67 protein-coding genes and 2 pseudogenes (2 of these 69 running past the window's edge) are annotated in these 54,919 nt (G+C 41.6%); 41 read left to right on the top strand and 28 right to left on the bottom strand.

Annotation, left to right across the window (positions count from 1 at the left end):
- The 3 genes from I8U21_RS08895 to I8U21_RS08885 form a co-directional block, all read right to left on the bottom strand.
- A protein-coding gene (locus I8U21_RS08895; protein WP_198053761.1) for a hypothetical protein crosses the window boundary here: on the bottom strand, positions 1 to 134 show its start. Its footprint begins 325 nt before the window's first position; only the first 134 of its 459 coding nucleotides appear in the window; its start codon is at positions 132 to 134; its stop codon lies beyond the left edge, outside the window.
- On the bottom strand, positions 109 to 363 hold the full coding sequence (locus I8U21_RS08890; protein ID WP_198053760.1) for a hypothetical protein: 255 nt from the start codon (positions 361 to 363) through the stop codon (positions 109 to 111). The genes I8U21_RS08895 and I8U21_RS08890 overlap by 26 nt, the downstream gene beginning before the upstream one ends.
- A 136-nt stretch (positions 364 to 499) precedes the next feature.
- Positions 500 to 745 carry a helix-turn-helix domain-containing protein gene (locus I8U21_RS08885; RefSeq protein ID WP_198053759.1) on the bottom strand — a complete coding sequence of 82 codons (246 nt, stop codon included), beginning with the start codon at positions 743 to 745 and terminating at the stop codon, positions 500 to 502.
- Positions 746 to 975: 230 nt separating this feature from the next.
- On the opposite strand from I8U21_RS08885, the gene I8U21_RS08880 reads away from it, so the two are divergent.
- Positions 976 to 1,356 carry a helix-turn-helix domain-containing protein gene (locus tag I8U21_RS08880; RefSeq protein ID WP_198053758.1) on the top strand — a complete coding sequence of 127 codons (381 nt, stop codon included), beginning with the start codon at positions 976 to 978 and terminating at the stop codon, positions 1,354 to 1,356.
- 563 nt (positions 1,357 to 1,919) lie between these two features.
- Positions 1,920 to 3,350, top strand: coding sequence for a recombinase family protein (locus I8U21_RS08875; protein ID WP_198053757.1), 1,431 nt, complete (start codon positions 1,920 to 1,922; stop codon positions 3,348 to 3,350).
- Positions 3,351 to 4,901: 1,551 nt separating this feature from the next.
- On the opposite strand, the gene I8U21_RS08870 is transcribed toward I8U21_RS08875, so the two are convergent.
- The 3 genes from I8U21_RS08870 to I8U21_RS08860 form a co-directional block, all read right to left on the bottom strand.
- Entirely contained in the window at positions 4,902 to 5,189 is a 288-nt protein-coding gene (locus I8U21_RS08870) for a hypothetical protein (RefSeq protein ID WP_181732850.1), read from the bottom strand.
- Positions 5,173 to 5,439 carry a hypothetical protein gene (locus I8U21_RS08865; RefSeq protein ID WP_181732851.1) on the bottom strand — a complete coding sequence of 89 codons (267 nt, stop codon included), beginning with the start codon at positions 5,437 to 5,439 and terminating at the stop codon, positions 5,173 to 5,175. The genes I8U21_RS08870 and I8U21_RS08865 overlap by 17 nt, the downstream gene beginning before the upstream one ends.
- A gap of 195 nt (positions 5,440 to 5,634) precedes the next feature.
- Positions 5,635 to 6,138, bottom strand: coding sequence for a DinB family protein (locus tag I8U21_RS08860; protein WP_181732852.1), 504 nt, complete (start codon positions 6,136 to 6,138; stop codon positions 5,635 to 5,637).
- A gap of 110 nt (positions 6,139 to 6,248) precedes the next feature.
- On the opposite strand from I8U21_RS08860, the pseudogene I8U21_RS08855 reads away from it, so the two are divergent.
- The 18 genes and pseudogenes from I8U21_RS08855 to I8U21_RS08780 all read left to right on the top strand — a co-directional run.
- A pseudogene (locus I8U21_RS08855) lies at positions 6,249 to 6,850 on the top strand (helix-turn-helix transcriptional regulator); the annotation flags it as partial.
- A gap of 72 nt (positions 6,851 to 6,922) precedes the next feature.
- Positions 6,923 to 7,099 carry a hypothetical protein gene (locus tag I8U21_RS08850; protein ID WP_198053756.1) on the top strand — a complete coding sequence of 59 codons (177 nt, stop codon included), beginning with the start codon at positions 6,923 to 6,925 and terminating at the stop codon, positions 7,097 to 7,099.
- Between the two features lie 18 nt (positions 7,100 to 7,117).
- Entirely contained in the window at positions 7,118 to 7,894 is a 777-nt protein-coding gene (locus I8U21_RS14960; protein WP_232337586.1) for a 3'-5' exonuclease family protein, read from the top strand.
- Positions 7,827 to 8,927 (top strand): DNA polymerase, encoded by a 1,101-nt coding sequence (locus I8U21_RS08845; protein WP_232337585.1) that lies wholly within the window; start codon positions 7,827 to 7,829, stop codon positions 8,925 to 8,927. Before I8U21_RS14960 ends, I8U21_RS08845 begins: the two co-directional genes overlap by 68 nt.
- Positions 8,927 to 10,030: a DNA polymerase gene (locus tag I8U21_RS08840; protein WP_198053755.1), complete on the top strand. Its 1,104-nt coding sequence runs from the start codon at positions 8,927 to 8,929 to the stop codon at positions 10,028 to 10,030. Before I8U21_RS08845 ends, I8U21_RS08840 begins: the two co-directional genes overlap by 1 nt.
- Positions 10,031 to 10,116: 86 nt before the next feature.
- Positions 10,117 to 11,181 (top strand): hypothetical protein, encoded by a 1,065-nt coding sequence (locus I8U21_RS08835; protein WP_198053754.1) that lies wholly within the window; start codon positions 10,117 to 10,119, stop codon positions 11,179 to 11,181.
- Positions 11,168 to 11,368: a hypothetical protein gene (locus I8U21_RS08830; protein ID WP_198053753.1), complete on the top strand. Its 201-nt coding sequence runs from the start codon at positions 11,168 to 11,170 to the stop codon at positions 11,366 to 11,368. The genes I8U21_RS08835 and I8U21_RS08830 overlap by 14 nt, the downstream gene beginning before the upstream one ends.
- Before the next feature lie 15 nt (positions 11,369 to 11,383).
- On the top strand, positions 11,384 to 11,884 hold the full coding sequence (locus I8U21_RS08825) for a crossover junction endodeoxyribonuclease RuvC (RefSeq protein ID WP_198053752.1): 501 nt from the start codon (positions 11,384 to 11,386) through the stop codon (positions 11,882 to 11,884).
- A complete protein-coding gene (locus I8U21_RS08820; RefSeq protein ID WP_198053751.1) occupies positions 11,874 to 12,194 on the top strand; it encodes a hypothetical protein in 321 nt (106 codons plus the stop codon). The genes I8U21_RS08825 and I8U21_RS08820 overlap by 11 nt, the downstream gene beginning before the upstream one ends.
- 4 nt (positions 12,195 to 12,198) lie before the next feature.
- Positions 12,199 to 12,495, top strand: coding sequence for a hypothetical protein (locus I8U21_RS08815; protein ID WP_198053750.1), 297 nt, complete (start codon positions 12,199 to 12,201; stop codon positions 12,493 to 12,495).
- A gap of 16 nt (positions 12,496 to 12,511) precedes the next feature.
- Positions 12,512 to 13,267 carry a glycyl radical enzyme family protein gene (locus tag I8U21_RS14955; protein ID WP_232337584.1) on the top strand — a complete coding sequence of 252 codons (756 nt, stop codon included), beginning with the start codon at positions 12,512 to 12,514 and terminating at the stop codon, positions 13,265 to 13,267.
- Between the two features lie 49 nt (positions 13,268 to 13,316).
- Positions 13,317 to 14,573 (top strand): glycyl radical enzyme family protein, encoded by a 1,257-nt coding sequence (locus I8U21_RS14950; RefSeq protein WP_232337583.1) that lies wholly within the window; start codon positions 13,317 to 13,319, stop codon positions 14,571 to 14,573.
- A 50-nt stretch (positions 14,574 to 14,623) separates the two neighbouring features.
- On the top strand, positions 14,624 to 14,848 hold the full coding sequence (locus I8U21_RS08805) for a DEAD/DEAH box helicase family protein (RefSeq protein ID WP_198053749.1): 225 nt from the start codon (positions 14,624 to 14,626) through the stop codon (positions 14,846 to 14,848).
- A 14-nt stretch (positions 14,849 to 14,862) separates the two neighbouring features.
- Positions 14,863 to 15,255 (top strand): DNA ligase LigA-related protein, encoded by a 393-nt coding sequence (locus tag I8U21_RS08800; protein ID WP_198053748.1) that lies wholly within the window; start codon positions 14,863 to 14,865, stop codon positions 15,253 to 15,255.
- Complete coding sequence (locus I8U21_RS08795) at positions 15,252 to 15,398, top strand: hypothetical protein (protein ID WP_198053747.1); 147 nt, start codon at positions 15,252 to 15,254, stop codon at positions 15,396 to 15,398. Before I8U21_RS08800 ends, I8U21_RS08795 begins: the two co-directional genes overlap by 4 nt.
- Positions 15,399 to 15,476: 78 nt before the next feature.
- Positions 15,477 to 15,830, top strand: a pseudogene (dut, locus tag I8U21_RS08790) (dUTP diphosphatase); the annotation flags it as partial.
- A 566-nt stretch (positions 15,831 to 16,396) separates the two neighbouring features.
- Complete coding sequence (locus I8U21_RS08785; protein ID WP_198053746.1) at positions 16,397 to 16,972, top strand: FAD-dependent thymidylate synthase; 576 nt, start codon at positions 16,397 to 16,399, stop codon at positions 16,970 to 16,972.
- A gap of 14 nt (positions 16,973 to 16,986) precedes the next feature.
- The gene (locus tag I8U21_RS08780) at positions 16,987 to 17,610 is read left to right on the top strand and encodes a deoxynucleotide monophosphate kinase family protein (RefSeq protein WP_198053745.1); all 624 of its coding nucleotides are present in this window, start codon (positions 16,987 to 16,989) and stop codon (positions 17,608 to 17,610) included.
- A gap of 4 nt (positions 17,611 to 17,614) precedes the next feature.
- Here the strand turns inward: I8U21_RS08780 and I8U21_RS08775 are convergent, their stop codons facing one another.
- On the bottom strand, positions 17,615 to 17,998 hold the full coding sequence (locus I8U21_RS08775; protein ID WP_198053744.1) for a hypothetical protein: 384 nt from the start codon (positions 17,996 to 17,998) through the stop codon (positions 17,615 to 17,617).
- Between the two features lie 136 nt (positions 17,999 to 18,134).
- Between I8U21_RS08775 and I8U21_RS08770 the strand changes: the two genes are divergently transcribed.
- The 10 genes from I8U21_RS08770 (at position 18,135) to I8U21_RS08725 (ending at position 26,093) form a co-directional block, all read left to right on the top strand.
- Positions 18,135 to 19,112: an exonuclease domain-containing protein gene (locus tag I8U21_RS08770; protein WP_198053743.1), complete on the top strand. Its 978-nt coding sequence runs from the start codon at positions 18,135 to 18,137 to the stop codon at positions 19,110 to 19,112.
- 86 nt (positions 19,113 to 19,198) lie between these two features.
- Entirely contained in the window at positions 19,199 to 19,546 is a 348-nt protein-coding gene (locus tag I8U21_RS08765) for a hypothetical protein (protein WP_198053742.1), read from the top strand.
- A 99-nt stretch (positions 19,547 to 19,645) separates the two neighbouring features.
- The gene (locus I8U21_RS08760; RefSeq protein ID WP_198053741.1) at positions 19,646 to 20,791 is read left to right on the top strand and encodes an HsdM family class I SAM-dependent methyltransferase; all 1,146 of its coding nucleotides are present in this window, start codon (positions 19,646 to 19,648) and stop codon (positions 20,789 to 20,791) included.
- Between the two features lie 136 nt (positions 20,792 to 20,927).
- Positions 20,928 to 21,425, top strand: a complete 498-nt coding sequence (locus I8U21_RS08755) for a hypothetical protein (protein WP_198053740.1) — start codon at positions 20,928 to 20,930, stop codon at positions 21,423 to 21,425.
- Positions 21,426 to 21,607: 182 nt separating this feature from the next.
- Positions 21,608 to 22,354, top strand: a complete 747-nt coding sequence (locus I8U21_RS08750; protein ID WP_198053739.1) for a hypothetical protein — start codon at positions 21,608 to 21,610, stop codon at positions 22,352 to 22,354.
- A 3-nt stretch (positions 22,355 to 22,357) separates the two neighbouring features.
- A complete protein-coding gene (locus tag I8U21_RS08745; RefSeq protein ID WP_198053738.1) occupies positions 22,358 to 22,756 on the top strand; it encodes a hypothetical protein in 399 nt (132 codons plus the stop codon).
- A 239-nt stretch (positions 22,757 to 22,995) separates the two neighbouring features.
- Positions 22,996 to 23,142, top strand: a complete 147-nt coding sequence (locus I8U21_RS08740; protein ID WP_198053737.1) for a hypothetical protein — start codon at positions 22,996 to 22,998, stop codon at positions 23,140 to 23,142.
- Between the two features lie 101 nt (positions 23,143 to 23,243).
- Positions 23,244 to 23,783 carry a hypothetical protein gene (locus I8U21_RS08735; RefSeq protein WP_198053736.1) on the top strand — a complete coding sequence of 180 codons (540 nt, stop codon included), beginning with the start codon at positions 23,244 to 23,246 and terminating at the stop codon, positions 23,781 to 23,783.
- A gap of 189 nt (positions 23,784 to 23,972) precedes the next feature.
- On the top strand, positions 23,973 to 25,565 hold the full coding sequence (locus tag I8U21_RS08730) for a hypothetical protein (RefSeq protein WP_198053735.1): 1,593 nt from the start codon (positions 23,973 to 23,975) through the stop codon (positions 25,563 to 25,565).
- Positions 25,566 to 25,568: 3 nt separating this feature from the next.
- Positions 25,569 to 26,093, top strand: coding sequence for an Imm6 family immunity protein (locus I8U21_RS08725; RefSeq protein ID WP_062843343.1), 525 nt, complete (start codon positions 25,569 to 25,571; stop codon positions 26,091 to 26,093).
- Between the two features lie 1,951 nt (positions 26,094 to 28,044).
- Here the strand turns inward: I8U21_RS08725 and I8U21_RS08720 are convergent.
- The 4 genes from I8U21_RS08720 to I8U21_RS08705 form a co-directional block, all read right to left on the bottom strand.
- Positions 28,045 to 28,389: a DUF4064 domain-containing protein gene (locus I8U21_RS08720; protein ID WP_198053734.1), complete on the bottom strand. Its 345-nt coding sequence runs from the start codon at positions 28,387 to 28,389 to the stop codon at positions 28,045 to 28,047.
- A gap of 12 nt (positions 28,390 to 28,401) precedes the next feature.
- Positions 28,402 to 28,596, bottom strand: a complete 195-nt coding sequence (locus I8U21_RS08715) for a hypothetical protein (protein ID WP_181821632.1) — start codon at positions 28,594 to 28,596, stop codon at positions 28,402 to 28,404.
- A 177-nt stretch (positions 28,597 to 28,773) separates the two neighbouring features.
- Complete coding sequence (locus I8U21_RS08710) at positions 28,774 to 29,247, bottom strand: SMI1/KNR4 family protein (RefSeq protein ID WP_181733035.1); 474 nt, start codon at positions 29,245 to 29,247, stop codon at positions 28,774 to 28,776.
- Between the two features lie 119 nt (positions 29,248 to 29,366).
- A complete protein-coding gene (locus tag I8U21_RS08705) occupies positions 29,367 to 29,912 on the bottom strand; it encodes a GNAT family N-acetyltransferase (RefSeq protein WP_181733036.1) in 546 nt (181 codons plus the stop codon).
- A gap of 365 nt (positions 29,913 to 30,277) precedes the next feature.
- Between I8U21_RS08705 and I8U21_RS08700 the strand changes: the two genes are divergently transcribed.
- Positions 30,278 to 30,661: a VOC family protein gene (locus I8U21_RS08700; RefSeq protein ID WP_037995994.1), complete on the top strand. Its 384-nt coding sequence runs from the start codon at positions 30,278 to 30,280 to the stop codon at positions 30,659 to 30,661.
- A 251-nt stretch (positions 30,662 to 30,912) separates the two neighbouring features.
- Here I8U21_RS08700 and I8U21_RS08695 read toward each other — a convergent pair whose 3' ends face one another.
- The 4 genes from I8U21_RS08695 to I8U21_RS08680 form a co-directional block, all read right to left on the bottom strand.
- Complete coding sequence (locus I8U21_RS08695; protein WP_198053733.1) at positions 30,913 to 32,133, bottom strand: MFS transporter; 1,221 nt, start codon at positions 32,131 to 32,133, stop codon at positions 30,913 to 30,915.
- 103 nt (positions 32,134 to 32,236) lie between these two features.
- Complete coding sequence (locus I8U21_RS08690) at positions 32,237 to 32,836, bottom strand: competence protein CoiA family protein (RefSeq protein WP_198053732.1); 600 nt, start codon at positions 32,834 to 32,836, stop codon at positions 32,237 to 32,239.
- 96 nt (positions 32,837 to 32,932) lie between these two features.
- Entirely contained in the window at positions 32,933 to 33,466 is a 534-nt protein-coding gene (locus tag I8U21_RS08685; RefSeq protein ID WP_198053731.1) for a superoxide dismutase family protein, read from the bottom strand.
- Between the two features lie 686 nt (positions 33,467 to 34,152).
- Positions 34,153 to 35,130, bottom strand: a complete 978-nt coding sequence (locus I8U21_RS08680; protein ID WP_198053730.1) for a hypothetical protein — start codon at positions 35,128 to 35,130, stop codon at positions 34,153 to 34,155.
- A gap of 816 nt (positions 35,131 to 35,946) precedes the next feature.
- Here I8U21_RS08680 and I8U21_RS08675 point away from each other — a divergent pair.
- The 4 genes from I8U21_RS08675 to I8U21_RS08660 all read left to right on the top strand — a co-directional run bounded on the left by I8U21_RS08675 (position 35,947) and on the right by I8U21_RS08660 (position 40,564).
- Positions 35,947 to 36,651, top strand: a complete 705-nt coding sequence (locus I8U21_RS08675; RefSeq protein WP_198053729.1) for a pirin family protein — start codon at positions 35,947 to 35,949, stop codon at positions 36,649 to 36,651.
- 50 nt (positions 36,652 to 36,701) lie between these two features.
- Positions 36,702 to 37,319: an NAD(P)H:quinone oxidoreductase gene (gene wrbA, locus I8U21_RS08670; RefSeq protein ID WP_198053728.1), complete on the top strand. Its 618-nt coding sequence runs from the start codon at positions 36,702 to 36,704 to the stop codon at positions 37,317 to 37,319.
- 104 nt (positions 37,320 to 37,423) lie between these two features.
- Positions 37,424 to 37,915: an NUDIX hydrolase gene (locus I8U21_RS08665; protein ID WP_198053727.1), complete on the top strand. Its 492-nt coding sequence runs from the start codon at positions 37,424 to 37,426 to the stop codon at positions 37,913 to 37,915.
- Positions 37,916 to 37,948: 33 nt separating this feature from the next.
- A complete protein-coding gene (locus tag I8U21_RS08660) occupies positions 37,949 to 40,564 on the top strand; it encodes a phosphoenolpyruvate synthase (protein WP_198053726.1) in 2,616 nt (871 codons plus the stop codon).
- 35 nt (positions 40,565 to 40,599) lie between these two features.
- Here I8U21_RS08660 and I8U21_RS08655 read toward each other — a convergent pair whose 3' ends face one another.
- Complete coding sequence (locus I8U21_RS08655; RefSeq protein ID WP_232337582.1) at positions 40,600 to 41,631, bottom strand: DUF2332 domain-containing protein; 1,032 nt, start codon at positions 41,629 to 41,631, stop codon at positions 40,600 to 40,602.
- Between the two features lie 116 nt (positions 41,632 to 41,747).
- Here I8U21_RS08655 and I8U21_RS08650 point away from each other — a divergent pair, with 116 nt between their 5' ends.
- Both I8U21_RS08650 and I8U21_RS08645 read left to right on the top strand, forming a co-directional pair.
- Positions 41,748 to 42,125 (top strand): hypothetical protein, encoded by a 378-nt coding sequence (locus I8U21_RS08650; RefSeq protein WP_198050672.1) that lies wholly within the window; start codon positions 41,748 to 41,750, stop codon positions 42,123 to 42,125.
- A 54-nt stretch (positions 42,126 to 42,179) separates the two neighbouring features.
- Positions 42,180 to 43,049 (top strand): GNAT family N-acetyltransferase, encoded by an 870-nt coding sequence (locus tag I8U21_RS08645; protein ID WP_198053725.1) that lies wholly within the window; start codon positions 42,180 to 42,182, stop codon positions 43,047 to 43,049.
- 497 nt (positions 43,050 to 43,546) lie between these two features.
- Here I8U21_RS08645 and I8U21_RS08640 read toward each other — a convergent pair whose 3' ends face one another.
- Positions 43,547 to 43,867 carry a transcriptional regulator gene (locus I8U21_RS08640; protein WP_198053724.1) on the bottom strand — a complete coding sequence of 107 codons (321 nt, stop codon included), beginning with the start codon at positions 43,865 to 43,867 and terminating at the stop codon, positions 43,547 to 43,549.
- Positions 43,868 to 44,192: 325 nt separating this feature from the next.
- On the bottom strand, positions 44,193 to 45,689 hold the full coding sequence (locus I8U21_RS08635; protein WP_198053723.1) for a carboxylesterase/lipase family protein: 1,497 nt from the start codon (positions 45,687 to 45,689) through the stop codon (positions 44,193 to 44,195).
- A 376-nt stretch (positions 45,690 to 46,065) separates the two neighbouring features.
- Here I8U21_RS08635 and I8U21_RS08630 point away from each other — a divergent pair, with 376 nt between their 5' ends.
- A complete protein-coding gene (locus tag I8U21_RS08630; RefSeq protein WP_198053722.1) occupies positions 46,066 to 46,293 on the top strand; it encodes a hypothetical protein in 228 nt (75 codons plus the stop codon).
- Between the two features lie 50 nt (positions 46,294 to 46,343).
- Here the strand turns inward: I8U21_RS08630 and I8U21_RS08625 are convergent, their stop codons facing one another.
- The 7 genes from I8U21_RS08625 to I8U21_RS08595 all read right to left on the bottom strand — a co-directional run bounded on the left by I8U21_RS08625 (position 46,344) and on the right by I8U21_RS08595 (position 50,873).
- Positions 46,344 to 47,009 carry a hypothetical protein gene (locus tag I8U21_RS08625; RefSeq protein WP_198050666.1) on the bottom strand — a complete coding sequence of 222 codons (666 nt, stop codon included), beginning with the start codon at positions 47,007 to 47,009 and terminating at the stop codon, positions 46,344 to 46,346.
- Entirely contained in the window at positions 46,984 to 47,883 is a 900-nt protein-coding gene (locus tag I8U21_RS08620; protein ID WP_198053721.1) for an ATP-binding cassette domain-containing protein, read from the bottom strand. The genes I8U21_RS08625 and I8U21_RS08620 overlap by 26 nt, the downstream gene beginning before the upstream one ends.
- Entirely contained in the window at positions 47,873 to 48,256 is a 384-nt protein-coding gene (locus I8U21_RS08615; protein WP_198050664.1) for a GntR family transcriptional regulator, read from the bottom strand. Before I8U21_RS08615 ends, I8U21_RS08620 begins: the two co-directional genes overlap by 11 nt.
- Before the next feature lie 225 nt (positions 48,257 to 48,481).
- Complete coding sequence (locus I8U21_RS08610; protein WP_198053720.1) at positions 48,482 to 49,105, bottom strand: ABC transporter permease; 624 nt, start codon at positions 49,103 to 49,105, stop codon at positions 48,482 to 48,484.
- Positions 49,106 to 49,232: 127 nt separating this feature from the next.
- Positions 49,233 to 49,982: an ABC transporter permease gene (locus tag I8U21_RS08605; RefSeq protein ID WP_198053719.1), complete on the bottom strand. Its 750-nt coding sequence runs from the start codon at positions 49,980 to 49,982 to the stop codon at positions 49,233 to 49,235.
- Positions 49,983 to 49,984: 2 nt separating this feature from the next.
- On the bottom strand, positions 49,985 to 50,209 hold the full coding sequence (locus tag I8U21_RS08600) for a hypothetical protein (RefSeq protein ID WP_198053718.1): 225 nt from the start codon (positions 50,207 to 50,209) through the stop codon (positions 49,985 to 49,987).
- A gap of 1 nt (position 50,210) precedes the next feature.
- Positions 50,211 to 50,873 carry an ABC transporter ATP-binding protein gene (locus I8U21_RS08595; RefSeq protein WP_198053717.1) on the bottom strand — a complete coding sequence of 221 codons (663 nt, stop codon included), beginning with the start codon at positions 50,871 to 50,873 and terminating at the stop codon, positions 50,211 to 50,213.
- A 228-nt stretch (positions 50,874 to 51,101) separates the two neighbouring features.
- Between I8U21_RS08595 and I8U21_RS15315 the strand changes: the two genes are divergently transcribed.
- Positions 51,102 to 51,317, top strand: coding sequence for a DUF4083 family protein (locus I8U21_RS15315; RefSeq protein WP_198053716.1), 216 nt, complete (start codon positions 51,102 to 51,104; stop codon positions 51,315 to 51,317).
- Positions 51,318 to 51,344: 27 nt separating this feature from the next.
- Here the strand turns inward: I8U21_RS15315 and I8U21_RS08585 are convergent, their stop codons facing one another.
- Both I8U21_RS08585 and I8U21_RS08580 read right to left on the bottom strand, forming a co-directional pair.
- Entirely contained in the window at positions 51,345 to 51,797 is a 453-nt protein-coding gene (locus I8U21_RS08585) for a hypothetical protein (protein WP_198053715.1), read from the bottom strand.
- Between the two features lie 191 nt (positions 51,798 to 51,988).
- Positions 51,989 to 52,192 (bottom strand): hypothetical protein, encoded by a 204-nt coding sequence (locus I8U21_RS08580; RefSeq protein WP_198053714.1) that lies wholly within the window; start codon positions 52,190 to 52,192, stop codon positions 51,989 to 51,991.
- A gap of 114 nt (positions 52,193 to 52,306) precedes the next feature.
- Between I8U21_RS08580 and erm the strand changes: the two genes are divergently transcribed.
- Together erm and I8U21_RS08570 are read left to right on the top strand one after the other, a co-directional pair.
- Positions 52,307 to 53,110, top strand: a complete 804-nt coding sequence (erm, locus tag I8U21_RS08575) for a 23S ribosomal RNA methyltransferase Erm (protein ID WP_037995939.1) — start codon at positions 52,307 to 52,309, stop codon at positions 53,108 to 53,110.
- Between the two features lie 86 nt (positions 53,111 to 53,196).
- Positions 53,197 to 53,820: a LysE family translocator gene (locus I8U21_RS08570; protein ID WP_198053713.1), complete on the top strand. Its 624-nt coding sequence runs from the start codon at positions 53,197 to 53,199 to the stop codon at positions 53,818 to 53,820.
- An 840-nt stretch (positions 53,821 to 54,660) separates the two neighbouring features.
- Here I8U21_RS08570 and asnB read toward each other — a convergent pair.
- A protein-coding gene (asnB, locus tag I8U21_RS08565) for an asparagine synthase (glutamine-hydrolyzing) (RefSeq protein ID WP_181732152.1) crosses the window boundary here: on the bottom strand, positions 54,661 to 54,919 show its end. 1,565 nt of this gene lie beyond the right edge of the window; the window shows 259 of its 1,824 coding nt (coding positions 1,566-1,824); its start codon lies off the right edge, out of view; its stop codon occupies positions 54,661 to 54,663.

The raw sequence follows: 54,919 nt of genomic DNA, 5'->3' as shown, positions 1-54,919 counted from the left end.
ATTACTTTTTTGGCGAGTGCATACATTTGTTTGAGGTTTTGCGATGCAAGATCCACACTTTGTGCCACAGATGGGACATATTCGATCACTTTCGGTTCCTGTTCGTTTTCAATCACTTGCAAATGGTTTTCCATTCTCATCACTCCTCGCTTGTGTTATAATTTTTTTAGGTGTTTTTTGTTTAGTGCCCGTCGTTGATTCGGCGGGCATTTTCAATCCTCGAAACTTTCCCCATTTCTCCGCGCCTATAGGATTTAGCGTTCCATACCAGATCCCGTCTTGCATGATCTTGAATTTCAGTAATAATCGGCCATCATCAGTCACCTCAACCGCTTCACCAATGTATCTGTGGTGTTTTTCCATTGTTTCACCTCCTTTCAATGGCGATCTGCCATATCAACCAACCTCCTTTTTTACTTCCTCTTCCTTGATCCGTTTTAATGCCTTATAAATGATGGGAACAATCTTTTGTACAGTTTCAGGCGGAACGACAATTTGATCAACAGGCTTGTTGTTCATTTTTATCACTTCTCATTTGTGAATTTCCTTCACAAAAATCTATAAAAAAAACCGGATCAACTTCTAATGCCTTGGACAGCTTGATTAAATCATCTAGTTTAATATTTCTAATACCAATCTCGATTTTTGTATACCAGGAACGGCTTTTGCCTAATTTTCTTGCTATTTGCTCTTGTGTTAAGTTCAATTCTTTTCTTCTTTCCTTTATCTTCTGTCGTACATTCATCCGTTTACCTCCTTAATTGATTGTTCCTATAAGGAACAACTTCTAACCATATTATATGTTCGTATTGTGAACATGTCAACTATTTTTGTGAAATAAAATCACATAAATAAATACTATAGAAGATATAAGTAGGTTCAAGAAGGTGGTGTATATTTCAATAAAAAAGTATATAATTAAACTTGGAGTTAAAGTGCCAAAAGCGAACAAAGCGGGGAGGAGTGCAATTTAAAATGACTTTAGGTGAGAAAATATCAAGTCTTAGAAAAAGACATAAACTAACTCAAGAACAATTTGCTAAAAAAATTGAAATTACAAGATCTGCATTAGCTAAATATGAAACAAACAAGGCGGAACCTGATATTAAAACACTTACTAAGATAGCTAACTTTTTTGAAGTAAGTGTTGATTATCTTTTGGGAAGAGAACAACATTCTGGGGCTCAAATTGACATCAAGGAAGCACTTGAAAACAAAAAAGCCACCTGGGGTGGCCAGGAGCTAACACCTGAGCAGCGCGAAATTCTAACGGAGTTTTTTACAATGATCCGTGATCGCATTAAAGAAGAAAAAAAAATTGAGGATGAAAATGATTCTACCAGGGAAAAAAACTGATTAAAAGTATAGAACTTTTAGCATAGATGTAAATTCTATTTCTTTTATGTAGCCGTTTGAATAAAGGTAATTGGCCAAGTTTTTACAGTCCAAGTCCATGGAGGATGAGTCTATGCTTAAAAGTTCCCATATTTCCTTCAACACGTACTCTAAGTTCTGACCACTGTCGTTTTTGGGGAATCGGCAGTGGTTTTGTTGTATACATATAGCCATGTTAATCCCTCTTTCAAGAAAGATTTCACTGACTAATTACCTATTATTCTTATTCGGTAAAAATGTCTATTTTAAGTCCTTATCAAGAACATTTGTTCGCGGACGAGCGTTTCATTATAACATAAAAAATATGAACTGATATACAAATCAGGTATATAAGTTCATCATTTTTTAAGGCGATCGGTACATTAGGAATCAGGGGCAATATAAACCTTTTTATTGGTGTTCAATTGAGCATTAACAGACATCATGAAATTTAGCGAAATATAAAGTAAGATAATAGTGTGTCTAATATGTTTTTTCGCCAGGGGAATTTTTTGCCCCTGGCGTTTTTTGAAAGGATGGATTATATGAAAGCTTCCATCTATATCAGGGTATCGACAGCCGAGCAAGCAGCAGAAGGTTTTAGCCTGGCCGCTCAACAGCAACGATGCACCGACTTTATCAAGTCCCAAGGGTGGGAACTTGGTGAAGTTTATAAAGATGACGGATACTCTGCAAAAGACTTGAATAGACCATCTATGCAACGGCTTATACAAGACGTAAAATCTAAAAAGTTTGATGTCCTGGTCGTCTATCGTTTGGATCGCCTGGTCCGTTCTGTGCTCGATCTTCATCAACTTCTGAACATCTTTGATGAACACAACATCATGTTTAAGTCCGTTACAGAAGTTTTTGACACCACAACGGCGATGGGGAGACTATTTATTTCAATCGTTGGGGCTATGGCCCAATGGGAAAGGGAAAACTTATCAGAACGGGTGAAAATGGGCTTGGAGCGGAAGTTTTTAGAAGGGAAGAGGATAGGAGGGCCAGCGTTTGGTTATCGGATAGACGAAGATGGAAAGATGGTGATTGACCAGGAGAAAGCGCAAATCGTTAGATGGATCTTCAACAGTGCAAAAAAGATGGGCATAAATAAGATCGCGAAAATACTCAACAAACAGGGGATCGACTCCCCAAAAGGGGGCAACTGGACCGGTAGCAAAGTGGCATATTTGCTTAGAAATCCTACATACACCGGGAAAATCCGTTATCTAGTCAACCGGAACGGCTACGGGGAAAAAGAAACCATCGACAGTAACCACCCGGCTTTGATCAGTGAAGAAGAATACAATGAGGTTCAAGAGATCCTAAAAAAGCGACACGGTGGAAGAAAAAAAGCTCATACAAGCGACTATCCGTTTTCCACAATACTCTTCTGTACCAGATGCGGGTCTCCATACTCAGGAGCACGCCAGGAAAACAAAAGCGGAGTTACATATTACTATCGATGTAATGGAACCGCCAGGGGAATTTGCCAGGCTTCAACTGTTCTTGAAGAACGACTTGTAGATGAACTACTAAACAAAATCAATCTGATTATTGAAGAAAGTAAAGTGGCCCTGGAATCAGAAAAAGAAGAGACTGACAACGAGTTTCGACTAAAACAGATTGAAGCAGAACTGCAACGAATAAAAAAACGCCGCCGCAAATGGCAAGAAGCATTTGCAAACGATGCGATTAGTTTGGAAGAGCTGAAAGAAAGAATGAACGAGGAAAAGGAAAAAGAAGAAGCATTGATGGAAGAGTTAGAAGCATTCAACACGGTCCCCAATGAAACTGATGTAAGTAAAGACGAAATCATCGATGCACTCAAGAATTTGAAAGAAATCTGGTATCACCTATCCAGGAAAGAGCAAAAAGAGATTTTAAACATGATTTTTTCCAGGATCTATATCAAAACAGAAGGGGAGCGCCCACATATAAAACCGATCATCACAGATTACGAGCTACTCTAATTTATTTTTAAAAAGGTGAAAATGAAAGAATGACTGTTTTTTAATCAGAATAACTACACCTCATTAAGAGGATTGAAACTCTTTTGATATTGATACTCGTCATACAATTTCTGTTGTCAGAATGGTTACACCTCTTTTGGAGGATTACAAAAACAGCCCTCTCCATTTTCCGGAGAGGGCTTTAATATTAGAACTGAAGGTTTACAAGAATTTTATTTTTTTGTAGACTGATATTAGTTGATATTTCTGATATTCAAGCTTGTAACAGAAGTTCTTTTTCGAGCACCTTGATATGTCAAAAACCCTTGGGGTTGCTCGCTATAGCTGAAACCCGCATGAAATAAAGGAAAAAGCCACCTTCGTTTTGACTTGATACATAAAAAATTACTTAAATGCTCTTTAAAAAACGAAGGTGCTCGAAAAACGATATTGAACCTCAAGCGTGCCAAGGGTTTCAGACGCATGCAGTCAAAATGGTTACACCTCTTCTAGAGGATTGAAACGAGAACTTTCATCATGCAGGGATTCTCACTTTCTACTGCGTCAAAATGGTTACACCTCTTCTAGAGGATTGAAACATCGAACAAAAGACGAATACTGACTCGAAAATGTACACCATCACGAAAGCCGCTGTTCCGTCAGAATGATTGCATCTCATCTTGAGAATTGAAACTAAAAAAGCCGCAAGGTATCCTCAGTCGCTTTGCTTTGTGTCAGAATGATTACACCTCATCAAGAGGATTAAAAACAAAAAATCCCTCTCCGGTTATGGAGAGGGATTTTAATTATTGTCCTGGCATGTGAAGATAGTGGAACGGATCGGCCAAGAATTTATCAAATTGACGGCTGACTGAATGATATCCAATCGCATATGCACCGAGCCTCGGAGCCCAGGCAGCATAACACCGGCAAGCATTGATGACACGTTGCTTGATAGTGTTATCCGTCGGGGTATCTTTCCAACCGCCACCAGGAATCGCTGCGCCACGGGATTCACTGAAGGTTTACAAGAATTTTATTTTTTTGTAGACTGAAATTAGTTGATATTTTTGATGTTCATACAAGGATTTTTCGAGCACCTTGATATGCCAAAAACCCCCGGGGTTGCTCGCAATAGCTGAAACCCGTATGAAATAAAGGAAAAAGCCACTTCGTTTTGAGCTGATACATAAAAAATAACTTAAATGCTCTTTAAAAAACGAAGGTGCTCGAAAAACGATATTGAACCTCAAGCGTGTCAAGGGTTTGAGACATATGCCGTCAGAATGATTACACCTCTTCTAGAGGATTGAAACCTCTTCCTCTTGTGTAGATTCGCCGTGCGCTTCTTCGTCAGAATGATTACACCTCTTCTAGAGGATTGAAACCATTGCCGGCTTTTTGGTGTTCCTCGGCCTTCTTCAGGTCAGAATGATTACACCTCTTCTAGAGGATTGAAACACCCAAACCTCGTTCAGATTCTTACATCCCTGATACACTGTCAAAATGGTTACACCTCTTTTGGAGGATTGAAACAAAAAAGCCCTCTCCGGATATGGAGAGGGCTTTTAATTATTGCCCAGGCATATGGAGATAATGGAACGGATCGGCCAATAATTTATCAAATTGACGGCTGACTGAATGATATCCGATCGCATATGCACCGAGCCTCGGAGCCCAGGCAGCATAACACCGGCAAGCATTGATGACACGTTGCTTGATAGTGTTATCCGTGGGAGTATCTTTCCAACCGCCGCCAGGAATCGCTGCGCCACGGGATTCATAGTCATCCCTTGTGGCCATACTGATGATAAAGCGGACATAATATTGAATTGCCCCTTCATCATAGAGATCCTGCAAAGCTTGTCCACATGCTGCATGGTCCTGGATGGATATCGTGATAACTCAAGGTATAGTGGTCAGCATCCGGATAAAGGTCAATATACTTTTGAATTATGTTTTTCGCTTCATTCACCGTTACACTTTCCCCGCCGTCGCTGTTCGGATCATCAAGATATTCAATATGCTGATTTTCAGCTGGTACCCCAAGCTGCCGGAGAGCATTATAAAACTCCTCCATCCGGGCTTCCGCAAATTGCTCAACTGTCAACGGTTTATACCCCTCAAACTCCGGAATGTGTTTAATTTCCCGGCGTTGTGATGGATATCATACGGAGATGTTTATGAACGCCGTTCAGGAATGGGCGGATCATCCGGAGGAATGGCTTTGATCTTTTCCAAAAAAGCCGACTGTACTTTTCACAGCCGGTTTTTTTCTCCTGAATCCCGGGCACACAGAAGAGTTTTACAGAGGGGGATTTTCCACGCCCAAACGGATCCAATCTTCTTTGGGCGGACCATAAACGCCAAAAGGTTTTAATCCGGCTTGCCGGATCAGAACCGTCAATTGGCCGCGATGATGGATTGTGTGTTTGATCAGTCCCATTAAAATTTGGGCATTGGTCTCTTCTCTTCCGAAAGCGGTTTGCACTTCTTTTAATGTCTCGTCATTCCACTGCTGCGAAATGGCTTTGGCGGCATTGGCGCTTACGTTTTTAAAGGTTTCGGCGATTTCTTTGGCCGATGGCGGAACTTGATCGGCATTTTCCACCGGATCGATTTTCAAGCCGAATTCAGCCAAATATTCCGGGATGCAGGTGGTTAAATGCCACGCGATTCTCCCCAGTGTGCGGCCTCCGGGATAAACTTGTTGTTTTAAGGAAGCATCGGTCAGCCCGTCCAATACGTTTTGTGTCAAAAAGGCTTCCCGGTTCCACTCTTTGATGAAGTCTGACACGGTTACGTACATTTCCTCATTCCTCCATTGTTGATTGACTGCTGTTATTATTTATCCGCCAACCATGATATATTATGATGGTGACAACCCTTGTCACCGTTTCAAAGAATTTGGAGGTTTCCATGTCCAAGGCGAGACGATTGAATGAAATGATCATGCTGGTAAACCGGAAAAAAGATTTACCGTCCGGGAATTGGCTCAGGAATTCGGGGTTTCCAAACGGACCATTTTGCGGGATTTGCAAGAGTTGAGCGCGATGGGAGTGCCGTTGTATTCTGAAACCGGGCCGAACGGAGGGTATCGGGTTTTAAAGGAAAGAGTGCTCCCTCCCATTGCATTTACCGGGGAAGAAGTGATTGCGGTCTTTTTTGCCATTTACGCATTGAGGCATTATCTCTCTCTTCCTTTTGATGTGGAGTATGAATCCGTCATCAAGAAATTTTATTTAAATCTCTCCGGAGACCTGCGGGACACCATTGACAAGATGAAAGACCGGATGAACTTTGTCACCGTCCATCAACAAGAACAGATCCCTTTTTTGAAACCATTGCTGAAAGCGGCGGTCCGGCAGGAAGTGTTAAACATCCGGTATCAAACGGGTGAAAAAACCAGTTGCCGGAAGATTCAACCGGTCGGGGTTTATGCCAGAGACGGAAAATGGTATTGTCCGGCTTATTGTTTTTTGCGAAAAGAATACCGGGTTTTCCGGTGTGACCGGATCCAAATTTTTCTACGTACATTTAGGTAATAAATACTGGAAATGGATGTGGTTAAGTAATTGAAAGGATGTGTGAAATTGGAAAAATCAACTGAAATCTGGGTTGAAGATGAAATTATAAGAGTTAAGACCAATGACAAAGCAGTGGCACGATCAATGAAAAAGGCGGGATTTTCATTTGCTGAACGTAAAGATGGTTGGTTGTTCGCTATTCCAATGTCTGAATTGGAGAAAACGAATAGCTACCAAGTTTAATCAAAGGAGATGAAACGTGTGCAAATCAAACTTTCCCTGAATGAAAACTCCTCGTTTAACATTCGGGATGCAAAAGAACGGTTGAAAAAAGTTTCAGATCTGCAAAAACCCCTTGCAGATCAAATCGAAAAAATTGAACCACCAAAAGCTAAACGTGAATTGAATTGGTTTAATGTTGGTAAGAAAGCACTTTTGGAAGGAAAGGCAAAAAGGAAAAAAGACGGGGCCATTTCGCAATCTGAATTGGTCCAGTTGGGACGGGAAATTTCCGAGAAACAAGAAATGGAAATGAAACGTGAACGGGCAAGAAAAGTGATTGAAAACAAACCGGATAATTTTCATATACTCCGGCATGACTCGGAAATTCCTAAATTTGTGGACCAGTTACGGAAAGAATGCAAGCTGCAAAGAAAACATTGGGGAAACCGTTGGGTTGATCTTGGTGTCAAATCAATGGTTGCCGGAGACATGGAAACAACCGGGGTTGATTCCTTTATTGATTTATCCATAGGCATTTCAATTTGGCTACCTTTGTTGAATGAAGGATATTACTTGCCATATGGCCACATACACGGAGTGGACCAGGTTGGCAAGATGAAAATTCCATATGAATTTCAGCACAAGAAAGACGATCCGCAATTAACACGGTCTAAAGTTATTGAGGCAATCAAACCGTTCATGGAAGCACCTTCTGAGGGCAAGACTTTCCACATGGGAGCAACACTGCTTGACATGCATATGGCAATTAATGATGGATATGTGGGATACTTTGAATGCTATGAAGGTGATGAATGAACACGAGGAACAATACGGGTTGAAACCGCTGGTTAGAAAATATGGTCGCTTTTTTGGAATTGAGGAGGAAGTTTTCACATTTGAAGACCTTTTTGGTAGTTGCTCACCTGCTCCGTTTGATATTGAGCTAGTGGGCATTTATGCTGTGAAGGATGTTTTCTATGGTTGGAAATTGTTTGAATGGCAATTTGAAACAATGAAAAAGACAAATCGATTGTATGATGTTTACACTTTAATTGATAAGAATTTGCCTGAAGTGGACCTTATTTTGCAAAGAAATGGTTCACACCTGGATTTTGATATGTTGAAAAGTTTGTATGATCAATTTTCATCTGAATTGAAGCAACTAGAGATGAACTTGATCCGGGAATACAACATTGATGATGATTTTCTGTGGAAGATGACCTTGAAGTTAAAAGACAAAAGCATCAAAGACTGGATTGAATCCCAAAAGAAGAGAATAAGAAAATGGGAAGAGCGAGTAGAGAAGAAAAAGGCCAAATTAAAAGAATGGGAAGCAAAAGGCAAGACACATCTAAAATCATACAAAACCACAAAGCAAGAACTGGAAAAACTCCTGAAAGAAAAACCAGTACCTGCAACGATTGAAAACTTTCCAGATGATCAGAGGATTAAGGAATTTACACTGACGAATCACAATCATATTGCATATTTGGTATACGATCATTTAAAGATTGAAGATATTACACCTAAATTTGAGAAAGGAAAAACACGTAGCACATCAACAAAGATACTTGAAAAGTACTATAAAAAGGAACCAGCATTAAAACCTTTAAAAAATATCTCAGCAATCCAGAAATTGATGAATACTTATGTGGAGAAATTTCCAATGGCAATTGATGCTGATGGAAAGATTCATTCCAGGTATGACAACGTTGGGACGGATACCGGAAGGTACGCATCTAAAGGATATGATGGACGGCCACTTGATGTTTATTTTGAAGTTTGTGAAATGATTGGTCAAAAGCCAAATGAACTGCCAAAATGTGATTGGTTGGAGGGTGAAAATTAATGTTTAAACCAACCTTTAATATTACGGATGATAATTATCATGATGTGGTCCGTAAGTTGGTGCTTGATAATCAACTGATACAAAAGGGAACAAACCTACAAAATATCCCTGCCAGAACCCGAGAAGGGAAGTTAATCAGAAAGTGTTTTCTTCCTCCTGAAGGTCATGTATTGATTGGTGCTGACTTATCCCAAGCTGAACCACGGGTTGAAGCACATATTATGTACACAGAGTATAATGATAATTCGTTAAGACAAATCTTTGTTAGTGGCCAAGACTTGTATACATCAATGGCCATGTTAGCGTTTGATTTGCCTAAGGAATATTGTCTTGATGATGTGTGGTATGATCCGGTTTCAAATACTGGGGGAGAAAATCCCAATGATGCACCTGCAACAGCATTCTATCCACGGAAGATGATGAAACAAGGGATCTTGGCTTTAGGGTACCGTCAAACTGAAGAAAAATTTGCTGAATCCATGAAGGTGACAAATGAGGTAGCACATATGGTATTTGAAAAGTTTAACAAGTCGTTTCCTTCCTTTAATAAAATGGTGGAAGATACCATTGAGTTTATGAGGGTTCACGGATATGTAGAAACAATCTTTGGCAGAAAACGCCGATTTCCACAGTACAAAGCTTTAAAAATGGAATTGGCAAGGAAAGAACCAGAGTTATTTAAACTGTACAGAGAGAAAAAGAAACTCATGAATGACGGAATATACAGAAGACGTCTAAAGGAGATTGAGGAAAAGATTGAGGAAATTTATAAATTGCGTGGCCGTATCAGCAAGATGGAACGTGAAGCCTTTAATGCCAGAATCCAAGGTTCCGCAACCAGTGACATTATCAAGATGAATGAAATTGAGATGCTTAAATTGTGTAAGTCGAAGGGATGGCAACTAGTGTCAGCTATTCACGATGAAATTATTATTTCTGTTCCTGAACAAGACGTTACTCCAGAAAATATAAACCTGATCCAAAAGATTATGTGCGAGACAGTTAAAGATTATTTAACCGTACCACTTAAGTCAGATGTTGCGATTATGCCCAGGTGGGAGCATAATATTAAGCCTCATGAATGGTTTGAGGGAAAAAGATAATATTTTTTTCTTCAATACCCTGTAAATGGTCAATTGCATGCCCATATAAATAGTAGGAGGGTATTTTTAAGAATGGAGGAGGTAAAATGTTCAAAACTGCAGCCACGATCCGCCAGGAGCGACAAGAGGCAAAGGCGATGGAAAGAAAGTTTCAGATAGAAAATGACTTTATCCATATGATTAACAGATTTGATTCATTCCCTGAAGTTCGAGATCCTCAAATTGATTTGTACTTGTTGAAGATCGAAATGGAACTTCTCGAACAAGAAATGAACAAAACCAAAGAAAGATTTATTGGATTTACTCCTTCTTCAGCGAGTTCTTGTAAACGGGAACTTTATCACAAGTTACGAGGGGACCGCAGAGATAAAGAAATGCAGCAACCACATCAAACCAGGTGGAAAGAGTTAGGCACCCTAACAGGTGAAATGATGCAACGAAAACTGTTATTTATCCAGAAACACTATAAAAGATTGACGGGTGAGGAACCACCTTTTAAACCGCTTTTTGTAAAAATGAATGGGTTAATGGTTCCCGCTTGGGAAGGTTTTGTATCTAAGAAAGTGACCTATAAACATGGTGCTTGGGATATTCCAATTCAAGGCCAACCCGATGGCATTCTACTTTATAAAGACGGTAAGAAAATCGGAATTGAATTCAAGACAAAACAAACTAGTTATAATAAGACCTCGGATTTTTCCATGAGAGGTCCGCAAGAGGATCATATTAAACAATGCCATGCATATGGTAAACTTTATGATTTGGATGAATACTTGATTGTGTATGTGAACTTAGCTAAAAAATCATGGGAGCTAACCGAAGAAGAACAGATTAAATACCAGGATCTGAGGGTTTTTTATATCAAAATTAATGAAGATGATAAAAATGAACTTCTTGATGAATTTGCAGAAGTAGTAAAAGCGGTTGAGAATAACCAACCACCTAAAATTGATGTTGATAAGTGGGCTTTCAATAATTTCAAACGGTCAATTGCTTTGTCGGTCACAGATGAAGAAATTAGAGAACTTGAACTTGAGTTTGAAAAGTATTTACAAATTGTAAATCCGTCAACAAAAGAAAAGCGTCATATTGAAAACCTAGAGTCTGTTTTGACCTACATCAGGGAGGTTAAGGAAAATGAGAAAAATTGAACTCATTTGCAATATGTGTGGAAAGAAGCAAGAAAACCCTGATCTTGATGATTTCCATTCATTCGAACTGAGTCCAGGATATGGTTCTCAGTTTGATTGCACTAACTTATATTGGGATCTTTGTGATGGCTGCTTAGCCAAGCTTTTTAAACAATTTAAATATGGACCCGATGAATACAATTATTAAAGGAGTGAATAAGATGTGGAAAAAGACAAACTAACAATACTTGGCCTTGATCTTTCTTTGAATTGTTCAGGGTATGCAGTGGTTGAAGTACAAAATGGAAAGTCTAAGCTTTTAGAATCTGGGATTGTTAAAGCCAATCCAAAGCATAACTTGAATCAAAAATTAAAACGGATCACAAGTCATTTACAAAGGGTTTATTGGGACCACGAAATTGATATGATTGTAAGGGAAAACTCCTTTGTTCGTTTCAATAAAGCAACAAAAGCATTGGAACGGACTGTTGGGGCTGTATATCATATATTTGATGTAGAAATTGAAGAAATTGCACCACAGAAAATTAAAAAGTTATTGGGTGAAGCTAAGTCAAAAAATGACGTGGAATCTTCTGTTAGGAAGCTGTTAAACCTGGCAGAAGATTTTTCTTTTAAATCAAATGATGAAAGTGATGCTTGCGGTGTTGCTTTAGCTTGGGCAATTGAAAATAAATATTTGGGAGGAATTGAAAGTGAGAATTAGCATTTCAGAGAATGACTTGATTAAAATCATCGAAGAGCACCTTCAAAACCGGTTAAACAAATCAATCACTTTAAAAGATGCTAATTTTTATCAATATGAAGAGTATGAGGGTTATGTTGAACTTTGGGGATATGCTCAATTCCAGGCTGAAATTGAATTTGACAAGGAACAAGAAAAAGAACCTACTGTGTCACAAGTTGCAAAGTGCTTAGAAGATGCTTTGTTGAATGGTCGGGTTAATGAAAACATGCCGATCAGCAAATTTATTAAGCTGGTTAAAGCTGAGTATTTACTTCATGAGGAGGAATAAGAAAATGAAATTCCCAAAAGAAGAGCTTGAAAAAATGTGTTGGGGAGAATCAACAGATCTGAAAGAAGTCGGACACACTGAGTGGGTAAAAAATGGCGATGTCGAGACAAGACAAGTCATTTTTCAATACAAGGACAGGTTTTATAGCCTTGTTTCAAAACGTTGTCGTGTTAGTGATACACAAATGGTCTTTTGGGTTGGTGATTTTGGACATGACGGTTTTATCGAATGTCCAGAATTTAAACTTACTGGAGAAGTTGAAGATAACATACAGAAGATCCTAAAAAATATCATTGAATAAATAAGGGGTTGATGCTATGAACAAACTTTTAACTGAACAATTTCTCGCAAAATATCCTGATTTCCCCGACCACATGACTGAGTTGGGGAAATTTATTTATTACCGAACCTATTCCAGGTGGATGCCTGAGCTAAAAAGACGGGAAACTTGGAAGGAAACTGTTGCCCGTGCAGTTGAGTATAATTGTTCATTAATTCCTGGAACCTCCAGATCAGAAGCACAAAAACTGTTTGATAACATTTTTAATCTCAAGCAAGCACTTTCGGGACGTACTTTTTGGGTTGGTGGAACCGAGGTATCTAAAAAGTTCCCGATGGCAAATTTCAACTGTGCTTTCATTGTGATTGATGAGTTTGAGGCCATTAAGGAACTGTTTTATTGCTTGATGTTGGGGACCGGCGTGGGAGCACGAATTTTAATATCTGATGTTGAAAAGCTGCCAGCAATTCGGACCAACATTCAAGTGGTTCATGAACCCTATAATCCTGTTCCGAAACACAAACGCACGGATCACACATCAATTTCCTTTACTGGAAACGTTGCTGAGTTGACAATTGGGGACAGTAAGGAAGGTTGGACTGAAGCTTTGTCACTGTTCCTGAAGATGTTCTACGATCCCTTTTATCGAAATATTGAAGGGATTGTAATTAATTATAACAATGTTCGTCCAAAAGGTGAGCGGTTGAACACTTTTGGCGGCCGTGCTTCAGGTCATGAGTCAATTAAGACTATGTTTGAAAAAATCTATGATGTGTTAACTACTGACTACTGATCGATTTGCACCAAAACCTGTTGATGGAAAATTAAGACCCATTCATGTATTGGATATCATTACAATCATCGGACAAAATGTTGTGGTTGGTGGAGTTCGCAGAACAGCACTTAATACATTGATTGACGAAAACGATGATGAAACGATTCTTGCAAAAAAAGATCTTTACAAATATCCGGACAAATCCCACAGATATTTGTCTAACAACAGCATTTTCTATCGATCTAAGCCTACTTGGTCCAAGATAAAGTGGCAATTTGAGGTTCTCAAGAATGAAGGGGAACCCTGTTTCTTGAATGAAGAATCTGCGAGTAAAAGAAGACCTAATTTTAAAGGAGTTAATCCCTGTTTTGAGATTTTACTTGATTCCAGGGGATTATGTAACCTAGTTACGGTGAACCTCATGGGATTTGTTGAGAACGGAAAACTTAAACTGAAGGAACTGTTGGAAGCACAAAAACTTTCTGCACGTGCTGCATATCGCATGGCAAATGTGGAACTTGAGCTTCCAAAGTGGAACGAAATCCAAAAACGGGACCGCTTGTTAGGATGTTCTTTAACAGGATGGAAGGATGCAATGGAAGCATTAAATTACAGCAAAGAGCAGGAACAAGAGCTTCAGAAACTCCTTCATAAAGTTGCTAGAAATGCGGCTGACGAATATGCAGATTCTCAGGACCTGCCTAAGTCCTTGCTTGTTACAACTGTGAAACCAGAGGGGACTATCTCCCAGGTGTTTGGTGGGGTTTCCTCTGGTCTTCATCACACACATTCACCTTTCTATATTAGACGTGTTCGAATTAATGCAAACGATCCGTTATGTAAAGTAGCTGAAAGCCTTGGCTGGTCTGTTAAAAATGAGGTTGGTCAAGGTGTAGAAGATGAGAAGGGCAATTTAATCCCAGTAGACACAAAGGTTATTGAGTTTCCAGTTTCATCACCAGTAAAAAGAACAAAGTATGATGTATCTGCAATTGAACAATTGGAGACTTACTTCAGTTTTCAGGAAAATTACACTGAACACAATTCTTCAAACACAATCAGCGTTAAAGATGGTGAATGGGATGAGGTCGCTAAATACGTACATGACCATTGGGATGCCATGATTGCTGTGTCATTCTTAAAACTTGATGGTCATGTTTACGAATTGGCACCTTACGAAGCAATCACAGAAGAACAATACAACGAAATGAAAAGCAAGATGAAACCATTTGATCCTGATTTGCTGAATCAATTTGAGGACCAAGGAGAAGATTTTGATATTGGTAATGATGGTTGTGAAAATGGTGCTTGCCCAGTTCGTTAAATAGACGGGAAATTTTTCCCGTCTTTTTCTATTAAAGGAGGAGTTAGGGGATGGTATATGACCTGAATGAATTTCGAAAAAGAAGGCATGGAGTAGTTACCCCAGGACAGTTAGCAGATAGTTTAAGAGACTGTGCAGATCAAATAAAAACACTGGCCGTTGTAGTGGAATTTAAGGATAGCACTTTAGATATCGCATTTTCTACTGACGAGATCATAAAAATAATCGGCATGTTTGAGTTTGGTAAAACAGGTCTTGTTGAGGAGTATTTATAAGGAGGCAATATAAAATGCGTCTTCCTGAACACTTGGAATACATGTTAAAGAAGATGCAGGACTATTTTAAAAATGCATCAAGGGATGAGCTTATTAAAGAATTGATAAAGAGGCGAAGAAAACAAATTATGGTCCATAGTTGTCTTTACTATAGACTGAACACTTCAGTCATTGATGATTCTACCTATGACCAATTTGGGAAAGATCTTCAAATACTTCAAAAGGTATTTCCTGATCTATCAAAAGAAGTTGAATACCATGAATACTTTGAATACTATACAGAAACAACAAGTGGTTTCGATCTTCCTATTCATCTTCCTGAGATTGTAGAAGCTGCACTACATCTCAAACATTATGCGGAGAAAAAGAGTAAAACCAATAGTAAAAAAGGAGGAAACGTAAGATGAAAAACACAAACTTTGAACAACTTTATGAACTTTATCAGATGGGAGAAATTGATGAATCTGAATTTTTGGTTGGAGGAAATATGAAATTGGATCGTTATGAGAAAATCTATCGTACAAAAGGAGATGACCGCCATGAAAATTAAAAACCTCGAAGTGAAACCCTATATGCTGATGCATTTGTTCCTGAATATCAAAAATACGGAAGTGCAGGCTTTGATCTTCACGCCTACCTTCCTGAAGGCACATTGATTATCGATCCCGGTGATTATGCATTGATCAAAACAGGAATCGCAGTCCAAGTTCCTTTTGGATATGAATTGCAAATTAGGCCACGATCGGGTATGGCTTTAAAGTATGGACTCACAGTATTAAACAGTCCAGGAACCATTGACCATGGTTACCTGGACGAGATTGGCGTGATTCTAGCCAATCACGGGGATGGTATCTACATTGTTCATCATGGGGACCGCATTGCACAAGCTGTATTGAATGAAATCGTATTTGCTCAGATACAGGTTGTTGATGAACTTACTGGATATAATCGTGGTGGCGGTTTCGGAAGTTCGGGACTTTAAAGGAGGGCATAGCGATGCCAAATAATATGTTCAGCAATAAGGGGAATAAAGCTGAGTTTCTCCGGGAATATGAAAAGTTTTGGGTGAATTCGGAGCCATCAACCTATGAGATTAAGGTTTATAAAGATGCCGGCTGATCGTACAAGCAAGCCTCTTATCCAAAAGAAATGAATTGGACAGTTTGAAACAACTGTTAAAGAACTTGGATTTCACAATTGGTTATGTAGAAGGTGATGAATATGACTCTTCAAAGTATTAAAGATCTAGCTAAGCATATTAAAACGAACGAGAACGGAAATTTGGTTTATGATAACGGTTCTTTCAAATTGAGTTATTTAGGTATACTGATCCGGACAGGTTAAATCTCGCAGATTCTGCGGCCTTATATCTTGGAAAATCCGACACGGATAATATTAGACGGCCACTAAACATTATGAAGCTCGGTCATGCACTTGAAGTTTTTCGTGGTGAAAGTGCTACCTTTAAATTCTACAAAGTTTCAAAGCAAGTTTATGATCATCTTGTGACCTATAAGACCTTGAATATGAGGGTTGCAGGCGGTAACCGTGCCTTGGTCTCGGATATACACACTTCCAACCGATAAAATAAAGAATAAAAATCTAGTCATAGAAAAAATTGAGCAATCAATGAAGAACTACCATGACTTAATTGAAGCGGGTGAAGCTCCTCAGGTCGCCCGCTCAGCAATGCCTGTAAATGCAAATATGAATCCTTTCAAACTACAGTTCAACTTTCAAACACTGATCCAGGCCGTTTTTCCTCAACGGATTTTTGAGCCTGGGGCACAAGGCCTTACTGTTGAGGCTGTAAAAGGCATGTTTGCATTGTGCCATCAGGTTGATCCGGAATTGTGGGAAACCGTTTATGAATTGTTTGGACCACATACAAAAGAGTGGAAAGACGTTCAGAAAAAACTGAGGAAGAAGAAAACTACCTTTTCACAACTGCTGTTTGAAGTTGGTGGTGGCAATGAATATTTTAATGAGTTGGTGAATAATGCTTTTTATGATGAAGAAGATGCATATACCATCACAGTTATTGAAGGTTTAGATGCTGTTTGGGATGAAGAAATTGAAGAATTTTTTCGTAAAAAATTTGGAAAGCAAAAAACAATGTGGTGATGGGGGACTGGAGAATGGAAAATCTCAATCTTGACTTTAAATCTGTGGTTGAAGAAATTAGGGAAAAAGTAAAAGTTCCACATCTTGATTTCTTGAAAGAAATTGAAGTTGTTGCTTTTATGGGGAAAATGGCCAGTGGTAAGGATACACTGGCTAGTTTTTTATCTGAAAAATATGGTCATGTCCAGGTGTCTTTTGGACATTGGCTGAAGATTTATACCCACAAAATCACAAAAGCACCCAAAACACCAAAACCGCAGCAGCTTTATCAATGGTTTGGCCAAAGTTGTAGACAGGTTGATGAAGATATCTGGATTAAGTGTCTGATCTATGACCTACATTCACACCATAAGCTTGGATATAAAAAGTTCGTGATTACTGACTTACGACAGCCAAATGAAAGATTGTTTTGTCACCAATATAGATTCCCCGTTATAAAAGTTGAGTGTGATATACACACTCGAGTGGAGAGAATTAAAAAACGTGGCATTGAACCACGTTCTGAACTCCTTTTCCATGAAACTGAGAAATGGATTGATATCCTGCATTCTGACATTGTAATTGATAATTCAGGTTCCTTGCTTGAAGCTCAAAGAGGGTTACTTGCTAACTACCAGTTTATTTCAAAAGCAGTCTAATCCTTTATTTCTTGGTTGGCTGGTCAGGTGCTTCATATCCTTGGAGCCGGAAGGTTAGCCAACCATTTTCATTTCCATCATAGATGTAATGGTACGGACCGTCCTTATATTCAATTTTAAAACGATCAATGAACGCACGAGCACTGACAAAGCCAGATTTATTAAATTGCACAGGCCGATGATCAGTTAGTCTAACAACATCTGGTTTTGCGAGAGCAATTCTTTTATTAACCGGATCGTATCCCAGATAAAGCTTGATAGGTGAATCTTCTGAGTTTAAATATCGCTGAAGATGACGATTAAGGTAAATTCTTCTGTTCTTGTCTACGGTTACAACCATTTCACCTGAGCTTTTGAAGTCTTTATTGTTAAACGGGATAATGGCCATTCCAGTCACCTCATGATCAATTATTCACTTTAACATTATAAACAAAATTGTAGATTATATTCAAGAGGGGAGAGAAGTGGAAGTGTTGGAGAAAAAATGAGATAAACCATATGAAATTATGAAGGAGTTGAAGAAAATGGCGGCAGGTTATAATACTGAAAAACAAGCTAATCAAATTGAAAAACGGTATCCCATGGACAAACCACAAGGTGTTCATGCAGCACTTAGGGATATTCACCAACTAAACATAGAAAAGTATCAAAATCTTGCACTTGTTGACTTTTTGGTTGACTTGGAATGTGCGATCAAAAATGCAGGTTTGACCAAAACAGAAAAACAAGTGCTTTTTTACTTTTATATGAAACAACTTAGTGTTTATGAAATTGGGTTAAAAACCGGGTTGTCAAAAGGGAAAATCCACCGGGATATAAAAATGGCATTAAGGAAAATATCTAAAAATTTTGATAATAAGGAGATGGCATATATGGGAGAGAAGACATATGTTGTTTTTGACTTAGAAACAACAGGGCTGGACTATAAGAATGATCAAGTTATTGAGGTATCAGCAGTGAAATTAAATAAGGAATTAAAGGAGATCGCTAATTTTCAAACATATGTCATGTTGAATGAAGGAAATGAATTGAAGCCGGAAATTACGAGTCTTACGGGTATTAGCGAAAAAGATTTAAAATCTGGAATGCTGGAACAATTGGCATTGCAGGTCCTGGATGGTTTCATTGGTGACTCTGTAGTTGTTGGCCACAATGTTCAGTTTGATTTAGGGTTCCTTTCAAGATACACAAAACACATCCCAGTTGAAAAATTTATTTGTACCCGGACCATGGCACTGCTCCTGGACCCGACACAAAGTGCCAGACTCTGTGATTTAGTCGAGAAATATAAAATTGCACATGGAAAATTGCACAGAGCAACAAACGATGTAAAAGCGGAAGTCAAACTGTTTAAGCTTTTGAGGAAAGAACTTAAAGATAGGGGATACCACGAAAAAGACTACACAAACCTGATCATTAATTCATCGGATCGCCCAGTTGTCTATATTCCCAATGAACACACTAAAATCATTGCTAAACAAGAATTGAGAAAAGCAAACTAAAAATATTTTTCAGATACCCTGTAAATGAGAAATCACATGCACATATAAATAAGTGAGAGGGATTTTAGAGAGGGAGGAAATACAAGGTGTACAAGTTACAAATCAAAGTTGATGGTAATTGGATCACCCATGATGAGTTTGATTCGCTTGAGAGTGCAAAACTTGCACAAAGCTACTTGGAACATGACTACAAACATCTAGAAAACAGGATTGTAAAAGATAGTTTCTATGTATTAACTAGAGAGGATGACTTTACTATAGAATTTTATGCAGGAGTTGATCCTGTGGATCTTGAGCCCATATTTAAATATGATTTTGATTCTGCATTCAAATTTTCAACTAGGGATGAAGCACTTCGGTGCCGTAAGAACTATAAAAACCTGTACCAAAACAAAGAAGATGAACTTTTTGTTGTTAATATCATTGAACCGTAGTCCATTTGTTGTAGAAATTGTATAAGTTGTATAAAAGACCTCCGGTTGTAGATTCCGGTGGCCATTTTCTTTTTCTAAAATCATAGGGAGGTTTTGAATGTGGGAAGAGAACAGCGTAACCGTTGGAAGGCAAACATGAAATGCATGGAGATTGTGAAAAAGAATCCAGAAGAAATCACTGACGAAGATATTCAATATCTCAAGGATTTTTTCACATCAAAAGGTAGTTTAGTTCCTAAAGGTTATCATGGAGGAGCTTTTTTTACTCCAACACATTTGGCAAAATTCATGGTCGAGATTTTGAATATCCCGGAGGATTCAAAGATATTAGAACCTTCTTGTGGATCGGGTGTGTTTTTTGATTACCTGCCTAAAAATGCTGAAATTACTGGGATCGAAATTGATCCAACATCTGCAAAAATTGCATCCCTTATATATCCGCATGTTGAAGTGATTCAAGGCAATGCTTTTGATCACATCAAATGTGATTACTATGATTTCGTAATTGGAAATCCTCCATTTGGAGAAACCATAGAAGTTAATGAAGATATTAATTTTGAGACCTTGAAATACAATAACAAATCCAAGACATACAAAGGTAAATCAGAATTTGCTTTTGTTGAATTAGCCATCAAATCACTTAAACCCGGCGGATACATGGCTTTAATTCTTCCTTTAAACTTAAACAATCGCCAAGCAAAGAAAGTACGGGATCTAATTTATAACACCTGTTGGGGAATTGCAAATATTCAACTTCCCCCAGAAACATTTAAACATGTCGGGACGACAGTTCCTACACAGATTTTAATCTTGCGTAAGGTAACACCGAATGTGAAGAAAATTAAGTCTGAGAAGCTGGATGCCGAATTTTTTGAGGGACAACAACCAATGTTTATGGCTGTTGTTCAAGATATCGGGTGGGACATCCGGGGAAGATCCACGGATATATGGGGAGATGGTTTAACTCAACTGGATGTATTAGCTGAAGCTTTTAAGGATAAATACCTGATCCGTGAAAATTTATATCCTCATGAACCATCTTGGATCGAACTTGACGTGACATACTTTCCGTTTTTGAAACAATATACCCCAGGATGGTATGACTCAAGAAGATGCTACACGAAAGAAAACAAAGATAAGGAGTTACTATATTGGAATGAAATGACTCTGGGAATGGGTGAAGAAAGATCTTGGGATTTTTACTATCAAGATGAACTAGTCCAGGAGTATTACAACAGTCTGTAAGACCAGCTTAATTTGGCTGGTCTTTTCATGCTTAAAGAAATATTGGAAGCAAAACCTTGTGTGTTCGACTTCGATTAAGGATCAGGAAATTTTCCTGGTCCTTCTTTATTTCCGGAAATGAATGGGGGAATACATCATGAGTTTAGCATACAGAATGGACTTTAGAACGAAAGAACAATTTGAGAAGGATATAAAAGATTGTCACCGGATCGAACGGGAAATTATTAATATTTATATTAGACAAATTGAAGAGGAGAAAGGAATTAAACTAACAGTAAAAGATAATGGGTGTGATAACTCCGGGAAACTCATTAAAAATCGCCGTGTTATTGCAGATGCTGATTTTTTGATCAATGGAATCCCCGTGGAGGTTAAGTTTAATAAGAAAATGTTGAAATATTTCCATTTAAAACAAAATCAATTAAACTCATACATCAAACAAGGTGCAAACATTTTGTGGGTGAACGGTTGGGAAACAGACAATCCAATGTATACAATCATGCATAAAGATGACCTTTTAGATATTAAAGAGAACTTAAACCCAATTTCTATTTGGGTTTTTGGTGGAAAACAAGGGTACAGATTGTCGGCTAAAAATTATAGATGGAACACATTGATGAGAAACTATTCATGAATTTTCTGTATAAATTGTATAAATTATATATAATGAATGTCATATTTAATTCAACACTAGTCTTTCGGCTAGGGTTTTCTTTGAAATTTACTGGGAAAGGGTTTGGTCACATGGGACGAATTGATCAGTACAATAAGCTGTGCAATACCTTAAAACAGAAAGTATAAAATAACAAGATATCAATGACGGAATTGCTGAATGAGATTAAAAAGGTTACCGAGCTTTATTTTGAATATTTCGGCGAGTTTCCGCCGGGAGAACTTGCCCGAAATCAAAATGTTAATGTTGCGATCCCTAAATTCAGGAAAAGAAAATCAGGAATTACCACACTGCAAGAGCTTTCAAACTTGATCATTCATTTAGATGAAGTGATTGAACATAAATATCTTGAAGATCGACTAGTACAGATTAGCGAAAATGATTATAACATATTGGTTGAAGAAATTAAACAACTAAATACAAGGTGTACAATGGAGGATATAAAACAATTACTTGAGGGTTTTATTACTGCAGGTATTGTCACGGAAAATCGGGCTGAACGAATTTTGAAGCACTTTAAAACTTGCGGTTTTTATCGGTGTGGGAATGTTTTCTACACAGGAAAAGGTGGAAAAAATAAAAATTCTCGTTTTTGTTCGGATCAATGCAGACGATTAAACCATGTGGCACTTCTAAGGAAAGAACGAACCGGAGTCGAATTTACCAGATCCGAGATTTTGGGGAGAAAGGAAAGAACCGAAGAAAGAGTATGGCAGAAAAACCGGGTGTTAATGGCCTTTGAACAGTGGATGAAACACCTTGATGATGCGGTCCAGGGTGACAACCAAGATAAAACATTAAGGAAGCTAAGAGAAGAGCAACGAATTAAAGAACTTGAAGAATTGAACAAGAAGCAACCAGTAAAAACATATTACATCAAAGGAGAATAGACGATGAAGAAATTAGAACAAATTAAACAATCAGTGGAAAGGTCCGCAGCACAAAGAAAGAAGTTGGGAGAAGGAAATATAAACTTTTCAATGTTTCCTTCTTTGGTTTTTCAAAAGAAATTGCCCGAAATGCTGAAAAACGAACAATACAAAAAGCAAGATGCCAGGGATGCAATTCTTCTTTACCTGCTGTATGTGTCATTGGTTTGCCGAGTTCCAGGTCATGCACTACAGGGCACATCATATCCGAGTCATGACCAGATTACCGAAAAAACAGGGATTCACCGTTCACGAATAAAGAAACTGAATGAAATCTTGGTGAGAGAAAAAATGATCCATCTTTACCGGATTTCTTATGAAGGTCATATGAAAAACATATATGTTCCGATGTACGAATTTTAAAGTTGGTGGTTTCTCTTTGGAGAGGCCACCAACTATTTTTTTATGTACTTATAGGAAATAGATGGATTTGACTGATTTGCTAAATTAGAAAAATAAACTGAAAATATGCATTGAACAAATTGTAGAATTTAATTATAATATCATTAGAAGGAGCAAACAACAGAACAAAATACAGATTACATAACTTAGCAGTTTCTGCAACACCAGACCCAAGATTAGTGAGAAAGGAGGGCTGAACAATGGCAAGAGCCATCAAACGCTTTTTCCTCTCGCTGTTTGGGCGTGAAGTTGATGGACGTTGCAAATACTGCGGAGCAGAAGCGTTGGTTTGGACAGACGGTGGCAAAATCGTCTGCACCAAATGCGACCAGCCTCAATGGGGCTAATCAAAAAGAGGGAACCCGTGAAGGTTCCCTCTTTTATTTGTTAGTTGTAATTGTCCACCAAACGATATAAAATAGCACAAAAGGATAAGGAAGGTGCCCGTATGAACTTTTATGAAATGTTTGTCCAAGGATTAAAGCCTGCAATTTACCGAAACACGTTGGATAAGCAGTTCAATGAGAAGTTGCCTTTCTTGCTTGAAAATTTCCCGTACATTGAAGGGGAGAAAGTGGCCTTAATTCCTGATCCGGAAGTGGGTACATACATATTTTTTCAAAACGAGGAGTTAAAGGCGGATTTTTCAGCAAAGCTGGAGAACGTGGAAACTGGATCACCAGAATTTCACAAAGTACTGGGAAGTGCTTTAGGGTATCCACCAAAAGCTGTACAATTTTTTGCTGAATCCTGGGTTGATGAAAAATTGGACCAGTTAAAAGTTGGCATGTATTATTTGGGGATCGGCTGCAGTGGAAGCATTGAAGACTTAACAGAAAATTGTCTTTGGTTGTGGAATCAATACCAAATCGAAGAAGGCATTAAAGTTAGATTGGGCACAAGCTTTACTGAAGTGGATTACATGGATCTTGAGAAACTCGAACACCTGAAAATTCAATATACACAAAAACTGAAGCACATTGCTTGACCTGCAAAAGAGCAGGTTTATTTTTTTTTAATTAAAAATCAAATGCAATTTGTTAAAAATTAGTTAGAAATTCAATTGTCTAGGAGCCGGATATTTTTTTAAAAAATTAATAATTGTTTCCTATACAATATACTTAAAGAAATAAGAAAGGAGGAAACGGGGTTACGGATTTTCGTACCCGTCGAAGGTATGGGAAAACATTTTGTTCGGTTTCTCCTTTTGTTTATGATCATCACGGTGGGAACAGGTTCCTGGGTTCATGCCCTTGTTCATGCTGACGGGGGTTTTGATGTTCCTGAAATCAATGATGATTTCAATCAATTTGAGCAAAAGACTACGGTTCAGAAGGAACAACCCGTTCAGCCTACACCGGTTAAGGAAGAGAAAGGATTTTTCGATTCTGTTACCGAATCATTGTCAAAGGCAGGAGATTGGTTAGGGGACAAAATTTCAGGTGCATGGGAATGGACCAAAGAGAAAGCGGCTGCCTTTTGGGATTGGTTTACTGAAATATGCTCCAAAATAGCAGAAGTCGTAATCGATACACTGTCTGCAGTGTGGGACTGGATCGTCAAATTTAAGGAATACATAGCGTTTGCCGGTGTCTTGATTTTGGGCATCGTCTTGTGCATTTTTGCCACCCCGTTAGGGATTGCCGTACTCAGTGGTATGGCTTTGTCATTTGTGATCAGTATGGCCCTGAATGGTTGGGAAATTAACAAAATGACCTTCTTGGAAGCAGCCATTGGCGGCCTCTTGGGATTGATCGGAGGAGGCATCACTGCAGGAGCTTCCCGGGGATTGGCGAGTGGCATCGGGCAAAAACTGATCATGGGTGCCAAAAATTCCAAATTCTTGGGTCCTGTTCTTCGCGGAGGACAAAAACTGGTTTCCAAGATGCCTGCTCCCATTCAAAAAATGTTTACCAAAGGCGGATTCATCGGAGCAGCCGAGGGTGCTGGAACCAGTGTGACAGACGATATCCTGCATGGGCGGAAGATCAATTGGAAAAATGCCGTTTTGGCAGGTTTTTTCGGAGCCGGTTCTGTCGTAGTGGTTCATTTTGCCCAGCCAGCGGTCAATAAAGCCGTCGCATCAATGGAACCGGTTTTGGCCAAAACCCCGATTGTCAAAAATCTTTTCACCAAAGTTGACGATTGCATTGCTGCTCGGCAAACCGGAGGATATCATGCCTTCTTCCTGGTGGTTAAACCCGGATGTGTTGATACAGGCATAACAGACCTACTAAAAAGTGATTTGAAAAAATGGAGAGAAACAGTAGGTACTGATTTAAATACGATTGCTGTCGCCAGAACGGATATTGAAGGTTTGGAAAATAAAGTGTTTGAAGGTGCTTCTACACGAGTTATAGAAGCAGCACCACCAGCAGCTGGATTAGAGCCTTTGGATACGAATAGAAAAATAAAAGCACCATATGATGAAAACAATCCTTTCCTTAAACAATACACCAATCATGCTGAAGAAATGATTGTTAATAAGTTTGCTGACGCTGTTGATGATTTATATCCAAACCCCCTCGATGTAAAAGGTAAACTATATTTACATCAATCTAATCCAAAAGGTGTATGTGGAGCATGTAAAGCAGGGTTTGGAAAAAGCTCTAAAAGACAAGGGGTTTTATACCAACTTAGTAAGTGGTATCCAAATCTTGAGATCATTGTATCATCTGAAGTTAAAGAGGGGCAAAAAGTAACTAAGAGTCATTTTTTTATAGTAAAAGATGGTAAACAATATGATTATCCGGAAGATAGGAGGAAATAGAGTATGAGATGGTATGAAAAGGTAAACATAGATGCGAAAGCAGCATATTTTTTAGCGTTATCAGACAAAATAATAGATAAACTTACTCCTTATGAGAATTGGTATTCAATTGCGAGAAGTACCCTTGATTTGTGTTGGGAATGGGTCGAGGATAAGAAGGTGGATGAAGATGATATTTATATGAAAGTTAACGATGAAGATGAAGGGTTCTTTATGGTTGGTTTGGCTGAAATCGATCCTTTTCAAGGAAATTCACAGGCGGAATCTGCTTATTGGTGTATCTTTGGTGCTGTAAGTTATGTCATATGGCTGGGTCATATCTTGAACAACAAGGAAAATGAACTTCCACAAGAGCTTGAAAGTTTAGATGATGAATTCAATGAACAGCGTTTCATGGAAGAAATAAGAAAAGTAGAAGGATACCGAGAAGAATGGTCCGAGTGCTTAAAGCAATACCTGTTGGAAAACTATCCGGCAGGCAGTGATAGGAAAATTAAGAGAGAAGAATTGTTGAGATTGATTGCATAAAAAAATGATTAAGTGGAAACATTTCCGCTATATTTGGCGTAATATATGAAGGGGATTTTCCCCTTTTAATCGTCCCAATTGCACAGAAGCAATTGAGTAAAAGACTTTTTGATGATTTCCAAAGCCGATACACTGAAGTCTTTCACGACTTCCAAAGCCGATACTCTGAAATCATCAAACCCTTTCCCATGGCCATTTTTGGCTGTGGGATTCTTTATTTTGTTAAAGCACAGTTCATTTCACAGTTCAAACCACAGTTACACAGACAACATTATAAATAAATAAATAACTATAAAAAGAAAAATAATATAAAAAGAAAAATATAAATAATTAAGGCTAAAAAACAAAATGTTTTTTAGCCTTGAATCAAGGTGTATTTAACAAGTCTTTTTATAAGAAATCAATCACAGAGAGAAAAGAGTTAAAATAAAAATTCTTCATTCATTCACATTTTTTGCTGTGAGAATTTTCAAGTCAAAAAATATATAAGTCAAAGTTTCGCCAGCGAAGAGGTGGCCGCCACCTGCACGAACGTGACACAGTGGTATTTTTCGTTCACTGTGTAAGTGGCGTGCCAGGAGATTGACTAAAGAAAAAGGAGGTTATCGTATGAAAAAATTAGACGAGAGACAAAGCCGGTTCATTGAATCCAGTTTGGAATAAAAAAGACCGTCCGATATGGACGGTCTTTTTTATGCATGCAAAAATACATGCTGATCCAATATTAAAGTTCCCGGGTATTTTTCATAACCACTCGACATTTGAATTTCAAGAGGTTTCGGTGGTTATCTGGACTTTCCTCTTTTGAAAAGTAACGTAAGATTTTTTGTTACTTATTAAATCTAGCCAATCCGTTCCACTATCTTCACATTGCCAGGACAATAATTAAAAGCCCTCTCCATATCCGGAGAGGGCTTTTTTGTTTCAATCCTCTAGAAGAGGTGTAACCATTTTGACGAATGGACAGAACGGACAAAGTTCCGGACAAGCGAGTGAGTTTCAATCCTCTAGAAGAGGTGTAACCATTTTGACTACCACGATTTGAGAGCTAAAAGAAACCGGAGACGTTTTGTTTCAATCCTCTAGAAGAGGTGTAACCATTCTGACCAAAAAGCTCGCATCGAGTGATGATGAAAGCCAGAAAAGTTTCAATCCTCTTGATGAGGTGTAATCATTCTGACGGCATGTGTCTGAAACCCTTGGCACTCTTGAGGTTCAGCACCGTTTTTCGAGCACCTTCGTTTTTTAAAGAGCATTTAAGTTATTTTTTATGTATCAGCTCAAAACGAAGTGGCTTTTTCCTTTATTTCATGCGGGTTTCAGCTATTGCGAGCGACCCCGGGGATTTTTGACATATCAAGGTGCTCGAAAAAGAACTTCTGTTACAAGCTTGAATATCAGAAATATCAACTAATTTCAGTCTACAAAAAAATAAAAAATCTGTAAACCTTCAGTTCTAATATTAAAGCCCTCTCCGGGAAATGGAGAGAGCTGTTTTTGTAATCCTCCAGAAGAGGTGTAACCATTTTGACATGGCCTCAAAAGGTAGGAAACATGTGGCTCGCACCACTGTTTCAATCCTCTAGAAGAGGTGTAACCATTTTGACTGCATGCGTCTGAAACCCTTGACACGCTTGAGGTTCAATATCGTTTTTCGAGCACTTTCGTTTTTTAAAGAGCATTTAAGTTATTTTTTATGTATCAAGTCAAAACGAAGTGGTTTTTTCCTTTATTTCATGCGGGTTTCAGCTTTTACGAGCAACCCCGGGGATTTTTGACATATCAAGGCGCTCGATAAATCCTTGTATGAACATCAAAAATATCAACTAATATCAGTCTACAAAAAAATAAAATTCTTGTAAACCTTCAGTTCTAATATTACAGCCCTCTCCGGGAAATGGAGAGGGCTGTTTTTGTAATCCTCCAGAAGAGGAAAATCCCACCTTTAGGTTCATGCTGACATTTCTTTTTGTTTATCCTTGCGGAAGGTTCCCATTAATCCTGCAATTACAAGGAACACGGTTGCTAATACATAGAACATCGCGATGCTAATTAATCCGCCGATCCCTGAAATCAGCATCAAAGTACCGCCGATCTTTGGATTGATCTTTACTACAATTGCTCCTACGATTGCCAAGATGGAAAAAAGGAAAGCTCCCCAACCTAACCCGGTTACCTCCGATGTGCTGCCTGAAACAGCCTCATCCACAGCTCCAAAAAAGATAGCAAACAGTGCACCACCAAAACCGAAAATCCCACCGATAAGCCCAAGAACAAATTCTGTTGTCCGGCTCATTGTCTATCCTCCTTATTGCACTTTGATTTCAAACTCAACCTTTTTGGTGTTCATAAAATCGGACGACATCACTTCGCCTAAATCCATTTTGATTTCTTTGACTGACTTGGGGTCCAGACGGTCATTATTATTGGTCAAGAAAGTTAGAACGCCATTTTGTTTGACACCGCCTGCAATCTCGCCACCAACTGAATCACCCATAAACATGTTGGCGTTTAATTGCTTATCGCCGACAACGATTTTCCCTTCTTAATCAGGCCAGGCATGTGACCGAAACCCCTGACACGCTTGAGGGTCAACACCGTTTTTCGGCACCTTCTTTAAGTTTGGAATGGGTAGACAGCACAAGTAACCTAAGGGATTGATGAACTGTTTTTTTAAGTATTAAATATACAGATCTTCGAGAAATTGTTTAAATGTTTTCCTTACCACTACAACAGCTTCCGGATTAAATTTATTTTCACGGAAAAGATCCTGTGCTGCATGATTTGAGTCTACCCAAACAATAATAGGGTCATTTTCGTTATTGGCTGGGTAAAAGAAACAATACTGATTGATTGATGAATCAAAAGCGAACGGAATGAGTTTGCCTTTGCTTTGAATTGATTCATCCTCATCCAATCTGACGTCATATTCTTCAATCATTTGGTCTGGCAAATAAAACCCATCCAGTTGAAGGGGATATGGGTAACCTTTTGCCTTTATGTATATTTCTCCTTCAAGATTTTCCGGCATGTCATATTGGCTATAGAATCTTACAAAGTCTGGTGGCAATTTTATTTCACAATGTTCTTCCACTTCAGCCAATTCATCATCAGCAGGTTTCTCAGTTTCCTCTAATATCCGAAATTCAATCATATTTTTTTCACCTCATTTTAATCCACGGGTACCAAAGAAAAGGGTAAACAGTGCACCACCGAACCCAACGATCCCGTCCAAAATTCCAAGAATGTCATCTTTCTTCATTTATTCAAGGCTTACACATAATCAATGACCCGGCACAGCCAAATCATGTGGTGACGATTTTTTCCCCAGTAATCTTTGGCGATGTGATAAGGTTTGCCAAATTTCCTTAACCACTTTTTTTGAGCATGCATGTAGCCACTGTCCAAACAAAATTGTTCAATTCCGGATTGATGAAGCTGTTTCATCATGGAATGAATCAAAGCGGACCCCACGCCTTTGCCTTGAAAACCAGGCAATACATAAAGACTGCCAAGCTCCCCGATGGACTCCAGCTTGTGATGGGTCAATTTTTTGATTTCTCTCCCGCAAGGCCCGAAAGAAATCGTTCCGATCAGTCGGCCGTTCATTTTGGCAACCAGAAAGGAAATGCCCGAGTTGGCATTCTCCAGTGAAGAGGTGAGCAAGTTCTTTTTGGAATCAATCTCACAGGCCATATCATTGGTTAAATCTCCAAGGCCTTCTTTTTCAAAAGCATCAATGATTGAGGCTTCAAACACGGCAAACGCTGCTTGGGTATCTTCTTTTGCCGGTTTGGCAATGGATAAATGATTCATCATATTGATTGTCCTTTCATGGAGAAGTAGGTGGGTTAAGACATCAAGCGGATTCGGTTGGCTTGAAGCGGGGTTCTTGGAATTATTCGAATACTATGTACTATCATACTGGTTTTATCTTATAAATGACGCTGAATGCCTTCAATGGTTTATTTGAAAAATTTTTACCCGCGTTGAAAGCAGAGGAAGAACCGGAATTGGAGGCAATGGACTCTAAAAACCATTATTTAATAAAAACAAGTTTGTAAAACAAACTGAATCAACAAAATACAAAGGACATGAATCACACTTAGAGAAGTATATTTCATTCGCATTAAGTGAAGCAAAGGAATAAATCATCTTAAACAAGGAAAAGGGAGGAAACCCCGATGAAAATTGTTGTGATGAGCTTGTTGGTGAAAGACCAGGACAAAGCACTTCGGTTTTATACCGAAAAACTGGGGTTTATAAAAAAGGAGGATATCCAAGCCGGTGAATACCGATGGTTGACACTGGTCTCCCCGGAGAATCCGGATGGCACAAAATTGTTGCTGGAACCTGCCCATCATCCGGCCGGCAAGGAATACCAAGAGAAATTATATGCTGACGGGCTCCCGGCCGTTCAGTTTGGGGTCGCAGATGTTCATCAGGAGTATGAGCGTTTAAAAGAGAAAGGTGTGAAATTTACCATGGAGCCGACCAACATCGATGGAATCTCCCTGGCAGTATTTGATGATACATGCGGGAACCTGATCCAGATTGTCCAAAGTTGAAGGGGGCTTTTTGGTTATTTGTATTGCTTTCTAAGAGGTATTCGATCCAAACAGATTTATCACATTTACCAAAGGGCAGTGAGAACCACATGGATTCCAGAAATGTCAATGATAAAACACCATTATATGCCCAAACCAGTTTGTAACACAAACACTCATCAACAATAAACATAAAAAACAAAAAACTATCACATACAAACAGTCTTGTCAAAAGGTTTGTATAAAAAGGACTTGGGCATTCCAAGTCCTTTTTATATGACATTGGAGTGCGAAACAAACTTGCCGAGCCGGTATTGCACAAGCCAATGAATGCCGCATAAGAAAGAGATGATCCCGATAACAAGCCCGGTAACGGAAATTCCCAGTTGCTCGTAAGCCCATCCGGATACAATATAGGATAATTGCATCACTCCGCCATAGGTTGCCATATGCAGGGAGAAGACACGGCCGCGAACGGCTTCGGTTGTATTCATTTGCAGCATGTATGTGTCAAGCGGGATGATGATTCCGGAAAACAGCCGCATCAAGTAAAGCATGAAGATTCCCGTGAGCAGCGTGTCGGTATGTGCCAGAAAAGCGAAAAAAACGGCTTGGAAGAGATACGAAGCCCCGTACCACACAATCCCCCGGCGATATTGATGATTGACGAATTTCTTGACAAGATACGCTCCGGTCAAAACGCCCAATCCGTCAACGGCATACAGGATGCCGATCCCCAACCCCTGCATTTGATAAACGTCGTTACCGAGCAAAGGGATCAATATGTAATATCCTCCGCCGGCAAAGCCCCAACTGATGCCGATGAGGATAATGGCCCGGGCGACTTGGTTGTGGGATGCTTCGCGAAACCCTTTTTTGAGTGATTCGATATAAGAATCAGAATGTGAAGGAGAGACGGATTCGGACCATTTCATCTGAAAAATGCAAAAAGCGGACCAGAAATAAGAGATTGCATTGATGACAAAACAAACCAAAGGGTTGAAAGCCGTGGATACAATTCCTCCCAAAACTGCTCCGAGAATCCCGATCATGCTGTCGGTTGCGGAGGAGAAAGAATTGGCTTCCGCCAAGTCTTTTCTGGCCACCACTGAAGGGATGGCCGCTTGGCGGGAAGGGTTAAAAAAAGCACTCAGGCATCCAATCAAAAAAGAACCGGCATACAAGATCCAAACTTGCTTGAAAAGAAAGGCGAATATAAAAGAGGATACAATCAGACCGCGCGCCAAATCCGTGAGAATCATGATTTTTTTCTTGGAAAAATGATCAATCACAGAACCGGTGAACACCCCCAAAAGGGCAGAAGGCAGGGCGCGGCACATCAAAAGAATACCGACCGACAAGGCGGAATCAGACAAAAAAAGAACGGTTTGTGCCAGTGCGACTTGATTAAACCAATCCCCCAAGACGCTTCCTGTTTGTCCCAACCACAGAAAACGGTAATTGCGGTTTCTGGATATGAGTCTTTTTTTCATCGGTGATCCTCCTGTTGTGCGCAGGTTTATCTGCTTGAAGATGTTGTGATTTAAAGCACCGGCTCCTCGTTAGCAATAACCGGGGCACCGGTGCCTGGAAGATTTAAAAATCAAGTTTCAATTGTTCGTATTTTAAAAAAGGTGGTGGAGCCATGGACGGGTTTAACGATTCCAACCTATACGGATCGGACAACACATGCTCTGCTGAAACCTCAAGCCAACGGGAAGATGGGAGGCGGGGACTTTGTGCTTCATCAATGATTCCGATATAAAGCAGGGCTTTTCCGTCTTCGTCATGCAGGGAAAGATGGGAGGTGTGGTCACGAAAGCGTTGATCCCATTTGATCTGATAAACCGGGTTTAAGGGAATGGGATGCGGAGGTTGGAAGAAGAAACTGATTTGAATGGGAGTGGTGTTTTTTTGTGCCAACCATTGCTGAAAAACATGGCGGAGAACCCATTTCGCCAAGGTGACCTGTGAATGGTACAGCAAACATTCGCTGTCTTTCATGTGATGATGGGAGAAATGTGTTTTTCTGCGGTTGCTTTTCCTTAATTTCAGCGGTTCTCTACACTCCGGACACCGGTATTTTTGAAAAGAGTCGGCATCCCGGGGGGCAATGAGTGTTTTGCCGTCGGGCGAAAGTCCGCATGGGACCAACCCGTATAACTGACGAAACTTCGCTGGGATTCCGGAAGCCAAGCAGACAACCCCCGTTCCATTCGAATTAAAATTTTTATCTTCTAACAATATTATAAATATTTTATCCAAATAAAACTATTGTTTTCAGAGCTGTTTTTATCGGAATACAGACGTTGAACCATAAACTCCCTGGATGACTCCGCAAGCCAGGCGTTTTCCGGAATTTCCCGAAGGTTGGGATCGGAAGTCATCCGGGTTTTGATGGATCATGACCGATTTTCCGATCACTTGGGATGGGCGGAAACGGTTGGTGAAAAAGCTCATCCGTGCATACCCGTTATTTGAAAAGAGAACGGGGAAATCTCCGGGATGATTGCCATGGGGTTGGTTGTCCGGATTCCAATGATTACCGGCCGCTTGAAACGGATTGTCAGGATTTCCAACGGCACAACTGCCGTTTTCATGAAGATGGAATCCAAACGGACCAACGGGTTGCCGGCCGTTTCCTCCTGGTTGATAGGGAGGCAGTCCGTTCACTTCAATAAACACTTCGGTGCCGCCCGGTACTTCAGTAAATGTCACATAGCCTCTGAGTTCCGGCGCGAGCGGACCGCCTTGGATCCAGGCATAAGCTTGATAATTGGGTTGATTGGCCAAATATCCGCCAACAGGGGAATGAGCAAGGTACATGTCATGACACCTCCGGATGAAAAAAGAAGTTTCTTTTTATCCTATGAAGGGATTTCTGGATATCGACCCATTTTGCCGCCCATTTTTTCAGTTTATCCTTTATCTTGATGGTCCGAACAGCGACGGCCGGGGAAAGTGGTGACAGGAATGAAGCCATTTGATCAATTTTAGCTGATTTGTTCCATTATACCCACATGCCGGGACAATAATTAAAAGCCCTCTCCAGGTAATGGAGAGGGCTTTTTTGTCTCAGTCCTCTTAATGAGGTGTAATCAATTGACCTTTAAAGGATATACCGATCCCTAACACTAGATATGACAAGCCCAACAATAATCAACGATTATTAATCTGGCTCCGGGACTTGATTGGTTGGAACAAATGCGTAGTGATCTGATACCTTCGATTCGTTGACATATAGCTTAATGCTTTACATATAGCTTAATGCTTTAATTGATCTATAACGGGAAAAGTAGGAAGTAGCTTTGCAAAAGTGCTAGGGAAAGTAGCTGCTTTTGTGACATATTAGAGTATGTATGGGGATATGATACATACCCTTCCCTTTTTCATACAATATTTAGATAATTCCCCAGACCTGAGCTGGATAGTTTTTGAAACACCGGTTCAACTTGGTTTACAGAGTGCTTAATAAGTGCGACTTCGGCGCCTTAGTGGTTTTTTCTCGGTTTCTACCTCAGTCGATCACCGAGATTTTTAAGCAAACGCTCACTGCTCCAACGCTTAGATTTAAGCGGCTTTTTCTTCGCCTTGGTTTTATTGCTATTTTTGACTAAAAACGGTGACAAACCTGTTAAAACGGCAAATAGGGAAGCGATTATAATATCCTTTGTCAATAATGAACTTATTAAATTCATAGCCATAATTGTTACGTTCACATAAATATAAGCAAACCAAACTTTAAAGGGCATTTTTATATTTCTCATCAAATTAGTCACAATTACGATGTATGCTGTTATAAAGCAAGAAATAATTATTATTAAATTACCTAAGGGTAAATAGTTTTTGAAGTTTTCTTTTGTTAAAGAGTAAAGCAATTTATAAATATTAGGTATTGAATAAACAAGATAAGAAACAAAGATAAAAATAGTGAATGCAAACCGCAACTTAACAAATGATATTTCTTTTAATCTAGGAAATATATGTAGTAATATGATGGTGATGATATATCTAATTGATATAGCAAATGAGATAATTAGAAATATTAGCATATTAAATGGTATGAATTTTTCTATCCCTAATTCTTGATAATATTCCTTTAGAAAATCATAAACATCCATGAACGATGGTCCTGTAAACCATATAAAAGCTGTAATTATAGGTAAAGAAAGTAAAACAAATGTAGTTGATATAAGTTTTTTCAAAACTTCTATCTCTGGCATACTCCCGCGCTTTTTAAGATAAGATTCCCGAAAAATGAATATAGAGAGAAAAATTATAAGTAAAAGAGAAATACCCACAATCTTATAGTAATATAATAATTCTTGAATAGTAACTTTCATTTTTTTGGGATCGTCTATTCCGGTATATTTACAAACAAAAAAAACTAAAAGTGCTGTTTTCAAGGAATAAAGCTTAAGAAATTCAAGAGGTTTTTCTGTAATATAAGACTCTAACGAATTTATATAGGCGGCTATTTTTTTTAGCATTTATCTCACTCCCTATTTTTACATAATCTTCAAATAAGACCGTAACTTTTTTATCAGCATTTTAGGAGATAAACGAGAGAGAAAAAGAATTGCTTGACATGAGACAGGAGAAGTCTGTAATGTTGAATCAACTCATTGAAAGGTAAAGATCATCCAGAGAGCTGCGACGGTTTCTCTAGTTTTTTCGTAGGCGCTTTCTATGCCGAAATCACCAAATTAAATGACAATCAATTTTGTTCCTAAGTTAAAGTACAGAAGCTATTTTTAATTCCTCACCACATTTTTCCGCTACTGCTAGTCAGAAGAAGTATAATCGCATTGACGGCATTTGTCTGGGAAACCTTTGACACGCTTGAGGTTCAACGCCGTTTTTAAGCACCTTTTTTAAAAGGAAAATTTCAGGTTATATTTTATATCAGCTCAAAGCAAAGTGGCTTTCCTTTCTATTTCATACGGGTTTCAGCTTTTATGAGCAATCCTGGGGCTTTTTGATACATCAAGGCGCTCCAAAAACCATTATATGAATATCGGAAATATCAATTATTTTTAGTTTAGCAAAAAGATAAAAAGCCTGTAAACCTTGAATATAAATTTTTAAAGACGAGAGATAATTTCTAATAAAAACCTCTCCGGTGATGTTATTTAGTTAAAATTACTTGGATTTGATGGATCCTTACGGATTGACAAAAGGCAGTTGGTAACCTATTATACTTATTAAAAGTAAGTTAATTACAAATGTATGAAGGGAGAGGGAAAATAACCATTTTCGTCAACCATAGCAAAGAAAGAATAGAAGAATCAGAAAGGCTGTGGACCATGATTCAGATTTATCCTGCCGAAAACCGTTTTGTGTCTGATCACGGTTGGTTGAAAAGTTATTTCAGCTTTTCATTTGCTGAATATTTTGACCCCGGGAATATGCATTTTGGTCCCATGCGTGTGCTCAATGATGACACCGTCCAACCGGGGACGGGATTTGGCATGCATCCCCACAAGGAAATGGAGATTGTCTCCATTGTGTTGAAAGGGCAATTAAGGCATGAGGATAGTGCCGGTCACATGGAAACATTATCTTTTGGGGAAGTGCAACGCATGAGTGCCGGTACGGGAATTATCCATTCCGAGATGAATCCGTCAGAAACGGAAGAAGTGAATTTCCTGCAGATGTGGTTTTTGCCGGAAACCAGGGGGCTTCAACCTTCCTATGAACAGATATCTTTTGACCCGGAAAACATGAAAAACTGTCTGTTGCCGGTGGTATCCAAGCATCCTGCATCGGATCAGACGGCATCGATTCATCAGGATATGACGATTTATCTTTCCAAACTGGAAGCCGGCAAATCCATCACGTTTGAGCAGAAAGAAAACCGGCGGATCTTTTTCTTCGTGATCGAAGGCGATGTCCTTCTCAACGGGGATCATGTGTTAAAGCGCCGGGACTCGGCAAGAATAACAGATGTATCTTCGTTAACGGCGGAGACCGGTAAAGGTTGTTTCGTGATGTTGATTGATCTTCCTTAACCGGGTGAATATCCGGTGAGGATTAACCATAACCAACAGGAGGCATGAGCATGGCAAATGTGAAATTGGCGATCATTTATTACAGCTCGACCGGCACAAACTACAAGATGGCTCAAATCGCTGCGGAAACAGCCAAAAAAGAAGGAGCCGAGGTCCGTCTGTTGAGAGTGCAGGAATTGGCCCCGGAAGAAGCCATTGCATCCAATCCGGCATGGAAAGCCCACTATGAAGCCACCAAAAATGTTCCGGTTGCGACGCCGGATGACATTGTTTGGGCAGATGCGATTATTTTCTGCACGCCCACCCGCTTTGGCATTGTCTCGTCCCAAATGAAACAATTCCTGGATACAACGGGAGGCATCTGGGCCCAAGGAAAGACGGTCAACAAAGTGGTCAGTGCGATGACTTCGGCCAATAACCCAAACGGTGGGCAAGAAGAGACGGTTTTGTCCTTGTACACAACGATGTACCATTGGGGAGCGATTGTCGTTGCACCGGGATATACCGATCCTTCCATCCCGGCGTCCGGCGGCAACCCGTATGGCACTTCCGTGACCATTGACAATAACGGCAATTGGAAAGATGATGCGGAAAAGGCGGTTCAACATCAAACCCGGCGCGTCCTCACCGTGGCGGGCTGGATCAAAAAAGGGCAAAGCCAAAGCTGATTTTATGGCTTTCGGGAAAAAGCACCGGATTTCAATCACCGGTGCTTTTTCATATTATAATGGAAGGGATGGAACATCTTGAGAAAACAAGGAGAGTCTTCACAGTGAAAACAAGAGAAACCGCCCGTATTGTATTACTCAACGAACAAGACCGGATTTTGCTGTTTAAGATGAAAGACCCTTCCGTCACCAGCAAAGAGAATCCGGCCGGAGAGCCGGTTTGGTTTCCGCCGGGAGGCGGGGTGGAAGAAAACGAGTCTTATCTCGAAGCGGCCAAACGGGAGCTGTGGGAAGAAACCGGATTGGCGGACGGTGTGCATTGGGGGCCGTTGGTATGGATCCGGGATATTCATCTGTTCGTCCATCAAAGGAAAACCCGTTTTATTGAATATTATTATGTGGCACGGGTGCAGGGAAAGCAGATTTCGACGGATCATTTTACAGAGGTGGAGAAAGAGACTTACCAAGCCCACCATTGGTGGAGTGTGGATGAAATCTTGAACACCGGGGAACTGATTTTCCCCAAGCAGTTGGGACAAAGATTGATTCCGCTTTTAAAGGGGGAGTATCCTGCCGAACCCGTTGCCATTGAATAACCGAATCCATAAGCAGGAAAGGGGATCCCGGCGATGAATGACTATGTTTTGTTTTTGAATGAAGTGGATGGTTCCCGCATTCAGCAAGTCGGGGGAAAGGGAGCCAATCTGGGGGAACTCTGTAAAGCCGGTTTTCCGGTACCGGAAGGATTTTGCATCACTACCCGTGCATATCTGGACTTTATTCAGTCCGGCCGGGAAATGGATTCCCTTTTGGATGAACTGAACCGCCTGAACCCGGAAGATTTGAACGGCCTGCGGGAGCTGGGCCGGCGCATTCGCGACCATCTCACCCGGCTTGAGATTCCGGGGCAAATAAAAAATGCGGTCATCCAAGCTTGGGAATCCACCGGAAAACAATATTCATATGCCGTCCGTTCCAGCGCGACCGCGGAGGATTTGCCGACCGCTTCGTTTGCCGGTCAACAGGATACATATTTGAACATCAAGTGCGAGGAAGCGTTGCTCGGGCATATCCGAAAATGCTGGGCTTCTTTGTTTACGGACCGCGCCATTTCTTACCGGATCAAAAACGGTTTTGACCACCGCCAGGTTTATTTATCGGTGGTGGTGCAACGGATGGTGGATCCGGAAGTTTCCGGAATTCTGTTTACGGCTGATCCTTTAAGCGGGAACCGGAACGTCGTTTCCATTGATGCCAGCTTTGGTCTGGGGGAAGCACTTGTCTCCGGCATGGTGTCGGCTGACCTGTATAAAGTGAGAGAAGGGCGGATTCTGGAGAAAAACATCCGAAACAAAGAAATCGCCATCTTCTCCTTGCCGGAAGGCGGAACCGTGAAGAAAACCCTCCCGCCCGAACAGCAGTCTCAGCCGGCTTTGACGAACCACCAAATCCTGCAGCTGTCGGAAATCGGCAAAAAGATTGAACAGCATTTCGGGACTCCGCAAGACATTGAATTTTGCGTGGAAAAAGGGAAGATCTATGTCGTGCAAAGCCGTCCGATCACATCATTGTATCCGTTGCCGGATCTTCCCCAAAAGCCGTTGCAAGTGATGTTTTCATTCGGACACGTGCAAATGATGACCGATGCCTTGAAACCAATGGGAATTTCCGTTTTGCGCTCCATTTTCCCGAAAACCTTCCTGGTGGAAGCCGGCAACCGCCTTTTTGTGAATCCCACGGAACTTTTGCGCACCAAACCGGGAAGAAAGCTCTTTCCCAAAGCGATGGAAAATGTTTTTGATCAAACGTTGAGCAATGCCATCCGCGAGGTAATCCGGCGCCCTGAGTTTCTTGATGTCCCGGCCAAACGGGGTTTGTTCCGGTCCAACCGCCGTTTTATCCTTGCGGTGGTCAAAGAAATCTGGAAAAACCTTTTGGTGCGCGATCCCGAACTTGCCCGTCGGAAAGCAGAACGCTTCATTGAACAAAAATGGAATGAAATCGGCCAAAGCTTTCAGCGGGCAAGCGGTGAAAACCGGCTGGAAATCATCCGGTATGAATTGAACCATTTGGGAAAAGATGTGCTTAAAAACTTGTTTACATACGTTATCTGTTATCCGCTTTCCTATATGCTCTTAAAACAGTCCGTCGGGGACACCCGGGAGCTGTATGAAATCAACAAATCGCTGTCCGGAAATGTCACCAGCCAAATGGGATTGGAAATCGGTGATTTGGCAGACATCGTCCGGGAGTTTCCGGCATTGCAAAATTATCTGGAGCAAGCAGAGGACAAAACGTTTTATGACGGATTGGATCGGGTGGAAGGGGGAGCGAAATTTAAAGAAGCATTTCTTAAGTTCATGGAAAAATACGGCCATCGCTGCCCTGGAGAAATCGATCTCACCAAGCCGCGCTGGCGGGAAGCGCCGACACAGTTGGTTCCGGCCATCCTGGGGCACATGCGCAGTGTCAAGCCCGGGGAACACCGGCAAAAATTTGCACAAGGAGAAAAGGAAGCGAATGAAGCCATCGGGCGGATCTTAAAACAGGCAGGCTCCAACAGGCTGAAGAGAAAATGGCTGAAGCGGCTGATCACTGTCTGCCGCAACGCCGGCGGTCTTCGGGAGCACCCGAAATATTTCCTCACACGCCTGTTGGATGAGTGTAAAAAAGCGATTCTTTCAGAAGCGGAACAGCTGGTGGCAAAAGGGGTTTTCGAGAAAAAAGACGACGTGTTTTTCCTTACGATGGATGAATTGATCTTGCTTTTGCAAGGAACCTTCCGGCAAGATGTGAAAAAGCTGATCAATGAGCGGAAGGAAGCTTATGAACGGCATCAAACGTTAATGCCCCCGCAAGTGATGACCAGTGAAGGGGAATGCATCACCGGATCCCGCGCAACGGAAAACCTTCCGGAAGGCGCTTTGGCGGGCGTTCCGGCATCCGCCGGAGTGGCGGAAGGGATTGCCCGGGTAGTGTTCAAACCGGAAGAGGCCCGGCTGCATGAAGGGGAAATTCTTGTCGCCCCGCACACCGATCCCGGTTGGACGCCGTTATTTCAGTCGGCCAAGGCCGTTGTGACCGAAGTGGGCGGCCTGATGACCCACGGCTCGGTGGTGGCCCGGGAATACGGCATTCCGGCAGTGGTGGGTGTTGATCAGGCGACAAAACGGATTCAAGACGGACAAAAAATCCGTGTGGACGGAAACCAAGGGATCGTGGAAATTTTGGATGACGCATCCTGAAGGGAAAACGGGGTCCAAACCGGACCCCGTTTTTTTCATTCCGGGGATTTCCATGCGAACCAACGGCCATGTCCCTCCGTTTTGGCCAAAACCTCATGTTTTTTTCTCCCATTACTATATGTCTCCAAATGAAGAACATCCCGGTCCTCCATATTGTTGTATAAATGAAAAACGGTTTGGGTTCTCCCCAACTCCCCGATCTGATCCCTCAGCTTTTGCTTCGTTTGATCCGGCATTTGGTTGGCGACATGGGTGTGAAAGATGCAGAGGGCTGTATCTTCCGGTACCTGACGGGCTAACTTGGGAAGCATTTCAACCCCGTCGCCTTCAATCAGTCGGAGGGGGTGTTTTTTTAATTGCTGTGCGGATTTTTCAAAAAGTCTGACCCGTTTTTGGTGTTCCGGCCAGATGAGGGATCGCATCCATAAAAAATCTTCTTGATCCGTTAAATCCATGATATTTAAGTCGACGCCCGCCCGGAAAGCGACAGGGGGACTGTCCGGGAGCAAGAAGGGTTGCCGGGTTCCCCGGATTTCCGATTCAATCCGGAGGGGAGAAGACGGATGCCCGTAAGTTTGACTTCCTCCATATGAATAACGGTAATGATCCCATAACAGTTGCAATCCAGCACTGGTTCCGATTTCAATCAGGGAAAGGGGCTTTTTCACCCGGTTGTAAATCAAGCAAAAGGCGGGATAAAGATAAGCACAACGCCCGGTTTCATTGGTTTGCACCCTTTTTTCCCGGAGAACGGGGATAATTTCGTCCTTGAACATAAGGCAAAAGTCGCGAAAGGCGGGAAAGGCCTCGTCTGCTTCCCACGGGGATTTCACCAGATCCGGATAGTAATTTTTCAGGGGATGGTCTTTCCCTTTTAACAACAGATAATGGACCGCCCCGAACAGGAGATTGGGAACGGGTTGTCCACGCCGGGCATGGGATGCCAAAGCGAGAAGTTCATCGTCTTGGGCGATTTTTAATGACAACTGTTGATAGAGCGGACTGGAGAGGTGACATTCTATCAAGGCAAAATTCCGAAACAAAACAGATAACGCTTCTCTTTTCATTTCCGTGCGCACCTTCTTTCGCAAAAAATCATCTTGAAAATAAAGGGAATCTGCCAAGTGTTTCCTAATACTATAAAGGGGTTCCGATTTATTCCATGGAAAAGGCAGGGGACAGAATGAAAAACCGAGAGACGATTCCGGGGCATTTGCTCTATGATATCTACAACGACGGAGATCTGAATGTTCATTATTTGATGGAACCTTATGAAGAGTGGAAACAAATCTGGCGGAAAGTCCCGGTGGAGGTGACGGACTGCCTGACAACCCTGGGTTTGAAATACCGGCATAACTTGCATGTGATGAGTCAGAAGGAAAAGGAGATTTTATCTGATATAAAGAAATATTTCCCTGAGGTGTGGAACTATTTACATCCAAACGGGGAATTCAGCCGGTATCTTTGGGATTATGCCAAGTCGGCTTTTTGGTGCCGGTTGCAATTTAAAAAACAAGGCATTTCCGAAGAAGAGGAAGTCCTTCAGGAATCCGCGTTTTAATCCCCACAAACGTTTTACACCGATATTATATCAAACAAAAAGAAAGGAAGCGCCATGGTTACGATTCATCCATTGAGCAGGTGCACGTGGGAACAAACGTTGCAATTGTGGAACGAAGCCTTTGCGGATTACTTTGTGAACATGAATTTCACTTTTGACCGGTTAATGAACAGGATGGTCCGGGAAAAAATTTCGCCGGCCCATTCCCTGGTGGCTTGGGCCGATGGCCGGCCGGTCGGTTTTGTGTTCACGGCTATCGGGGAGATCAAAGGAAAAAAAGTCGCTTGGAACGGAGGGACAGCCGTTCTTCCCGGATGGAGACGAAAAGGGGTTGGGAGCCGGCTGATGGAAGCATTGGTGGAGATGTATCAACGGGAACATGTGCAACTGGCAACACTGGAAGCGATCGCCGAAAACAAGCCGGCCATCCGGTTATATCAGCAATACGGGTATGACATCGATGATTCCTTGTTCATTTACCAGACAGAAAACTTCAGCCGGAAACAACCAGCGGCTCCCGGATACAACATCCGCAGCGCCCATCCGGTAACCGTTGCCGCTTTTTCTTTTTATCCCGATCCGGCTCCGTGGCAAACCCATTGGTTTCAAGGAGATGAAGCATGGATCATTTCCGATTCTTCCGGAAAGGAAGCCGGATATGCGTTGGTGAGGCGGACAACCGATGACCTAGGACGAGTGCAAGATTTGACTTTGTTGCAATTGGAGACAGCCCCGGAGCATCCTGAAGCGGAAGAACTGGCCCGTCAGTTGTTGCGACATGTGATGGCTTCCGCGGAAGCATCCCGATACCAGTTTTTATACTGCCCCGCAAAGAAGAAAATGGTGACGGGCTTGCTGGAGGAGGAAGGATTTCACATGTTTTTGAATAACGTCCATATGGTGAAGAAAATAGCAGCAGATTGATATCTCATTAACAAGTTAACTTGGTGAGACGACCATTTGACTCTCAGACAGACGGAAAAATGTGTGGGAAATATCCGATCGCCAAACCCCTTGTAAATAAAGGGGTTTCGGCATTTTATCTTTATATAGTTACAAAAGAATTGTTTTGTAACCCTGTAGAGGGCATAAATAGAGTGGATCAAGAGGGAGGAGAAGGAAACCCGCGGCTGTTTCGCGCCACAAATATTCTTGTTAATCAGAACAAACAAAATAATCAAGAGATAAGCAGCCGGATGGAGAAAAATACATTCCAATAAATGGAATATGGATTTCCGATCCGGGAAAAACAGCCTTCTGATTTTCGATTTAAGGGCGGTTTATTTCTTTTTGAGAGAACAGGTCGAAAAAGGGGGTGAAAAGCTGTAAGAGGCCTTGGAATCGCTCTCTTTGTGTTGGGATTTTAAGGAAGAAAAAACCCTCTGAAAAACAGAGGGGAAGAGGTTGAGAGAATCCGCTTCCTAACTATTATTCCATTTTTTGGTAACCTCGCGGATGCGATCCAGTTGTTCCCAATAATTGTGAAGGGCAGCCCGGCCTTCATGTGTGATTCGTATGGTGGTATGCGGGATTTTTTTGCGTACGAATTGTTTCTGGATTTGGATATATTCCGCCTTTTCTAATTTGGATAAATGGGAAGAAAGGTTTCCTTTCGTCAAGCCTGTCAATTCTTGCAAAAACAAAAATTCAGCCATCGTGCAGGCGTCCAGCGCGCTCATAATGGCAAGTCGGGCCGGTTCGTGAATCAATTTATTCAGTTTTGCCATTTCCTTAAAGGGCATCAATGGAACCACACTCCATATGTATGATTAACTAGTTTGCATTATAAACTACAAACCATGATTTGAAAAGAAAGACCCTGTGATGGTGATGCCACCGGCGTCTCTGTTTTTCAAGGGACATAACACTCCATGTATTTCTTTCTCAAGATCCCCTGATTATTACGTCATGATATTTCCTTTTGATCATTTCAGTAATCCGGTACCAAAACAAGCTTTGTAAACCCGTTCATTATAAGCAAACACTCCCCATTCCGATAAAAGCACCATTGTTTAATTCCAAATCCGAATACATACGTGAAATGCAAAAAAGGCTTGAGCAAATCACTCAAGCCTTTGATTCCCACAGTTCCTGCTCGCGGTCAAACAGATGCTTTTCCGCTCTGGTTTCGGTGTCAAAGACCATGGCCGGCCGGTCTTTTTGTGCAAAGGGCAACCACGCATCGGGGAGATGGTCGCCGTTCGGATCCCCTGTCCGGGCAAAGGCAATCCATGCTTCATGCATTTGCCGGGAAATTAGCTCCCGCTTCGGATGTGTGCCGGTGAACACATCGACCCCCGGTTGATGCAGGTTGTGAAAGACAAAGGGGATTTCCAGTGCGTGACATGCTTTCAACCGACCGTCAAAGAGCGGGGTTTCGTAATCAAACCGGTAAACCCAAACCTTCCCGCCTTGCTTGATTTGGGCGTCAGCCGTTTTTAACATGCCCCGGGTAAAGATGTGGTAGGTCATGGCGCGCAACAGCTTTTGCCATACCGGTTGCGATGGATCCCCGGAAGATAAGTAATATGGAAAAACTTTTTCCGGAACCGACCCGATTTCCTGTTCGATCCGGTCCATCAGTTCTTCTTTTCCCGCTGTCGTCCAGGAAGGGTCAGTCAGTGTAAATAAATTGTACTCATCCTTTGTCACCCCGATGATGATCGGGATATCGCCGGCGGCTCCGTTTTCCAACGCTTCAATCGGATGGGTTTTCAATACGGTGCCGTCCACAACGGGACCAAAAACCATTCCCGGATTCACGGATTGTGCGGCTTCAAGGAGTTCACCGGCCGGGATGGATAACAACCGGTCGCGGTCTCCTTTTCGAATGCCGGCTTTCGTAAGAATTTGTTCCGCGATGCCCGAGGCTGTCTGAGAGGAACGGAGCAAAATGGCACCCGATCCGCTTTGCAAGATCGCCCGTTGAAACAGCCCTTTGGTTTCCGGGAGGGAAAGCAGAACCCCGACGCTTCCGGCTCCGGCCGACTCCCCGAAGATGGTGATTTGCTCCGGGTCGCCGCCGAATGCGGAAATGTTTTCTTTCACCCAGCGCAGTGCAGCGACTTGGTCCAATATTCCCAGGTTGCCCGACGCTGAAAATTCGTCGCCGAACCAATCTGCCAAGTACAAAAATCCAAACGCGTTCAACCGGTAGTTGATCGTGACAACCACCACATCTCCGTTTTTGGCAAACTCCGTCCCGTCATACCAGGGGGAAGCGCCGGATCCAAACTGGTAGGCGCCGCCATGGATCCAGAAGAGCACCGGCCGCTTTTTTCCGTCGGCTGCCGGCGACCAGATATTCAGATAAAGACCGTCTTCGCTCACAGGAAGATCCGCTTCCCCGAGCACGGTGCTGAAGGTGGTGCCGGACGGCTGCATCACCATGGACCGGAACCGGGTGGCCTCCCAAACGCCATCCCATTTCTCCGGCGGTTCCGGTTTTTGAAAGCGGCGTTTTCCCACCGGAGGTTTCGCATAAGGAATCCCTTTCCAAAAACAAACCTCTCCGTCTGTACCGCCTTGTACTTTCCCAAAACGGGTTTCCACCAACGTATTCATTTGAATCACTCTTTTTGATTTATTTTAATTTTCATTTAAATCTTAAATGATTAAGGAGTGGTTGTCAAACTCAAGTGTTTAAAAGTTCCCCTGAAGCAATCCATCGCACCGGATCCACTGATATCCACGATGTGATGACAATATCCAATCGGACCATACAGCCGGCAATCCGGTGCTTTAAGTTTTAAAACACAAAGGAAAGATCCAGCATGAATTAGAGGGGGTGCCCTTTTGATCAACCTCCGGCCAATCCGTCCCGCTTTGTTTTTTCGCACTGAATTTTGTTTGGGATGTTGTCACTTACACCTTATTGACACTGAGGGACAAGCTCGTTAACCTGAACGATATTCCAACAAAAAAGGAGGAAGAGGGTTTCGTGAAAGGGAAGGATGTCATCGGCTTTCTCATTCCTTTTACCATCCTGCTCATCATTTTGCGGGCCGCGAACTTTTTTGGTTTTTGGAAGGCTGTGTCCATCATATCAGGAGCCATTATTCTTGTATCAGGAGCCATCTTTCTGTTGTTCCTGATCCTTAAATTGCTGGTCTGGATTCAAAAAAAACGCTTGGCAAAGCAAAAAAGGGATGAATCCCAGACGTCATGAAAAGGCAAAGAGACTCAGGCAACATGCGGACCTGAGTCTCCCGGATCCATTTACAACTTCACGGCGATATTCTTTGTTAACTGGCGCAATAAGGTGAGAAAGAGGACAATGGCCGCCGCAGAACTCAATATATTCAGCCCGAGCGAATATTTTTCGCTCCATTCCAGCGCTGAAACAGAAAGAAGGAAAAAGGCAACAAATCCGATTCCGGCGATCCAGTGGAACCGGTAAAAACCGACTCCGATCAGGTAACCTGCCAAGTAATAGAAAAAGATATTAAGCAGATATTGAATCACCAGCCACCCGTTTCCGTTCAAAAATTCGTCAGACAGCAAATGAGACAGCTGGAACATCTCCAAAATCCCGTATTCCAAATAAGTGAGAATCACGGCGGAGAAAGTGATCGTGGCCGTCAGCCCGAGCGCGGCAAGCATCGAGCCGGCCCAAAAATCTCTCCGGGTGACTCCCTGCCCGACATAATAAGACAGGAATCCATTGACGGAAATAATTGCGATCACGATCATATAAACCTTTGCCGATTGAAAAAGAAACACCAAAATTCCTTTCACCGCGGTGTTATCATCGATTGTAAAATAACTGGAATAAAGATGTACGATTTGGGTAACCAACACAAAAACCAGATACCAAACCGTCCATTTCATTTGTTCAAGGTACATGTCTTTGGCCACTTTAGGAAATACGGCTGTTGGTTTCATATGCATCCTCCTTGCCTGTTAAATGAATAAACAGATCTTGCAAAGAGCAGGTCCCGGTTTCCAATCCTTGTTTTTCGGCTTCCAACCGGAGATCTTCATTGAAATCCCCGAACACAATCACCGATTTTGTATTTCCGAGCTGCTCTTCGTTCAGGATCTTCCGACCTTTGGTGAAATCATCAACCGCCCCGGCATCTCCTGTGATGGTGAGTCCCTTGGAAATCAAGGTTTCATAGTCTTCATGGAGCAACAGCTTTCCGCGATCGAGAATCAGCACTTCTTCAAACAAATAATCCATTTCAGACACCAAGTGGGTGGATAAAATCATGGTCCGGGGATGTTTGGCTTGGTCTCTCAACAATTCTTTATAAAACATTTCCCGGGTCGGAGCATCCATGCCAAGATAAGCCTCGTCAAAAATGGTCACGGGCGCCCGGCTGGCCAGTCCGATGGTCACATTCATCGCCGACTTCATTCCTCTTGACAGTTTTCTCACTTCTTTGTTTAAAGGAAGCTTGAATTTCTCAGCCAGCCGAAGTGCATAATTCATGTCAAAGAACGGGCGGAACTTGGCTGCATCCTGAATGAAGGTGGAGACTTTATTCCGCTCTTCCTTGTAATCTTTTTCGTAAACCAACACAACATGAGGCATGATCTTCGGGTTTTCAAACGGCGGTTCCCCGCCAATCAAGATTGATCCTTCCGTCGGCAGGCGAAAAGATGACAAGAGAGAAAGGAGGGAGGTCTTTCCGGCTCCGTTCCGGCCGAGCAAACCGTAAATCTTTCCGCTTTCCAGTTGGAAGGAAACATTTTTGAGCGCCTCAAAGTCTTTGTATCGCAACGATACATTGTCGAATTCCACTTTATAATTCATCCTCAATCCCTTTCCTTTCTTTTTTGATCAGCGCAAACACTTCACTTTCCGCGATCCCCAGCTTGTGGGCTTCTTGCACCAAAGGGACGACATATTCATCCACAAAAGCCTTTTTTCGTTTTTGAATCAGTTTTTCTCTGGCCCCTTTGGCCACAAACATGCCGATGCCCCTTTTTTTATAAAGAATTCCTTCCTCAACCAGCTGGTTGACGCCTTTGGAGACCGTGGCGTGATTGATCTTATAAAAGTTCACCAGTTGCGTGGTGGAAGGAGCCTGTTCGTCTTCCTTCAGCTGTTCGTTGACAATCATGTCCTCGATTTTTTCCCGGACTTGCAAAAAGATCGGCTTGTGGCTGTCCAGCTTCCGGCTCAATGTGTATCACCACCTTACTTCCACGCTTATCTCGTTAAATGGTTATATACCTATGTGTATAAGTGTAACAGTAGTTAAGAGTCAGGTCAACAGGTTTTGTGACTGATTTTGGATGAGGATCGAAAAAAGCCTGATGGAAAAAGGGGAACCGGTACAAGAAAATGTTCCAAAAACCAATAAAAAACCCATAAACCAAAAAATGGTCCATGGGTTTTAAACCGGTTTTTAATGATTGGATTTTTGTTTGATAAAGAGTGAGATTCCGCCAATCAAAAACAGAATCAGCCACATGAAATCAATGATCAATACTTGAATGTGAAAAGAACGGAGCAATATTTGGTTCGTTCCGACCGCCGGGAGAGCCCAAGGGTAAACATACCCCAACCAAGTGTATTTTTTTGAACCGATGATCAAAAAAACCGGAAGGATGAGTAAAATATTGAGAATGACTGATTGTACATAGTTGCTCCAATATGCGCATACTGCCAAATGAAATGCGGCCAACGGCAAAATCCCTATCCATCCGAGAACCAGGCATTGAATCAGCAAGGCCCATGGAAACGGATGATTCAACCGGGCGAATTCCCCGATGACAGCAAACTCCGACAAGGCAATTACCTGAGCCAATCCCAATAAGAGGACAAGCCACAGATACTTGGATAAATACAGTTGTTTCCAAGAAACAGGACAAGTTAAAGCTCTAATCCAATTATGTCCTTCATGCTCCACCTTACACAGATTGGCTGCCAATAATACGGAAAGGATTGGAAAGAAGATGGTTGGATAAAAGTAGTTCGCCATTCCCCAAGCCATCAGCCAATCATTGGTCTTCGGATACAAACCGGGCATAAATGAAGATCCCATAGGCAATCGGAACCAATGGAAGAACCAGAATCAACCGCCAAATATTTGTTTTCCGGATTTTCATCCATTCGGCCATGAACAAATTCCCCAATCATATCTCCCTTTCAGTCGATTAATCAAATTCTTTTCGGTAAAACACAGTAATTCCGATCACCAGCCAGATGGCGCCAAACAAAACAGATAACAAGAGGATTTCCCAGTTAAGCAATGCACTCGTTTCCCCGGGGAACAATGCCTGAACCGACAAAGGCGGAGAGGGGAGGAACGTAGACCAAAATCCCCACGGTGTCCACCAACCCCATCCTTTAAAAACAGGGGCAAGAATAATTGAGGCGATTCCAAATGAAATCGGCACTGATTGGTTCTTGCTGGCCATGGATACGCATAATTGAAAAGCCACAAAGGGGATGGCCAGAAGAAAAGGGGCATACACATAAGAAAACAATTGGCCGATGGTGACAAGGTGTTCAACATCATGCAATTCAGCCATGATGTATATGCCAAAAACAAACAAAAGCCCCATAACCAAGGTGGTGGCGAATCCCCAGAAGAATTTGGCAACATAGATTTTCCATTTCGCCAAAGGCATGGCAAAAAGAAACTTCCACATATTCGAAAACTGTTCCATGTTGACGATGTAGGCAATGAAGACAGGAACAGTGAAAGCGATGATTTGCCATAAGTATCGGCTGGTAAGTGACAAGATCAATCCCCAACCCTGTTCTGGAGAGTGGCCTTTTTGCAAATAGTACCCAAGGGCAAGTGTGAGGAGAAAACAGGTCACAACAGGAACAAAAATGAAAAGCCAAATGACCCAACTACGGCGGATTTTAATCCATTCGTTGATAACAGATGAATTCATGATCAATGATCTCCATTCTCCAAAATCTGAAAAAACATTTGTTCCAGCGAGTTTTCTTCTTCTTGGAAGTGATAAATGATAAAGTGATGGTCGATGAGTAATCTTTGTAATGAATTAATTTTTTCCGTCGGCAGGGAGTCGATATAAATAAACTCTTGATCCCGCGAAATGGAATAGTGATGTTGCTTCAACAATTTCTCAGCTTCGTCCAACCGGTCTGTCTTCAATTTAAACTGCTTTTGGTTTTGTTTTTGATCCCTGAAACAAAAGCCGGCCTTGATGAATAATACCAACATGGGAAGCCATTTGTTCCACTTCACTCAACAAATGGCTGGACACGAATACGGTCACATTAAACATCTGCGGAAGTTGTTTGATCAATTCCCGGATTTCTTGTATTCCGGATGGATCCAGACCGTTTGTCGGTTCATCCAGAATGAGAAAGTCCGGTTTGTTCAGAAGAGCCATGGCGATTCCCAACCGTTGTTTCATACCGAGCGAATAATCTTTGGCTTTTATATGTTTTGCATCTTCCAAATGAACCATTTTCAGCACTTCGTCAATCCGCGACGGAGGAACTTTAAGCATCCGGCGGGCGATATCCAAATTTTCGTAACCATTTAAATGTCCATAGTAGCCGGGGGTTTCCACCAAACAGCCTACCCGGCTCAGTATGGAAATGCGATGTTTGTGAATTTCTTTCCCGAAAATCCGGACCGTTCCCTCCGTCGGGCGGGTAAGTCCCAAAATCATGCGAATGGTTGTTGTTTTCCCGGCGCCATTCGGGCCCAAAAAACCGTAAATTTGTCCTTTTTCAATTTGTATGTTTAACCGGTTTACAACCATTTGGCCGCGATAAGCTTTCGAAAGATTTTCGGTTTGTAAGACCATGTCTTTCCACGGGCTCCTTCCTTGAGACGGCAGAGTTATAAAATTCAAAATATTGATCGCTTGTCAGATGAAATTTCATTTTTTCACTTAATGTATTTTGAACGAAATCCCTTTGATAAAGATTTCATCATTCACAGCCCTTCTGACGATCGGCAGAGAAGAATTACCCCTTTTTGATGATTTACAAACATAAAGGATTAAAAAATATTCGTAAATGTAATAATTTTTATGTTATTCTTTAATTTGATTTACAATTTGGTGCTCATCGTCCTGGTCATCTTATTTTTCGTATCGTTTGCAAAGTTTGTTTACACCATCATGAGCAGCTTGAAACTAATGGTGATGATGACTCACCAGATCAATCAGAAATTGGATCAAATCCTCCGGCATTTGGGGAAAACGGTGGAGGATGCAAAGGAGCGACCGGAAGAAAATCGCCCTTAGACAAACCGTCCAAGGGCGGTTTCAGTTTTAATGATAGCGATACCAAACTTTCCATCCCTCATTCGTTTTGGCCACGAAAACTTGTCCTTGCGACAAGCTGGCGCTGGGGAGGAATTCCGGGAAGAACAGTTCCACCAGCAGGGATTTTCCGGCAACTTCTTTTCCGCACTGTTGTTCAGCGATGCCGGAGTAGGGGGAAGATTCGGGATCCTTGAGGGAAAGGATCCGTTTGACCTCGTAATTTTGGTAACGGGAATCGTCGCCATAGGTTTCTTGAATCAATTGCGGGAGGACATCACGGATTTCTTTTTCCGCGTTTTCATCCGGTTGGATCAAATTCTCCGCATTCGGGCACTGCTCCGAGGTTGCCGGCTGATCTGCCGCTGCTGACGGAAGGGGAGAAAAACCGGTTGTTCCGGCAATGGTCAGGACCAGCAAAAAACAGAACAAACTCTTTCCAATGACAAAAAACGGTTTCATTTTTTCACATCCTTTTCTGTTTCATTTGAGGAACAAATGTCCCCAACTTAATTTTATAATATCCATTTCGCGAATTCATCTCACCTTTCGCACCAATGGACAGGATCAACCGAAAAGTTTCAGGCGGAAGGAAGGGGGAAATGAACTTTTAAGGTTGATGAAAACAAACATCCATGTTAGACTTTACCGTGTTATTCCATCAAGAACGAAGGAGGATTTACCTGAAATGCAATCATGCAGACTTCGATTCCAAGCTTTGAACAACTGATTTTAAAAAGTTCAAAGCCCTGCCTTGTGCAGAGTGAATCGGGATCAGTCTGCCCTTTTTCAGGTAAAACCTGTGCATATGAATAGATAAAAAAGGGAGGGGAATCCCCTCCTTTTTTTGCTTTCATTGCCGACATCCCGCCAAGCCGGAACCACAGGCTTGGTGTGTCTTCGTGCGCCTGAAAAACAGGCTCATCTCCGCATTTGCTTTGCACCGGGCAGAATGCGGAAGGTGAGATAATATGAGTAAAAAGAAGTTAAGAAAAAATTTTCCGGGACAACATTTAATGAAAAGTAAACGGCTGGCAGCGGGCATTGTGGAGATGTCCGGAGTCGGCCCGGAGGATCAAGTGGTGGAAATCGGTGCAGGCAAAGGAGCTTTGACCGTTCATCTGGCGCAAAAAGCCAAAAAGGTCATCGCCATTGAAAACGATCTTTCTTTTGCAAAGATTTTGCGGGAAGAAATGAAACCACACAGGAATGTCAGGGTGATTGAAAAGGATTTTTTGGAAGTGAACTTGCCCGATAAACCGTATTCGGTGGTATCCAATATCCCTTATTCCATCACCACCCCGATATTGAAAAGATTGATGGACCGGCCTGAAAATCCGTTTCAAAACGGTTTGCTGGTGATGGAAAAAGGGGCGGCCAAACGCTTCACAAGCCATCCTTCCACGAACCCGCGCATTCTGGCTTGGCGGATGTATTTTGATTTAACGATGGGAAGGACCATCGCCCGGTATCATTTTGCACCGCCTCCCAAGGTGGATTCGGCCGTCTTGTTTATCAAGAGAAAAGCCCCTCCCTTGATTCCCGTCCGGTTTCGCACTTTGTTTTTTAAACTGGCGTCATATGCCCTGAAGCATCCGGAGTTGCCGGTCGGTGAGGTTTTCAGAGGGATTTTCACGGCACCGCAAATCACGCATCTTGTGAAAACGTTGAAGAAGAGCCGGAATACGCCGGTCGGACGGTTAAGCGACACAGAGTGGGCCGTGGTTTTCCATACCATGGTCCGGCATGTCCCGCCGTACCGCTGGCTGAAATAGCCGAAATAAAAAATCCTCCTGAAAAACAGGGGGATTTTTTAATATAATGAAAAACGATTTTTCATGGAAAGGGAGTACACCTGCTCATGGACATGACCAATGTTTTTTATTTTCTGCTGGCTTCTGTTGCACTCACTCTCATGCCGGGACCGGATATTCTCTTTGTGGCAACGCAAAGCATGGTGCAAGGAAAAAAAGGGGGGATCATGACGGCGCTCGGCTTGTGCACCGGTTTGTTGGGGCATACGGCCGCCGTGGCCGTTGGAATTTCGGCTGTCATTTATCATTCGGCGCTGGCGTTTCAAATCCTCAAGTATTTCGGCGCGGCTTATCTGCTTTTTTTGGCATGGCAAGCGTTGAAAAGCTCCGGCACCGGACCCGTGAAGCAAAAAAATTTGAAACAAAACGCTTTTGCCTTGTATAAACGGGGAATCTGGATGAATTTGCTCAATCCCAAAGTATCCATATTCTTTTTGGCTTTTTTGCCGCAATTTGTTTCCCCTCACGCAGGATCCATCACTCTTCAATTCATCGGGCTCGGAATGTTGTTTATCTTTCAGGCATTAACTATCTTCAGCCTGGTCTCGGTGGGAGCCGCTGCGTTGGGGGAAAAATTTTTGCAACCCTTCATCCGTTCCCGGGGCGTTCATTGGATCGAAGCCGCCATTTATACAATTTTAGGCCTTCGCCTGGTGTTTATGGAAAAGTGATCAGCCGGGACAAATGTAAAAAAACCTCTCCGGTAATGGAGAGGTTTTTTTATCAGAGATTATCTCTTGCCTTTAAAAAGTTATATTTTGAAGGTTTACAGGCTTTTTATCTTTTTGCTAAATTGAAAATAATTGATATTCCTGATGCTCATACAAGGATTTTTCGAGCGCTTGGATATGTCCAAAACCCCCAGGGTTGCTCGCAAAAGCTGAAACCCGTATGAAATAAAGGGAAAAGTCACTTCGCTTCGAGCTGATCCAAAAAAATAACCTGAAACTTTCTTTTAAAAAAGAAAGTATTCGAAAAACAGTGTTGAACCTCAAGCGTGTCAAGTATTTCAGACACATGCCGTCAGAATGATTACACCTCAACAAGAGGATTGAAACTTAGCTACTGTTCTTGCTATCTGCAGAGCAAATGTCGGTCAATGCGATTACACTTCTTCTGGAGAACTGAAACAAAAAAGCCCGCTCCTTTAATGGAGAGGGCTTTTAATTATTGTCCTGGGCTTGATTTGACATCATATATTGGCTGCGTTTTTGAAAAAACACGTGGCTAAATTCTTCTAATTGTTCATTTTAGAGTGATTTTGCCAGAAGGGCCGCTGAACCCATTAGCCCATCAATGCTGTGATCTGCCTTAACAAAGAAGGAAACCGGACTCCTTTCCAAGTATACGAAGGAACAGACAGGCACATGGGTGATTGGATACCCTGATCCAACGAATCCGCGAGGCGGAGGAAGAGAATCGAAGCCCCTACCAGGCATGAGATGTTGGAGTTTTGTTGCCGGAAAGCCAAAAGGCTGAGTGCCTTGCGGACACTCAGCCTTTTCATGAGACTACAGTTTCAGGGAGATATTGTAGTCTTTCATCCATTTGTTGACTTGGAGGATATATTCCATCATTTTTCCGACTTCAAACGGAGATTTTTCAAAGAGATTGTCGGAAATGTGACGGATTTTTTGTTTGTCCAAAAGCAGTGCAACCGGCGCTTGCGGATCTTCGATCAATTCATTCAACATCTTGCGGATGTTTTGATAGTAAACCGGATCCGTTGTGGACGGATATGCACTTTTCTTGCGGGTGCGCACTTCTTCC

This window comes from Thermoactinomyces sp. CICC 23799 (genome assembly GCF_016055145.1).
In the GTDB taxonomy this organism is placed as follows: Bacteria; Bacillota; Bacilli; order Thermoactinomycetales; family Thermoactinomycetaceae; genus Thermoactinomyces; species Thermoactinomyces intermedius.
This window is presented reverse-complemented; position numbering and strand designations above follow the sequence as displayed.

Bases quoted from the DNA above. Each gene is read 5' to 3' on its own strand.
- I8U21_RS08890 (WP_198053760.1), bottom strand. From the start codon at position 363: ATGGAAAAACACCACAGATACATTGGTGAAGCGGTTGAGGTGACTGAT.
- I8U21_RS08885 (WP_198053759.1), bottom strand. From the start codon at position 745: ATGAATGTACGACAGAAGATAAAGGAAAGAAGAAAAGAATTGAACTTA.
- I8U21_RS08880 (WP_198053758.1), top strand. From the start codon at position 976: ATGACTTTAGGTGAGAAAATATCAAGTCTTAGAAAAAGACATAAACTA.
- I8U21_RS08875 (WP_198053757.1), top strand. From the start codon at position 1,920: ATGAAAGCTTCCATCTATATCAGGGTATCGACAGCCGAGCAAGCAGCA.
- I8U21_RS08860 (WP_181732852.1), bottom strand. From the start codon at position 6,138: ATGTACGTAACCGTGTCAGACTTCATCAAAGAGTGGAACCGGGAAGCC.
- I8U21_RS08840 (WP_198053755.1), top strand. From the start codon at position 8,927: ATGTTTAAACCAACCTTTAATATTACGGATGATAATTATCATGATGTG.
- I8U21_RS08835 (WP_198053754.1), top strand. From the start codon at position 10,117: ATGTTCAAAACTGCAGCCACGATCCGCCAGGAGCGACAAGAGGCAAAG.
- I8U21_RS08830 (WP_198053753.1), top strand. From the start codon at position 11,168: ATGAGAAAAATTGAACTCATTTGCAATATGTGTGGAAAGAAGCAAGAA.
- I8U21_RS08815 (WP_198053750.1), top strand. From the start codon at position 12,199: ATGAAATTCCCAAAAGAAGAGCTTGAAAAAATGTGTTGGGGAGAATCA.
- I8U21_RS14955 (WP_232337584.1), top strand. From the start codon at position 12,512: ATGAACAAACTTTTAACTGAACAATTTCTCGCAAAATATCCTGATTTC.
- I8U21_RS08805 (WP_198053749.1), top strand. From the start codon at position 14,624: ATGGTATATGACCTGAATGAATTTCGAAAAAGAAGGCATGGAGTAGTT.
- I8U21_RS08800 (WP_198053748.1), top strand. From the start codon at position 14,863: ATGCGTCTTCCTGAACACTTGGAATACATGTTAAAGAAGATGCAGGAC.
- I8U21_RS08795 (WP_198053747.1), top strand. From the start codon at position 15,252: ATGAAAAACACAAACTTTGAACAACTTTATGAACTTTATCAGATGGGA.
- I8U21_RS08780 (WP_198053745.1), top strand. From the start codon at position 16,987: ATGGAAAATCTCAATCTTGACTTTAAATCTGTGGTTGAAGAAATTAGG.
- I8U21_RS08775 (WP_198053744.1), bottom strand. From the start codon at position 17,998: ATGGCCATTATCCCGTTTAACAATAAAGACTTCAAAAGCTCAGGTGAA.
- I8U21_RS08770 (WP_198053743.1), top strand. From the start codon at position 18,135: ATGGCGGCAGGTTATAATACTGAAAAACAAGCTAATCAAATTGAAAAA.
- I8U21_RS08755 (WP_198053740.1), top strand. From the start codon at position 20,928: ATGAGTTTAGCATACAGAATGGACTTTAGAACGAAAGAACAATTTGAG.
- I8U21_RS08750 (WP_198053739.1), top strand. From the start codon at position 21,608: ATGACGGAATTGCTGAATGAGATTAAAAAGGTTACCGAGCTTTATTTT.
- I8U21_RS08745 (WP_198053738.1), top strand. From the start codon at position 22,358: ATGAAGAAATTAGAACAAATTAAACAATCAGTGGAAAGGTCCGCAGCA.
- I8U21_RS08740 (WP_198053737.1), top strand. From the start codon at position 22,996: ATGGCAAGAGCCATCAAACGCTTTTTCCTCTCGCTGTTTGGGCGTGAA.
- I8U21_RS08735 (WP_198053736.1), top strand. From the start codon at position 23,244: ATGAACTTTTATGAAATGTTTGTCCAAGGATTAAAGCCTGCAATTTAC.
- I8U21_RS08730 (WP_198053735.1), top strand. From the start codon at position 23,973: ATGGGAAAACATTTTGTTCGGTTTCTCCTTTTGTTTATGATCATCACG.
- I8U21_RS08725 (WP_062843343.1), top strand. From the start codon at position 25,569: ATGAGATGGTATGAAAAGGTAAACATAGATGCGAAAGCAGCATATTTT.
- I8U21_RS08720 (WP_198053734.1), bottom strand. From the start codon at position 28,389: ATGAGCCGGACAACAGAATTTGTTCTTGGGCTTATCGGTGGGATTTTC.
- I8U21_RS08715 (WP_181821632.1), bottom strand. From the start codon at position 28,596: ATGTTTATGGGTGATTCAGTTGGTGGCGAGATTGCAGGCGGTGTCAAA.
- I8U21_RS08710 (WP_181733035.1), bottom strand. From the start codon at position 29,247: ATGATTGAATTTCGGATATTAGAGGAAACTGAGAAACCTGCTGATGAT.
- I8U21_RS08705 (WP_181733036.1), bottom strand. From the start codon at position 29,912: ATGATGAATCATTTATCCATTGCCAAACCGGCAAAAGAAGATACCCAA.
- I8U21_RS08700 (WP_037995994.1), top strand. From the start codon at position 30,278: ATGAAAATTGTTGTGATGAGCTTGTTGGTGAAAGACCAGGACAAAGCA.
- I8U21_RS08695 (WP_198053733.1), bottom strand. From the start codon at position 32,133: ATGAAAAAAAGACTCATATCCAGAAACCGCAATTACCGTTTTCTGTGG.
- I8U21_RS08685 (WP_198053731.1), bottom strand. From the start codon at position 33,466: ATGTACCTTGCTCATTCCCCTGTTGGCGGATATTTGGCCAATCAACCC.
- I8U21_RS08680 (WP_198053730.1), bottom strand. From the start codon at position 35,130: ATGCTAAAAAAAATAGCCGCCTATATAAATTCGTTAGAGTCTTATATT.
- I8U21_RS08675 (WP_198053729.1), top strand. From the start codon at position 35,947: ATGATTCAGATTTATCCTGCCGAAAACCGTTTTGTGTCTGATCACGGT.
- wrbA (WP_198053728.1), top strand. From the start codon at position 36,702: ATGGCAAATGTGAAATTGGCGATCATTTATTACAGCTCGACCGGCACA.
- I8U21_RS08660 (WP_198053726.1), top strand. From the start codon at position 37,949: ATGAATGACTATGTTTTGTTTTTGAATGAAGTGGATGGTTCCCGCATT.
- I8U21_RS08655 (WP_232337582.1), bottom strand. From the start codon at position 41,631: ATGAAAAGAGAAGCGTTATCTGTTTTGTTTCGGAATTTTGCCTTGATA.
- I8U21_RS08650 (WP_198050672.1), top strand. From the start codon at position 41,748: ATGAAAAACCGAGAGACGATTCCGGGGCATTTGCTCTATGATATCTAC.
- I8U21_RS08645 (WP_198053725.1), top strand. From the start codon at position 42,180: ATGGTTACGATTCATCCATTGAGCAGGTGCACGTGGGAACAAACGTTG.
- I8U21_RS08640 (WP_198053724.1), bottom strand. From the start codon at position 43,867: ATGCCCTTTAAGGAAATGGCAAAACTGAATAAATTGATTCACGAACCG.
- I8U21_RS08635 (WP_198053723.1), bottom strand. From the start codon at position 45,689: ATGAATACGTTGGTGGAAACCCGTTTTGGGAAAGTACAAGGCGGTACA.
- I8U21_RS08625 (WP_198050666.1), bottom strand. From the start codon at position 47,009: ATGAAACCAACAGCCGTATTTCCTAAAGTGGCCAAAGACATGTACCTT.
- I8U21_RS08620 (WP_198053721.1), bottom strand. From the start codon at position 47,883: ATGAATTATAAAGTGGAATTCGACAATGTATCGTTGCGATACAAAGAC.
- I8U21_RS08610 (WP_198053720.1), bottom strand. From the start codon at position 49,105: ATGCCCGGTTTGTATCCGAAGACCAATGATTGGCTGATGGCTTGGGGA.
- I8U21_RS08605 (WP_198053719.1), bottom strand. From the start codon at position 49,982: ATGAATTCATCTGTTATCAACGAATGGATTAAAATCCGCCGTAGTTGG.
- I8U21_RS08595 (WP_198053717.1), bottom strand. From the start codon at position 50,873: ATGGTCTTACAAACCGAAAATCTTTCGAAAGCTTATCGCGGCCAAATG.
- I8U21_RS15315 (WP_198053716.1), top strand. From the start codon at position 51,102: ATGTTATTCTTTAATTTGATTTACAATTTGGTGCTCATCGTCCTGGTC.
- I8U21_RS08585 (WP_198053715.1), bottom strand. From the start codon at position 51,797: ATGAAACCGTTTTTTGTCATTGGAAAGAGTTTGTTCTGTTTTTTGCTG.
- I8U21_RS08580 (WP_198053714.1), bottom strand. From the start codon at position 52,192: ATGAAAGCAAAAAAAGGAGGGGATTCCCCTCCCTTTTTTATCTATTCA.
- erm (WP_037995939.1), top strand. From the start codon at position 52,307: ATGAGTAAAAAGAAGTTAAGAAAAAATTTTCCGGGACAACATTTAATG.
- I8U21_RS08570 (WP_198053713.1), top strand. From the start codon at position 53,197: ATGGACATGACCAATGTTTTTTATTTTCTGCTGGCTTCTGTTGCACTC.